52 protein-coding genes, 3 tRNA genes and 1 rRNA gene (2 of these 56 cut by a window edge) are annotated in these 57,671 nt (G+C 44.8%); 47 read left to right on the forward strand and 9 right to left on the reverse strand.

Translation table 11 applies throughout. The features are described from left to right. From R8695_RS03200 to R8695_RS03230, 7 genes are all read left to right on the forward strand, one after another. Positions 1–1,911, forward strand: a 23S ribosomal RNA gene (locus R8695_RS03200) (it extends 972 nt beyond the left edge of the window). A gap of 70 nt (positions 1,912–1,981) precedes the next feature. Next, positions 1,982–2,054: transfer RNA gene (locus R8695_RS03205), tRNA-Asn, on the forward strand. Positions 2,055–2,098: 44 nt separating this feature from the next. Continuing rightward, positions 2,099–2,170, forward strand: a tRNA-Glu gene (locus tag R8695_RS03210). A gap of 32 nt (positions 2,171–2,202) precedes the next feature. After that, a tRNA-Cys gene (locus R8695_RS03215) sits at positions 2,203–2,273 on the forward strand. Between the two features lie 175 nt (positions 2,274–2,448). Then, positions 2,449–3,420 carry a TAXI family TRAP transporter solute-binding subunit gene (locus R8695_RS03220; RefSeq protein ID WP_154780929.1) on the forward strand — a complete coding sequence of 324 codons (972 nt, stop codon included), beginning with the start codon at positions 2,449–2,451 and terminating at the stop codon, positions 3,418–3,420. An 18-nt stretch (positions 3,421–3,438) separates the two neighbouring features. Next, entirely contained in the window at positions 3,439–4,626 is a 1,188-nt protein-coding gene (gene gltS, locus R8695_RS03225; protein WP_154780898.1) for a sodium/glutamate symporter, read from the forward strand. A 39-nt stretch (positions 4,627–4,665) separates the two neighbouring features. Further along, on the forward strand, positions 4,666–4,869 hold the full coding sequence (locus R8695_RS03230) for a hypothetical protein (protein ID WP_154780899.1): 204 nt from the start codon (positions 4,666–4,668) through the stop codon (positions 4,867–4,869). 61 nt (positions 4,870–4,930) lie between these two features. Here R8695_RS03230 and R8695_RS03235 read toward each other — a convergent pair whose 3' ends face one another. Beyond that, complete coding sequence (locus R8695_RS03235; RefSeq protein WP_154780900.1) at positions 4,931–5,488, reverse strand: GNAT family N-acetyltransferase; 558 nt, start codon at positions 5,486–5,488, stop codon at positions 4,931–4,933. A gap of 229 nt (positions 5,489–5,717) precedes the next feature. On the opposite strand from R8695_RS03235, the gene R8695_RS03240 reads away from it, so the two are divergent. After that, positions 5,718–5,951 (forward strand): aldo/keto reductase, encoded by a 234-nt coding sequence (locus tag R8695_RS03240; RefSeq protein WP_154780901.1) that lies wholly within the window; start codon positions 5,718–5,720, stop codon positions 5,949–5,951. Here R8695_RS03240 and R8695_RS03245 read toward each other — a convergent pair whose 3' ends face one another. After that, positions 5,952–6,182 (reverse strand): hypothetical protein, encoded by a 231-nt coding sequence (locus R8695_RS03245; RefSeq protein WP_118511153.1) that lies wholly within the window; start codon positions 6,180–6,182, stop codon positions 5,952–5,954. 222 nt (positions 6,183–6,404) lie between these two features. Between R8695_RS03245 and thiD the strand changes: the two genes are divergently transcribed. Together thiD and R8695_RS03255 are read left to right on the forward strand one after the other, a co-directional pair. Continuing rightward, positions 6,405–7,229, forward strand: a complete 825-nt coding sequence (thiD, locus tag R8695_RS03250) for a bifunctional hydroxymethylpyrimidine kinase/phosphomethylpyrimidine kinase (RefSeq protein ID WP_154780902.1) — start codon at positions 6,405–6,407, stop codon at positions 7,227–7,229. A gap of 134 nt (positions 7,230–7,363) precedes the next feature. Beyond that, entirely contained in the window at positions 7,364–8,101 is a 738-nt protein-coding gene (locus R8695_RS03255) for a LytR/AlgR family response regulator transcription factor (RefSeq protein WP_154780903.1), read from the forward strand. Between the two features lie 250 nt (positions 8,102–8,351). Here R8695_RS03255 and R8695_RS03260 read toward each other — a convergent pair whose 3' ends face one another. Genes R8695_RS03260 through R8695_RS03275 form a run of 4 tightly spaced genes read right to left on the reverse strand, consistent with a single transcriptional unit; the run spans position 8,352 to position 12,208 of the window. Next, on the reverse strand, positions 8,352–9,506 hold the full coding sequence (locus R8695_RS03260; protein WP_154780904.1) for a DHHW family protein: 1,155 nt from the start codon (positions 9,504–9,506) through the stop codon (positions 8,352–8,354). A gap of 12 nt (positions 9,507–9,518) precedes the next feature. Next, positions 9,519–10,907 (reverse strand): MBOAT family O-acyltransferase, encoded by a 1,389-nt coding sequence (locus tag R8695_RS03265; protein WP_118511161.1) that lies wholly within the window; start codon positions 10,905–10,907, stop codon positions 9,519–9,521. 24 nt (positions 10,908–10,931) lie between these two features. Continuing rightward, positions 10,932–11,426, reverse strand: coding sequence for a DUF4358 domain-containing protein (locus R8695_RS03270; RefSeq protein ID WP_154780905.1), 495 nt, complete (start codon positions 11,424–11,426; stop codon positions 10,932–10,934). Beyond that, positions 11,423–12,208: a GDSL-type esterase/lipase family protein gene (locus tag R8695_RS03275; protein ID WP_154780906.1), complete on the reverse strand. Its 786-nt coding sequence runs from the start codon at positions 12,206–12,208 to the stop codon at positions 11,423–11,425. The genes R8695_RS03270 and R8695_RS03275 overlap by 4 nt, the downstream gene beginning before the upstream one ends. A gap of 242 nt (positions 12,209–12,450) precedes the next feature. On the opposite strand from R8695_RS03275, the gene R8695_RS03280 reads away from it, so the two are divergent. The 20 genes from R8695_RS03280 to R8695_RS03375 all read left to right on the forward strand — a co-directional run bounded on the left by R8695_RS03280 (position 12,451) and on the right by R8695_RS03375 (position 34,256). Continuing rightward, a complete protein-coding gene (locus tag R8695_RS03280) occupies positions 12,451–13,347 on the forward strand; it encodes an HdeD family acid-resistance protein (protein WP_154780907.1) in 897 nt (298 codons plus the stop codon). Positions 13,348–13,351: 4 nt separating this feature from the next. Next, entirely contained in the window at positions 13,352–14,179 is an 828-nt protein-coding gene (locus R8695_RS03285) for an arginase family protein (RefSeq protein WP_167515497.1), read from the forward strand. Positions 14,180–14,226: 47 nt separating this feature from the next. Beyond that, complete coding sequence (locus R8695_RS03290) at positions 14,227–14,991, forward strand: prolipoprotein diacylglyceryl transferase (RefSeq protein ID WP_118511272.1); 765 nt, start codon at positions 14,227–14,229, stop codon at positions 14,989–14,991. A gap of 30 nt (positions 14,992–15,021) precedes the next feature. Continuing rightward, positions 15,022–16,749 (forward strand): S8 family peptidase, encoded by a 1,728-nt coding sequence (locus tag R8695_RS03295; RefSeq protein ID WP_118511174.1) that lies wholly within the window; start codon positions 15,022–15,024, stop codon positions 16,747–16,749. Positions 16,750–16,883: 134 nt separating this feature from the next. Then, positions 16,884–18,275 carry a uracil-xanthine permease family protein gene (locus R8695_RS03300; protein ID WP_118511176.1) on the forward strand — a complete coding sequence of 464 codons (1,392 nt, stop codon included), beginning with the start codon at positions 16,884–16,886 and terminating at the stop codon, positions 18,273–18,275. A gap of 154 nt (positions 18,276–18,429) precedes the next feature. Further along, a complete protein-coding gene (locus tag R8695_RS03305) occupies positions 18,430–19,662 on the forward strand; it encodes a 6-phosphofructokinase (protein WP_118511178.1) in 1,233 nt (410 codons plus the stop codon). A gap of 169 nt (positions 19,663–19,831) precedes the next feature. Next, positions 19,832–20,140, forward strand: a complete 309-nt coding sequence (locus tag R8695_RS03310) for a hypothetical protein (protein WP_118511180.1) — start codon at positions 19,832–19,834, stop codon at positions 20,138–20,140. Between the two features lie 24 nt (positions 20,141–20,164). Further along, positions 20,165–21,352 carry a vWA domain-containing protein gene (locus R8695_RS03315; protein WP_154780908.1) on the forward strand — a complete coding sequence of 396 codons (1,188 nt, stop codon included), beginning with the start codon at positions 20,165–20,167 and terminating at the stop codon, positions 21,350–21,352. A 48-nt stretch (positions 21,353–21,400) separates the two neighbouring features. Next, positions 21,401–22,936, forward strand: a complete 1,536-nt coding sequence (locus R8695_RS03320; protein WP_118511184.1) for an ATP-binding protein — start codon at positions 21,401–21,403, stop codon at positions 22,934–22,936. A gap of 128 nt (positions 22,937–23,064) precedes the next feature. Further along, positions 23,065–23,877 (forward strand): class B sortase, encoded by an 813-nt coding sequence (gene srtB, locus R8695_RS03325; RefSeq protein WP_118511186.1) that lies wholly within the window; start codon positions 23,065–23,067, stop codon positions 23,875–23,877. A 28-nt stretch (positions 23,878–23,905) separates the two neighbouring features. Next, positions 23,906–24,631 (forward strand): NAD-dependent protein deacylase, encoded by a 726-nt coding sequence (locus R8695_RS03330; RefSeq protein WP_118511188.1) that lies wholly within the window; start codon positions 23,906–23,908, stop codon positions 24,629–24,631. A 60-nt stretch (positions 24,632–24,691) separates the two neighbouring features. After that, positions 24,692–24,883 carry a DUF951 domain-containing protein gene (locus tag R8695_RS03335; protein ID WP_118511274.1) on the forward strand — a complete coding sequence of 64 codons (192 nt, stop codon included), beginning with the start codon at positions 24,692–24,694 and terminating at the stop codon, positions 24,881–24,883. A 110-nt stretch (positions 24,884–24,993) separates the two neighbouring features. Further along, a complete protein-coding gene (rpsF, locus tag R8695_RS03340) occupies positions 24,994–25,281 on the forward strand; it encodes a 30S ribosomal protein S6 (protein WP_020993443.1) in 288 nt (95 codons plus the stop codon). Positions 25,282–25,359: 78 nt separating this feature from the next. Next, entirely contained in the window at positions 25,360–25,812 is a 453-nt protein-coding gene (locus R8695_RS03345; protein WP_118511190.1) for a single-stranded DNA-binding protein, read from the forward strand. 41 nt (positions 25,813–25,853) lie between these two features. Further along, complete coding sequence (rpsR, locus tag R8695_RS03350; RefSeq protein WP_008707906.1) at positions 25,854–26,117, forward strand: 30S ribosomal protein S18; 264 nt, start codon at positions 25,854–25,856, stop codon at positions 26,115–26,117. A gap of 162 nt (positions 26,118–26,279) precedes the next feature. After that, positions 26,280–28,334, forward strand: a complete 2,055-nt coding sequence (locus R8695_RS03355; RefSeq protein ID WP_317676225.1) for a DHH family phosphoesterase — start codon at positions 26,280–26,282, stop codon at positions 28,332–28,334. Next, positions 28,331–28,777: a 50S ribosomal protein L9 gene (rplI, locus tag R8695_RS03360; RefSeq protein ID WP_118511192.1), complete on the forward strand. Its 447-nt coding sequence runs from the start codon at positions 28,331–28,333 to the stop codon at positions 28,775–28,777. Before R8695_RS03355 ends, rplI begins: the two co-directional genes overlap by 4 nt. 26 nt (positions 28,778–28,803) lie before the next feature. Further along, a complete protein-coding gene (gene dnaB / locus R8695_RS03365) occupies positions 28,804–30,132 on the forward strand; it encodes a replicative DNA helicase (RefSeq protein ID WP_118511194.1) in 1,329 nt (442 codons plus the stop codon). A 255-nt stretch (positions 30,133–30,387) separates the two neighbouring features. Then, positions 30,388–30,849 carry a MerR family transcriptional regulator gene (locus R8695_RS03370; RefSeq protein ID WP_154780909.1) on the forward strand — a complete coding sequence of 154 codons (462 nt, stop codon included), beginning with the start codon at positions 30,388–30,390 and terminating at the stop codon, positions 30,847–30,849. Between the two features lie 125 nt (positions 30,850–30,974). Then, positions 30,975–34,256 (forward strand): leucine-rich repeat protein, encoded by a 3,282-nt coding sequence (locus tag R8695_RS03375; RefSeq protein ID WP_154780910.1) that lies wholly within the window; start codon positions 30,975–30,977, stop codon positions 34,254–34,256. Between the two features lie 180 nt (positions 34,257–34,436). Here R8695_RS03375 and R8695_RS03380 read toward each other — a convergent pair whose 3' ends face one another. Next, positions 34,437–35,606: a Gfo/Idh/MocA family protein gene (locus tag R8695_RS03380; RefSeq protein ID WP_008706370.1), complete on the reverse strand. Its 1,170-nt coding sequence runs from the start codon at positions 35,604–35,606 to the stop codon at positions 34,437–34,439. Between the two features lie 349 nt (positions 35,607–35,955). Between R8695_RS03380 and R8695_RS03385 the strand changes: the two genes are divergently transcribed. The 5 genes from R8695_RS03385 to R8695_RS03405 all read left to right on the forward strand — a co-directional run bounded on the left by R8695_RS03385 (position 35,956) and on the right by R8695_RS03405 (position 42,477). Then, positions 35,956–37,224 (forward strand): sugar ABC transporter substrate-binding protein, encoded by a 1,269-nt coding sequence (locus R8695_RS03385; protein ID WP_243139585.1) that lies wholly within the window; start codon positions 35,956–35,958, stop codon positions 37,222–37,224. A gap of 88 nt (positions 37,225–37,312) precedes the next feature. Further along, positions 37,313–38,221: a carbohydrate ABC transporter permease gene (locus R8695_RS03390; RefSeq protein WP_117845671.1), complete on the forward strand. Its 909-nt coding sequence runs from the start codon at positions 37,313–37,315 to the stop codon at positions 38,219–38,221. 15 nt (positions 38,222–38,236) lie between these two features. Next, positions 38,237–39,076 (forward strand): carbohydrate ABC transporter permease, encoded by an 840-nt coding sequence (locus R8695_RS03395; protein WP_118511202.1) that lies wholly within the window; start codon positions 38,237–38,239, stop codon positions 39,074–39,076. A 35-nt stretch (positions 39,077–39,111) separates the two neighbouring features. Next, on the forward strand, positions 39,112–40,932 hold the full coding sequence (locus R8695_RS03400; RefSeq protein WP_118511204.1) for a cache domain-containing sensor histidine kinase: 1,821 nt from the start codon (positions 39,112–39,114) through the stop codon (positions 40,930–40,932). Between the two features lie 54 nt (positions 40,933–40,986). Then, entirely contained in the window at positions 40,987–42,477 is a 1,491-nt protein-coding gene (locus R8695_RS03405; RefSeq protein WP_154780911.1) for a response regulator transcription factor, read from the forward strand. 63 nt (positions 42,478–42,540) lie between these two features. Here R8695_RS03405 and R8695_RS03410 read toward each other — a convergent pair whose 3' ends face one another. Then, positions 42,541–42,714, reverse strand: a complete 174-nt coding sequence (locus R8695_RS03410) for a DUF362 domain-containing protein (protein ID WP_118511208.1) — start codon at positions 42,712–42,714, stop codon at positions 42,541–42,543. A gap of 371 nt (positions 42,715–43,085) precedes the next feature. Here R8695_RS03410 and R8695_RS03415 point away from each other — a divergent pair, with 371 nt between their 5' ends. From R8695_RS03415 to R8695_RS03435, 5 genes are all read left to right on the forward strand, one after another. Next, positions 43,086–44,237: a BMP family ABC transporter substrate-binding protein gene (locus R8695_RS03415; protein WP_416385746.1), complete on the forward strand. Its 1,152-nt coding sequence runs from the start codon at positions 43,086–43,088 to the stop codon at positions 44,235–44,237. A 201-nt stretch (positions 44,238–44,438) separates the two neighbouring features. Next, a complete protein-coding gene (locus R8695_RS03420) occupies positions 44,439–45,974 on the forward strand; it encodes an ABC transporter ATP-binding protein (RefSeq protein WP_118511212.1) in 1,536 nt (511 codons plus the stop codon). Beyond that, complete coding sequence (locus tag R8695_RS03425) at positions 45,971–47,050, forward strand: ABC transporter permease (RefSeq protein WP_118511214.1); 1,080 nt, start codon at positions 45,971–45,973, stop codon at positions 47,048–47,050. The genes R8695_RS03420 and R8695_RS03425 overlap by 4 nt, the downstream gene beginning before the upstream one ends. A gap of 12 nt (positions 47,051–47,062) precedes the next feature. Further along, complete coding sequence (locus R8695_RS03430; protein WP_118511216.1) at positions 47,063–48,043, forward strand: ABC transporter permease; 981 nt, start codon at positions 47,063–47,065, stop codon at positions 48,041–48,043. Between the two features lie 108 nt (positions 48,044–48,151). Further along, positions 48,152–48,352 (forward strand): DUF1858 domain-containing protein, encoded by a 201-nt coding sequence (locus R8695_RS03435; protein ID WP_118511218.1) that lies wholly within the window; start codon positions 48,152–48,154, stop codon positions 48,350–48,352. A gap of 226 nt (positions 48,353–48,578) precedes the next feature. On the opposite strand, the gene R8695_RS03440 is transcribed toward R8695_RS03435, so the two are convergent. Next, positions 48,579–49,328 carry an adaptor protein MecA gene (locus R8695_RS03440; RefSeq protein ID WP_118511220.1) on the reverse strand — a complete coding sequence of 250 codons (750 nt, stop codon included), beginning with the start codon at positions 49,326–49,328 and terminating at the stop codon, positions 48,579–48,581. A gap of 486 nt (positions 49,329–49,814) precedes the next feature. On the opposite strand from R8695_RS03440, the gene R8695_RS03445 reads away from it, so the two are divergent. From R8695_RS03445 to R8695_RS03475, 7 genes are all read left to right on the forward strand, one after another. Continuing rightward, on the forward strand, positions 49,815–50,063 hold the full coding sequence (locus tag R8695_RS03445) for a hypothetical protein (RefSeq protein ID WP_243139586.1): 249 nt from the start codon (positions 49,815–49,817) through the stop codon (positions 50,061–50,063). A 304-nt stretch (positions 50,064–50,367) separates the two neighbouring features. Continuing rightward, positions 50,368–52,014, forward strand: a complete 1,647-nt coding sequence (locus R8695_RS03450; protein ID WP_154780912.1) for a glycosyl hydrolase family 18 protein — start codon at positions 50,368–50,370, stop codon at positions 52,012–52,014. Positions 52,015–52,110: 96 nt separating this feature from the next. Beyond that, positions 52,111–52,809 (forward strand): N-acetylmuramoyl-L-alanine amidase, encoded by a 699-nt coding sequence (locus R8695_RS03455; protein ID WP_243139587.1) that lies wholly within the window; start codon positions 52,111–52,113, stop codon positions 52,807–52,809. Positions 52,810–52,957: 148 nt separating this feature from the next. After that, complete coding sequence (locus R8695_RS03460) at positions 52,958–54,943, forward strand: hypothetical protein (protein WP_154780913.1); 1,986 nt, start codon at positions 52,958–52,960, stop codon at positions 54,941–54,943. Between the two features lie 29 nt (positions 54,944–54,972). After that, positions 54,973–57,210: a DUF2298 domain-containing protein gene (locus R8695_RS03465; protein WP_154780914.1), complete on the forward strand. Its 2,238-nt coding sequence runs from the start codon at positions 54,973–54,975 to the stop codon at positions 57,208–57,210. 12 nt (positions 57,211–57,222) lie between these two features. Next, positions 57,223–57,405 carry a hypothetical protein gene (locus R8695_RS03470; RefSeq protein ID WP_154780915.1) on the forward strand — a complete coding sequence of 61 codons (183 nt, stop codon included), beginning with the start codon at positions 57,223–57,225 and terminating at the stop codon, positions 57,403–57,405. 106 nt (positions 57,406–57,511) lie between these two features. Then, positions 57,512–57,671: the 5' portion of an L-threonylcarbamoyladenylate synthase gene (locus R8695_RS03475; RefSeq protein WP_154780916.1), read on the forward strand. The gene runs 896 nt beyond the window's last position; the window shows 160 of its 1,056 coding nt (coding positions 1–160); its start codon is at positions 57,512–57,514; its stop codon lies beyond the right edge, outside the window.

The raw sequence follows: 57,671 nt of genomic DNA on the forward strand, positions 1-57,671 counted from the left end.
AGTCAGACTGCACGAGATAAGTTGGGCGGTCAAAAGGGAAAGAGCCCAGACCTTCAGTTAAGGTCCCAAAGTGTGCGTTAAGTGGAAAAGGATGTGGGATTTCGAAGACAACCAGGATGTTGGCTCAGAAGCAGCCATCCATTCAAAGAGTGCGTAATAGCTCACTGGTCGAGAGGTCCTGCGCCGAAAATGTCCGGGGCTGAAACGCGCCACCGAAACTAAGGAACCGAAAGGTTGGTAGAGGAGCATTGCATGCGGGAAGAAGCAGTACCGAAAGGAGCTGTGGACTGCATGGAAGAGAGAATGCCGGAATGAGTAGCGAGATAGAGGTGGGAATCCTCTAGGCCGAATATCCAAGGTTTCCAGAGTAAAGCTGATCTGCTCTGGGTAAGTCGGGGCCTAAGGCGAGGACGAGAGTCGTAGCCGATGGACAACAGGTGGAGATTCCTGTACTGCGGTATGACAGAACTGTGGGGACACGTAAGGAAAGCGGAAGCCGGGAATGGAAAGCCCGGTGCAAGCGGGGTACCAGTCACTTTGGCAAATCCGGGTGGCAATGGGAAGCCGTGATGCGGAGTGAAATAAAGTAACGAAGTCCGTGAGCCATGCGTCAAGAAAAGCCGCTATTGTTTATACCGTACCCGTACCGTAAACCGACACAGGTGGATGAGGAGAGAATCCTAAGGCCGGCGGAAGAAGCATTGTCAAGGAACTCGGCAAAATGGCCCCGTAACTTAGGGATAAGGGGTGCCTCAGAAATGAGGCCGCAGAGAATAGGCTCAAGCAACTGTTTAGCAAAAACACAGGTCTATGCGAAACCGAAAGGTGAGGTATATGGGCTGACGCCTGCCCGGTGCTGGAAGGTTAAGAGGAGAGGTTAGCGCAAGCGAAGCTTTGAATTTAAGCCCCAGTAAACGGCGGCCGTAACTATAACGGTCCTAAGGTAGCGAAATTCCTTGTCGGGTAAGTTCCGACCCGCACGAAAGGCGTAATGATTTGAGCGCTGTCTCGACAATGCATCCGGTGAAATTGAAGTACCAGTGAAGATGCTGGTTACCTGCGCCAGGACGGAAAGACCCCATGGAGCTTTACTCCAGTTTGGTACTGGGACTCGGTATTGCATGTACAGGATAGGTGGGAGGCTAGGAGATAGTAACGCCAGTTATTATGGAGCCGCTGTTGGGATACCACCCTTGCAGTATTGGGTTTCTAACCAGCCGCCGTGACCCGGCGGTGGGACAATGCCAGACGGGGAGTTTGACTGGGGCGGTCGCCTCCGAAAGGGTATCGGAGGCGCCCAAAGGTTCCCTCAGAATGGACGGAAACCATTCGAAGAGTGCAAAGGCAGAAGGGAGCTTGACTGCGACACCGACGGGTGGAGCAGGTACGAAAGTAGGGCTTAGTGATCCGGTGGTATTAAGTGGGAATGCCATCGCTCAACGGATAAAAGCTACCCTGGGGATAACAGGCTTATCACTCCCAAGAGTTCACATCGACGGAGTGGTTTGGCACCTCGATGTCGGCTCATCGCATCCTGGGGCTGTAGTAGGTCCCAAGGGTTGGGCTGTTCGCCCATTAAAGCGGTACGCGAGCTGGGTTCAGAACGTCGTGAGACAGTTCGGTCCCTATCCGGCGTGGGCGTAGGATATCTGAGAGGAGCTGTCCTTAGTACGAGAGGACCGGGATGGACGGGCCGCTGGTGCATCGGTTAGACTGCCAAGTCTACGGCCGAGTAGCCAAGCCCGGAAGGGATAAACGCTGAAGGCATCTAAGCGTGAAGCCCCCCTTAAGATGAGATATCCCATTCGAAAGAAGTAAACCCCCTTGAAGACGACGAGGTAGATAGGACAGAGGTGGAAGTGCAGTAATGCATGGAGCTGACTGTTACTAATCGGGTGAGGGCTTGACCAAGAATCGCAGGAAGTAATGAATCTCAAGGAAATGTCAACATGTATGTAGTTTTGAAGGTGCAAACCTTTATTCCTCCTTAGCTCAGTCGGTAGAGCATGCGGCTGTTAACCGCAGTGTCGTTGGTTCGAGTCCAACAGGGGGAGTTTTCGGAAACATGAAGTCCGATACTAAATTAAATTTTCTACCAGGCTCCATGGTCAAGCGGTTAAGACACCGCCCTTTCACGGCGGTAACAGGGGTTCAAATCCCCTTGGAGTCATTATGTAAGAAATCTTGCATATAATTAAATATGGTGCCATAGCCAAGTGGTAAGGCAAAGGTCTGCAACACCTCTATCCCCGGTTCAAATCCGGGTGGCACCTCTTGAAACCCTCAGATAATGAAAGTTATCTGAGGTATTTTTTTGCAATTTTTTATGAGCAGGGTGCTTTACGGATTGGAAAATTTAATCTTTCAAACAGTTTCAAACTGTGATACAATAAAGCGTAAAACAAAAAATAAAGAGGTGTTTTTGTGCAGAAAATAAAATTAAGTACAATGAGAAGATCAGTGGCAGGAATGCTGATACTGGCTCTGACAGGGTGCATTGCAGCAGGATGCGGAACTATAACTGACAGGATCCGTTTCGGAGCTGCCGGTCTGGGCGGTATGTATCATGCCTTTGCAGATACATTTAGTGATATTGCGCAGTCGGATGAAGACTATAAAATGGAAGTAAAAACAACAGCAGGATCTGCTGCGAATCTTCGTTTATTATCAGATGATTATGTACAGCTTGCCATCGCTCAGGCAGATATTACGAATGATGCTTACTATGGAACAGGGATCTTTGAAGGAAAAGAGTACCAGGGTTATAGTGCAATAGCCGGGCTTTATACAGAAGCATGTCAGATTGTAGTCCGGGATGACTCAGATATCAGATCAGTAGATGACCTTCAGGGAAAGAAAATAAGCGTAGGTGAAGAGGAATCCGGAACAGAGCAGAATGCCAGTCAGATCCTGGCAGCATATGGTCTGACAGATCAGCTGGTTGATAAAGTAAATCTGGATTATACAGAAGCCGCCAGCGAGTTGAAAGATGGCGAGATCAATGCGTTCTTCTGTACTGCCGGTATACAGACAACGGTAATAGGAGAGCTGGCGAAGCAGTGTGGGATCCGTCTTCTGGATCTGGATGAAAAGGGAAAAGATAAGCTGCTGAAAGCTTATGATTTCTATACAGAATATGAGATCCCGGCTGAGACATATACAGGTCAGACAGAACCGGTAGAGACAGTAGGAGTAAAAGCAGTTTTACTTGCAAGCGATAAACTGTCAGAGAAGACAGTAGAGAATCTTACCCGGACATTATTTGCCAATGAACAGGAATTACAGTACTCTTTGTCAGCAGATATTGCATTGGATGAGACGGAAGCAGTGGAGGGAATTTCTGTTCCGTTCCATAAAGGAGCTGTGAAATATTATGAGTCTGCAGGTGTGGATGTAACAACAGAGAAAGGAAGCAAATAAGCAGCAGGGTAAGAGAAGATGAAAATAGAACTGGATATGTATCAGACGATAGCTGTTGCAGTTGTCGTACTGATGCTGGGAAAATTTTTGAAAACCAAATTCAGCATACTGGAGAGATTTTGTATTCCGGCTCCGGTAATCGGAGGTGTGCTGTTTGCTGTATTTACCTGTCTGTGTTATGTGACGGGAATCGTAGAATTTTCTTTTGATGATATCCTGAAGGAAGTGTGTATGGTATTTTTCTTTACTTCCGTAGGATTTCAGGCGAATCTGAAAGTACTGAAAAGCGGCGGCAAATCACTGATCATTTTTCTGGGGCTTGTGATCGCATTGATCCTTTCCCAGAACTTCCTGGCTGTAGGGCTGGCAAAGCTGCTCCATATCAGCCCTCTGGTAGGCCTCTGTACAGGTTCTATCCCAATGGTGGGAGGACATGGTACGGCAGGAGCTTTCGGCCCTGTTCTGGAGGATTTCGGGGTTTCAGGGGCAAGTACTTTATGTACAGCAGGAGCTACTTTCGGTCTGATTGCAGGAAGTATGATGGGAGGTCCTATCGGTAAGCGTCTGATCGAGAAGAAGAACCTTCTGGAAACGGTTGTCCAGGAAGATGACAGCCTTCTGGTAGAAGAGGAGAAAAAGCACGAACGACATACCAGTATGTATCCGTCAGCAGTATTTCAGCTGATCATTGCCATCGGTATCGGAACGATCGTATCGAAACTTCTGTCCTTGACAGGAATGACTTTTCCGATATATATTGGAGCTATGATAGCAGCGGCATTTATCCGTAATATCGGAGAATATTCCGGAAAATTCACAATCTATATGGGTGAGATCAATGATATCGGTGGTATCAGCCTGTCTCTGTTCCTGGGAATTGCTATGATCACACTGAAATTGTGGCAGCTTGCAGATCTGGCCCTTCCACTGATCATCCTGCTTGCAGGCCAGACCGTTCTCATGTTTGTGTATACATATTTCGTAGTATTCAATGTAATGGGAAGAGATTATGATGCAGCGGTTCTTTCCTCCGGTGTATGTGGATTCGGTATGGGAGCCACACCCAATGCCATGGCGAACATGCAGGCAATCTGTGAAAAATTCGCACCGTCTGTAAAGGCATATCTGCTGGTTCCTCTTGTAGGAAGCTTATTTGCAGATTTCCTTAACAGTCTGGTTATTACATTCTTTATTAACTTTTTATAATTTCCGATATCGAGAGAACAAGGATGAGGAGGGTTTGCAATGTTTGGAAAGAAATTATTCAGAAAAGGTGAAAGAAAGAAATCATCAGAATATAAAATAGAAAGTGAAAATCTGGCAGTGCCGGAGGTACATACCCATGAAGTAAAACCGGAGGAGACTGTCGAAGATGAACGAAGCAGGGAACCCATCACCTATGAGAATGTGGCGATCCCGGAGATCCATATAAAGAAGAAAAGGAACTAATGTTAATAAAAACAGCGAAGCAGACAAAAATGTCAGCTTCGCTGTTTTTCTGTCATTTGTTCTAACCAAATTTCGGTGGGTTCTGGTCAGTAAGGTGTTCGCCGATAAGTTTCTCCATCCAGACCATATTATACCATCTGTGGAATTTATAACCGCATTTATAGAATTCTCCTACCAGGCGGTAACCCATGTGAGTGTGGAATTCTACGCTGTTTTTATTCAGGTATTCATCTTCTGTGGAGGGATAAGCGATGCAGGCATTCATGTTCAGGATTCCCTGTTCCTGAAGAGCCTGTTCAAGGGCGTCATGAAGTTTACGGCCGATCCCCATATGTTTTAGGAAAGTATCTACATAGATCGAAGTTTCTACTGACCAGTCATAGGCAGGACGGTCATGGAAAGGACCGGCATAGGCGTATCCCAGGATCCGGCCGCCTTTTTCGGCGACGAGATAAGGATATTTCTGTAAGGTATTGCGGATGCGGGATGCAAATTCGTCCACAGAAGGAACTTCATATTCGAAGGTGATAGCTGTGCGCTCCACATAAGGTGCGTAAATTTCAAGAAGAACCGGTGCATCTGCTTCAGAGGCAGTGCGGATGATCATTTCGCTGTTCATAATGATTTTCCTCCAAAGCTACACTTCAAGTCAGAGAAGCCAGAAAAATCGTTGACTTAAAGTGCAGTTTATGATGTATGATAAAATTGTAACTGCCAAACAGTATATAACTTCTGGAAATATACGTCAATTGTGGAAGCAGAAATCCGGGAGCGGAATAAAACATGGAATGAACAGCAATGAGTTTTAAGAAAGGTGGTCTGCTTTTTATGAAAGAGCAGCAGTAAGAATGGACAGAATAAAAAAGGATTTTGGATTTGGGTGCGTGCGTCTTCCTATGCTGGAGAGTGGAGAAGTTGACAAAGAGCAGACCTGTAAGATGGTAGATACATTTCTGGAAAACGGGTTTAATTATTTTGACACTGTACATGGATATCTGGATGGAAAAAGTGAGATCGCGATCAAAGATTGTCTTTCCAGCCGCTATAAGAGAGAGGAATCTCTCCGCTTTCGGTGCTTTTAGTTATTCTTCGAATTCTGCTGTTACGATAAATCCCCTTGGGGTATGTTCAATATTACGTACGATCCCCTTTCGCGCCTTGATCCTCTGTGCATTGGGATAGCAGCCTGACATGGCTACTGCAGGTTCGATAATGTAGCTGTAGTTCATAAATGACTGATATTCAGAAATTTCTATTTCATCTCCAATCTCGATCAGCCCCTGTCGTTCCATTTTGAATTTTTCCTGACGCATGAAAAAGCCTTCTTTCTCTATATAATATGTTTCGGGTTTTCTGTGACCTTCGCTTACAAAAAAACACCTCGCAGGATATTACCGGTGAACAATAACTATTATAGCACAGCAAAAGAAAAAGTTCACAACAACTTGACAGGCACGAAAACAATCTTATAATAATATTATATTAAAGCGTGTCTGAAAAAAGATCAAAAAATAAAACCAGGAGGGCAAGGGAGTATGAAGACAGCATTAACCATAGCAGGCAGTGATTCCAGTGGAGGGGCAGGGATCCAGGCTGATATTAAAACAATGCTTACCAACGGAGTTTATGCCATGAGTGCAGTTACAGCACTTACAGCACAGAATACTGCAGGGGTTACCGGGATCATGGAAGTAACGCCGGAATTTCTGGGAAAAGAGCTGGATGCTGTTTTTACAGATATTTATCCGGATGCAGTGAAGATCGGAATGGTATCATCAGCAGAACTGATCCATGTGATCGCGGACAGGCTGAAGAAATACCACGCAGACAATATTGTGATCGATCCGGTGATGGTGGCTACCAGCGGTGCACGCCTGATCAGTGAAGAGGCAGTTGATGTACTGAAAGAAAAACTATTTCCCATGGCATCAGTCCTTACTCCCAATATTCCGGAAGGGGAGCTGCTGACAGGAAGGAAGATCCGTTCCAGTGAGGATATGATCCGTGCTGCAGAGGAGATCGGAAGCAGATACCACTGTGCTGTGCTTTGTAAAGGAGGGCATCAGCTGAATGACGCCAATGACCTGCTGTGGCAGGCGGGGAAGATCAGATGGTTTTACGGGGAAAGGATCAATAATCCCAATACTCACGGAACTGGCTGTACTTTGTCCAGTGCTATTGCTTCTAATCTGGCGAAAGGCTATGATCTGGAGACTTCTGTAGAACGTGCCAAAAAGTACATATCAGGAGCTCTGTCTGCCATGCTTGACCTGGGAAAAGGCAGCGGCCCCATGGATCATGGATTTGCTGTTCATAATGAATACACAGAAGAATCTGCAGGAAGTACAGCAGCGAAATAAAAACATAAAGTCATTGAAATACAAAAGTCAAGAAGAGGCTTGTTTTCAGGATAGTGTTTGTATATAATAGAACAGATTGAGTTTTTGACTACCTGTATGATTTAAGGGAAAATATTTCAGAAGGGGAAGAATAAATGCGTAAAATTGTTATCTGTGATGACATGGAACTGGAGAGACTCCTGTTAAAAGATATATTAATTCAATATTTCGAGGAAATCCAGGAGGAAGTTTCCATTATCGAATATTCCTCCGGTGAAGTGCTCGTGGCAGATGCGGAAGAAGGGTATCTCGAGGGAGAACTGCTCTTTCTGGATATTTATATGGATCAGCTGAACGGGATGGAAACAGCCAGGAAACTTCGCGCCCTTCAGTGCAGGATCCCCATTGTATTTCTGACTGCATCGCCGGATTATGCGGTGGAAAGTTATGAAGTGCAGGCGGCCGGTTATCTGCTGAAACATTATTCTGAAGAGAAACTGAAAGCACTTCTGAACAGAATCCTGAAAACAGATATGAAACGTAGGGTTGCCATCAAAAATAAGCGGCAGTACCGTTATCCGTACACAGATGATATCATGTACATAGACAGTGACAGACACACCGTGACACTTCATATGGAAGATGGATCTCAGATCACGACACAGGATAAGCTCAGTGAGATTGAGAAGCGGATCGGAGAGAAACGTTTTGTCCGCTGCCATCAGAGTTATCTGGTAAACATGGACTATATAAAGGATGCCAAAGATGACTTCGAACTGCGGGACGGCACCATTGTTCCTGTCCGCGTAAGAGGAAGAAAAGAAATCCTGGATCAGTATTATGAATATTTTGTGAGCCATTTTGGTGAGAAAAAAGACCAGGAAAACAGGTAATGAGGATTTTGCCAAAAAACTTGAAGAATATGCAAAAATGAAAAATAAAAGAAATACTTTGATATAATCACTACGACGGGTAAGACCTGGTTCAAGAAACGCGGAAGCGGCGAATGTGTCCATCAGCCGCAAAAATGTGTGAATTGTGTGTGAAAGAAAAATGTGGAATGTGTGTGTAAAAATCCCCTCAGGATTGGATGTAACCGCGGCATCGAATCCTGAGGGGATTTTCAGTTATGAAAGTCTGTTGTTATGAAAGAGCAAGTTCCAGAGAAGTGTCTGCAAAGAAAGTATTGGCATTATACAGATACAGGACTTCCTGAACATTTTCTACCTGGATCAGTTCTTCCAGATCTCCGTAATAATAACGGGGGTCTACCATGATGATCTTACGGTAATGGGGAGCCAGGAATGAAACCAGGCTGTTGGCGTAGGAATCTTTCAGCACCAGAAGTGTGTGATTGGTTTCCGTAGGGGTGCTGATCTTTACCTGTGCATGGTTTCCGCCGAAGAACAGGGCATATTTATCTCTGGTCTTCAGCTGTTCGGTGTCATAGAAGCTGGCAGATTTTTTCTGCTCATCTACATAATTAATCACAGAGGAAAGGGTGTTTTCCCCGGTGGGGAGAAAGACATCGATCTCATCTTTTTCCCCGGAACGAAATCCGCTTTTGGCAGATAAGGTTCCCTGGAAAGAACGGGTAACAGGGGCCTTTTCGTAGGAATCAGAGGATGTATCAATCTCCATGGCAGCAGCGGCCTGCTGATATGCATAATAGGCACCCTGGGTGGTCCAGTGATGGTCTGTGTGGTAATAAAGTTCTTCGGATTTATGATCGCGGAAGGTATCCCTTACGTCAATAAAAGTAACACCTGCATCTGTCAGGGAAGTTTTCAGGCTGTCAAGCCATGGATTCTGATCCTGGACAGGTGCGAAAGCAGGAAGTTTGCTTTTTAATATATTGACGGAGTTGGGGGCGATCAGTGCATACTGTTTCAGGTCCGAATGTCTGGAGGCGAAGTTTGTCATGGCACTGACTGTAGCATCATATTGCTGCTGGAGGGGAGCCTTGAATTCTTCCATAAGGTAGCCGCTTGTGCCCAGATAAACGCCGTTTTCTTCCACTTTTCCCATGAGACGGTCAGTACCTGCTTTCAAGGTGATCCACATATCACGGAGAGGAAACTGATCATTTTTGTAAGTTTCGAATTGTTTTTCGAAGTTTCCGGATGCGAGCTGGTCTGCTTTCAGGGCAGGCCTGGAAGCCAGTACCCTGTTTTCTTTTTCGGAGAATCCACGGTCAGGAATGAGGATCCCTGCTATAAGCACCACGATGGGGATGAAGAAAAAGAAAAGTCCCATCCGCCCCAGAAAGAGCCGGTAATTTCTGATTGATTTTTTCATAATGTAATTCCTTTAAAATTTCGCATATAAGAATGGTGTATAGGAGTTATAGACCATATATGCGATGGACAGTGCCAGTAAAATAAAATTAACAAGTACAGCAGTCATTGGCCTGCGCTGAAGGAGACGTTTAAACTGTTGGTACAGCCCGGGTCTGCATGCCAGGATACTAACCACGAACAGGATGAAGCCTGTTTTCAGGTAATACAGTGCAGTGCTGTCTGCGAAACCTGCAGCACCGATTCCGAACAGCGTTCCAAGGTAAGTACCAAGTGCTGAGAAATCAGTCTGGCTGAAAAATACCCAGCCGATCATTACTACAAACATGGTGTAGGCGATACGCAACCACTGGGGCAGCCGCTCCAGAAGAGAGGCAAGGACAAATTTCTCCAGAAGAAGAAACAGACCGTAATAAACACCCCAGAGAACGAAGTTCCAGCTTGCACCATGCCACAGTCCAGTCAGAGCCCATACAACTAGGATATTCCGTACATGTTTCAGTGTGGAAACGCGGTTGCCGCCCAGTGGAATGTAGGTGTAATCCCGAAACCAGCTTCCAAGGGAAATGTGCCAGCGTCTCCAGAACTCGGATACACTGGTGGAAATATAAGGGTAATCGAAGTTCTTTTTGAAATCGAATCCCAGCATTTTGCCAAGGCCGATGGCCATATCGGAATATCCGCTGAAATCGAAATACAGCTGCATGGTATAGGCGAAGATACCGATCCATGCGGTAAGGACTGACATGCGGGAAGTTCCGCAGATTCCGGCATATAAGGCAGAAAGATTGTCTGCCAGGATCACCTTTTTGGCAAGGCCTTTGATAAAAAGTTCTGCGCCCATTCCGAACCGAGTGATATTGATGCTTCGCCTGTTCAGCTGTTCCTGGATATCTGTGTACCGCACGATAGGTCCGGCGGAAGTGTATGGGAACATGGTGCTGTAAGTGGCGAAAGTCAGGAAGTTATGCTGCGCGCTGATCTTACTCAGATATACATCAAAGAGGTAAGACAGATTCCGGAAAGTGTAAAAGGAAAGTCCGATAGGCAGCGACAGCTCCGGATGGGGTATGTGGAGTCCTGTGATCCCGCCGATGGTATTCAGCAGGAAACCGTAGTATTTAAAGAATACCAGGATCCCCAGGTTTACGATGACTGCGAATACCAGATTAAGCTTCTGTCTTTTCTCATCGTAATAGAGGCGTTCAAGCTCTGCTCCCATATAATAGTTAAAAATACTGGAAAACAGCATGAGGATCACATAAACCGGTTCCCCCCATGCATAAAAAACAAGGCTTCCCAGAAAAAGAATAAGATTGCGAAGCTTTCCCGGAACCAGATAATAGATCAGCATAAATACCGGAAGAAAGCAGAAAATAAAAAAGATGCTGTTAAATACCATAATTCATGTTCTCCAATCTGGTTGTTATATCAGGGCGAGGAAAGCACTGCGCCAGCTGGCAGCGTCGGCTCCGCACATATAATATACGTAGTTTCCTTTTTTGCCCACAAGGGCATTGTTTAAAAGTGCCATCTGGTCTGTACCGTAGCCTTCGAAAACATTCTTCTGGCTGGATAGATGGGACTGGGCGCTCTCCAATAAAGTGGCAGCCTGTCCACTGTTTTTGGCCTTCATGATGCAGATTTCCTCTACAGCCATAGGAGAAGCAGCTTTGTAGAAGAAATATCCGTCAATATCACGTTCGTCCACCTGATAATAGTGTTTCAGATCGGTACGTCCTTCTTTATTTAAAGAAGTAATGGTTTCATCAGATTCCATAGATGCAGTGATTTGCTCTATGGGAATATTTTTTGCATTATCAGCGGTGTAAAGCAAAGTGAGATAAACCACCAGCAGGATGACCAGGCCGGCTTTGATAAAAGTATGTATGTCTGTATTACTTCTGCCTGTCTTCTTCATGCCTGTAACCCCGCTACCTGTGCCATATGGGTAAGCCATTTCGGATAATAATCCTGGATCACATGCTCACCGTCCGGTTCATACAGGTTTTCTGAACTGGATTCTATGATGGAAGAGTTATCAATAAAAGTACATCCCATTTCCTGACACATGGTCTGAAGACCATCATTGTATTCGGGATAATATGCCAGATCAGGGGTGGCTGCGATGGCATCATCCGTGATCGGCAGGATACAGTTGATGTAGATAGGAACATCCGGCAGTGCAGCCTGGATCTTCTGGATCTGGGTCTTATAAGCTGCAATAAATTCAGAAGAATTGGAACCATAGGTTTCCAGGTCATTGGAACCAAATGCCATAAATACGTGGGTTGGCTTCAGGCCGATGGCAGTATCGATCTGTTCATCTGCACCTGCAACACTCAGGCCAAGCTTGGCAACCACCACATCAGTGTCCAGATATCCATATTCTACAATGGAATTGGTGATGGAATCTCCCAGGATAACACTTCCTGCGAATACCTGACGGAGCTGAACATCTGTAAGAAGGGTGGTATCATCGGTTACCTCGGTGGCGTCCTGGGTTTCCTGCGCTTTCAGATCCTGGAGTTTCTGCTCTGTTTCTGAGATATCACTGTTCTCCAGAGTCTGGAGTGTGGCGACAGTGTTCTGACAGTCTGTGTCATTCCCGGAGTTCCGAAGTCCCAGAAAGAGAAGGACACCTGCCAGGATCACACCTGCCGGAATGAGCAGAAAAAATTTGTTTATCTGTTTATTTTTCAAAATAAATCCTTTCTGATCCTGCAAACCGCTGTTTGCGCGGGAGTTGCAGTAAAATTCGTTAGTTTGCGAAACGTATCGAATTCATTATAATACGTAAGGAAAAAACTTCAAGGAAAAAGTTCACAAAATTTACACAAACTTTCACAGATGTCTGTGGACGGAAAATGTGAAAGGGTTTATACTTCTGTTAAAAGTAAATCAACAACAAAATATACGAGAAAAAGAAGTCAGGAGGAGTATTCGTGGGGAAAAAAATTTCAAATTTTCTGAAGGGAGAGATCGTGTCCTCTGTATTTTACATTGCATTCGGTCTGTGTCTGATCCTTATTCCGGATCAGACAGTAAATATTATCTGCAAAGTAATCTTCGGACTGGTAATGATCGCTGCCGGAATCTATCACATTGCAATTTATGCTGCTGAGAAGGAGAAAGCAACGATCCTGGATCTGTTTACAGGAGTGATCGTGCTGGTGCTTGGGGTATTTCTTTTCTTTACACCCCAGATCGTGGTGAAGATCCTTCCTTATTTACTGGGAGCATTTGTACTGGTAGACAGCATCTGGAAACTGAAGGGAAGTATCCGGCTGAAAAAGATGGAGCAGGGACAGTGGAAAGTTCTGCTGGCAGGAAGCATTATTTTTATCATTCTGGGTGGACTGATCTTATTCTTTCCCTTTGTGTCTGTACCGAAAATGCTGCTGGTATGCGGCTGTATCCTTACTGCTAATGGTGTGGCTGATCTTGTTTTCCTGATCATTTTGAAAGTATGCCTGAAAAAAGGAAAGAAGCGTCAGCTGGAAAAGGAAGAAACTGAGAAGGGAACACAGGAAGAAGCTGGTCAGCAGCCGGAAACTGTAATAGAGCCGGAAACTGTTGTACAGTTGGAAAATGTGCAGAGCACAGAACCGGAGCCGGAGACAGAGGAGCCTGTTGAATATGAAGAGCCGTCTGCAGAGAATGCTGACATTCAGGACACGGAGCCTTTTGTGGAGCCTGAAGAGGTTTTGGAGGTACAGACAGAAGAGGCAGAGGATGTTCTGCAGCCGGAGTGGAAGGATGAGGAACAGGAAAGCCCTGGAAAGGAAATCAGGGAAATGCTGAATGATCATGAGGAACCGCTGGAAGAGTGGAAGGACTGAACAGATGAAAGAAGATAAGACAGAGGGAATGTTCCCGGCAGTGATCCTGAATCTGTCCGGGATTTATAAGGAAGAGAAATTCTGGTTACAGGGAAATGGAAACTCAGAAAGATGTGAACAAATAAGTGAGATATCCTGGGTAGATGCTCAGGATATCTCCGGTACAAACTGCTACTGTGATGAAGAAGCAGCCGCAGAGATCAACAGAAGAACAGAAAATGTGCCAGTTGCCGGGATCCATTTTATTGATTCCGGCAATTATCACTATATTACCAGGCTGTGGATCGGCAGGATCAGAGAGCCTTTCCGCTTACTGGTATTTGATAATCATACAGATATGCAGCTGCCTGCATTCGGAGGTCTTTTGTCCTGCGGAGGATGGATCGCAGCAGCTCTGGAAGAACTGGAAAAACTTTGCCAGGTGATCCTCGTAGGACCGGATGAGGAGGCCTGCAGTCAGGTGGAAGACAGATTGAAGGAAAAGGTGGTTTTTCTTTCCAGGGAGCATCTGGCATCGCTGAAAAAAGAGGAAATTTTGCAGGAACTAAAGGGTATTCTGGCAGGGAATGATCTGCCATTATATTTGTCTATTGATAAGGATGTGCTGGGAACAGAAGACGCACAGACTACCTGGAGCCAGGGGGACATGTCCCTGCAGACTCTTGCCGGCTGTGTAAAACAGACGCTGGAATGTGCAGAACAGGTGCCTTTTAAGATCGCAGGTGTGGATATCTGTGGGGAATGTGACAGGGAATCTGCTCATGACAGCACTTCCAATGACAAGGCGAACAGGGAACTGCTGGAGCTGTTTCTCCCCATAAGAGGGAAGTGATCCCATGAAAAATGTTAAGAAAATAAATCATGAGAAAGGAATCAGACATGAAAAATGAACTTCTTACAATAGGTCCGCTGACGGTTTACGGGTATGGATTCATGATCGCAGTAGGACTGCTCTGCGCATGGTACACTGCGGAAAAGAGAGCACGGAAACTCCATCTGGCATATGAGCATGTGTTTTATCTGGTGGTCTGGTGTGCCATTGGCGGTTTTGCGTCGGCAAAGATTCTCTTCTGCATTACAGAGTGGAGAAGTTTTCTTGAGGATCCCCTTCAGCTGATCGGGTCGGAAGGATTTGTGGTTTACGGCGGTATTATCGGAGGAATCTTAAGCGGATGGATCTACTGCAGAGTAAAAAAACTGAAATTTCTTTCATATTTTGACCTGATGATGCCGTCTATTGCGTTGGCTCAGGGATTCGGAAGGATCGGTTGTTTCCTGGCAGGGTGCTGTTATGGAAAGGAAACTTCAGGTCCATTGTCTGTCACATTTACAAATTCGGATTTCGCACCAAACAATGTAGCGCTGATCCCTACGCAGATCTATTCCAGTATTCTGGATTTCGGACATTTTTTCCTGCTGCTGTACATTGCACGGCATAAAAAGGCGGATGGTCAGGTGGCTGCCTGTTATCTAATCTTCTACAGCATTGGCAGATTTGTCCTGGAATTTTTCAGAGGGGATCTGGAGCGTGGAAGTGTGGGAAATCTTTCAACTTCCCAGTTTATCAGCATTTTTACAGTACTGGCAGGGATCCTGACCTGGTTTCTGGCAGAAAAAATGAATAAAAGTGAAAAAAGAGCATAGCCTGTAACAAAGTGAACTTTGGAGGAAGCTATGTTCAGGGATGAAGATTATGAATTCCCCGATATTTCCTGTTCTGCACAGACAGTGCCGCCTGCGCAGGATGAGAGATTCGGGGATTTTATTTTGAAATATGGGGAAGGTCTGGAGGAGCAGTATGCAGGCAGGCCGGAAAGTGTATTTCTGCCTGTGAATGAAATGTTCGGGATACTTTATGTGCCTTTGGATGAGATGGGACCCCTTGAGATCAACTCCTATACATATGCGTCCATTCCCAAGTGCTATACATTTATGGATGTAGATGCCCTGAATACAGCAGGGATCACCAGGATGCAGAATCATCCGTATTTGAAGCTGCAGGGAGATGGGGTGGCCATTGCTGTGATCGATTCAGGAATTGACTACAGAAATCCCATTTTCATGGAAGGAGACAGAAGCAGGATCGCCTGTATCTGGGATCAGACCATAGAGGGGCAGGAAAATGCAGAAGTTCCTTATGGAAAGGTTTTCTTCCGGGAGGAAATTGAACAGGCGCTGGCATCCGAAAGGCCGGAGGAGCTTGTTCCATCAGCAGATGAGAACGGACATGGGACAGCTGTGGCAGGGCTGGCAGCAGGAAATTCTGTTCCGGCAGAAAATTTCTCGGGAGCAGCGCCGAAAGCATCTTTGATCATTGTGAAATTGAAAAATGCGAAAAACTATCTCAGGGAATTTTATCAGTTTCCACCGGATGCACAGGTATATCAGGAAAATGATATTATGCTTGGAATCGCCTTTGCTGTGAGGATGGCCAGAAAGATGGGAATGCCGGTTTCTGTGTGCCTTGGCCTTGGAACCAGTCAGGGGGCACATATCGGGGACAGCGAACTGAGCAGATACCTGAATTATATTAATGAGGATTCCAATGTATCTGTATCAGTGGCTGCGGGAAATGAAGGAGTAGCGCAGCATCATTTTACAGCGGATCTGTCTGTGGAAAACAGTCAGGAAACAGCCGAACTTCGGGTGGCAGAGGGGGAAGAGGGCTTCTATATGGAATTCTGGGGAAATCCTCCGGATGAGTACAGTATATCTGTGCAGTCGCCTATAGGGGAGATCCTGTATGTGAGCAGTTCACTGGGAGCAGGGACGCAGCAGCTGTTTTTTATTTTTACGGAAACCAGGGTTCTGGTGAATTATGTGGGAATGGAAAGGACCACAGGGAAGCAGCTGGTGTATTTTCGCTTTTTCCATCCTGCCCCGGGAATCTGGAAGATCCATGTTACCAGACAGGAGGGGTCGGGAAGCAGGTTTCATATGTGGCTTCCTGTACAGGGGCTGATCTCAGCAGATACGTATTTCCTCCAGTCCACCCCGTATAACACAGTCACAGCACCAGGGGATTCGGTGAGAAGTATTACAGCCACTGCTTATCAATACAGAGACAACAGTCTGTTCTACCAGGCTGGCAGAGGGTTTACTCCGGATAATCAGGTAACTCCGGATCTGGCAGCACCTGGGGTAAATCTGCTGATCCCGCTGCGTGGCGGCGGGTTCGGGACCGGTTCAGGGAGCAGCCTGGCAGCAGCCATCACCGCGGGGGCAGCAGCTCTGATGCTGGAGTGGGCCATTGTCAGAGGAAATATCCCTTATGCATCGGGAAATATTGTAAAATATGCTCTGCAGAAAGGGGCAGACAGGGATGAAAATGTGAATTATCCCAATCCGGGATGGGGGTATGGAAGGCTGGATCTGTATCATACGTTTGAAATATTAAAATAAGGGTGAAATGTGAAAATAATAACCAAATTTTCAGGACAAATCTTGTTTAGTTTTTGACAAAAAATAATTAGGCTATCTAATTGTTTTTTAGCCTGCAAAATGTTACAATGTACAAAAGAAATTGGGAGGCAATTATGAAGAGAGGCAGTATTTTTGAAACTGACGGAATTCCCCGCATGGGTGAGGCGTTACCCCTTGCCATGCAGCACGTCGTAGCCATGATCGTAGGGTGCGTGACACCGGCGATCATTGTGTCCGGAGCTGTTCCGGGCGGTCTTTCCAAAGAGGATCAGGTTATTCTGATCCAGTCAGCACTGGTTATTGCAGCATTATCAACTTTGCTTCAGCTGTTTCCAATCGGAGGAAAGGCGAAATTTGCAATCGGCTCAGGCCTGCCTATTATTATGGGTGTCAGTTTTGCTTACGTGCCAAGTATGCAGGCGATAGCGGAATCGTACGGCATCGCGGCGATCATGGGCGCGGAGATCGTCGGCGGTATTGTAGCAGTTGTCATGGGTCTGCTGGTTAAGAAGATCAGGATATTTTTTCCACCTCTGATCACGGGAACTGTTGTATTTACCATTGGTCTTTCTCTGTATCCTACTGCGATCAACTACATGGCAGGTGGTACCAGCAATCCGGATTACGGCTCATGGCAGAACTGGGCGATCGCGTTCTTTACACTGATCGTTGTTACTGCACTGAACCATTTTGGAAAAGGAATCTGGAAACTGGCTTCGATCCTGATCGGTATTATTGTAGGATACCTGGTTTCTATTCCTTTTGGAATGGTGGATTTCTCAAGTGTTGGTGAGGCCGGGGTCTGTCAGCTTCCGTCTCTGATGCATTTCGGAGTGCAGTTCGAGCCATCGTCCTGTGTGGCACTGGGAATTTTGTTTGCCATTAATTCTATTCAGGCGATCGGAGATTATTCTGCCACAACGATCGGAGCTATGGACAGAACTCCTAAGGACGAGGAACTGCAGAGAGGAATCGTTGGATACGGTATTTCCAATGTTGTGGGAGCACTTCTGGGAGGTCTTCCCACAGCTACATACAGCCAGAACGTAGGTATCGTTACGACCACAAAAGTCATCAACCGCTGGGTACTGGGACTTGCAGCTGCAATTCTTGGTATAGCAGGTCTGGTTCCGAAATTCTCGGCAATCCTGACAACCATCCCTCAGTGTGTACTGGGCGGTGCCACAGTATCTGTATTTGCGTCTATCGCAATGACAGGTATGAAACTGGTTGCTTCTGCTGAGATGGATTATCGTAATTCCTCTATCGTAGGACTTGCAGCGGCACTGGGAATGGGTGTATCCCAGGCAACAGCAGCACTTGCAAGTTTCCCGACATGGGTGACTACGATCTTCGGCAAATCACCGGTTGTTCTTGCAACTATCATTGCAGTACTTCTGAATATCATCCTTCCGAAAATACGGGACGAGGAGAAAGTAGAGGCAAAAAAAAAGATTGAAATAGAGCATAAACTGGAAGAAGACCATAAGGAATTCGGAGAATAAAATTAAATATGGGAAAAAGAGATGTGCTTTCGCAGGGGAATGCGGAGGCACATCTTTTTTTCGGAAAATTCATTTTTTCTTTTTCATTCTATGGTATAATAAAAAATATCTATTTGATAGAAATATTAAAATCAAACGACACAGGAGGTCTCTTATGTCCAGAAAGAATCTGATCGTCGGTCAGTCCGGCGGCCCTACCGCAGTTATCAACAGCAGCCTTTACGGAGTTGTCTCAGAAGGAAGACGACATCCGGAAACTATTGAACATATTTATGGAATGGTAAACGGAATCGAAGGCTTTTTGAACGGAACAGTCCTTGATTTCGCAGAAACACTTCCAGATGAGAAACTGGATGGCCTGAAGATCACACCAGGTGCCTATCTGGGTTCCTGCCGTTATAAACTGCCGGAATCCCTGGAAGATCCGGTCTATCCGAAACTTTTTCAGAAATTCCAGGAGATGAATATCGGGTGGTTTTTCTATATCGGCGGAAATGATTCCATGGATACGGTAAGTAAACTTTCACGGTATGCGGCGCAGACAGGAAGCGATATCCGCATTATGGGAGAACCCAAGACTATTGACAATGACCTGGTACACACAGACCATACGCCGGGTTTCGGAAGTGCTGCAAGATATGTAGCTTCCACAGTTCGTGAGATTACCATTGATGCGAATGTTTATGAGAAGAAATCCGTGACCATTGTAGAGATCATGGGCCGCCACGCAGGATGGCTTACAGCAGCCTCCGCACTTGCACGTAAATACACCGGTGATAATCCGCTTCTTATTTATCTTCCGGAGATATCCTTCGATCAGGAAGCATTTCTGGAAGCAGTAGAGAAATCTTTCGAGAAAAACTGCAATGTTATTGTCTGCGTATCCGAAGGCATCCACGATGCAGAAGGGACTTTCATCTGTGAATATGACAATTCTGTAGGCACAGACACCTTTGGCCATAAGATGCTGGCAGGATGTGGCAAATATCTGGAAAATCTGGTCCGCAGCCGTCTCGGTGTCAAAGCCCGCTCTGTGGAACTGAATGTCAGCCAGCGCTGTTCCGCATCCATGATGTCAGCCACAGATCAGCAGGAAGCTATCAAAGCAGGGGAATATGGCGTACAGGCAGCACTGAAGGGAGAAACCGGAAAAATGATCTCCTTTATCCGTAGGGAAACTTCGGACGGAACTTATCTTATGGAATGTGGTCTTGAAGATGTGAACCACATTTGTAATGAAGAGAAGACGGTTCCTCTGGACTGGATTACCCCGGAGGGTTCTGACGTCACAGAAGCCTTTGTCCGCTATGCCCGTCCGCTTATCCAGGGAACTGTGGAAATTCCCTGTGGGGAAGATGGTCTGCCCGCCTTTGTTTATCGCAAATAAAAACAGGTATTCGATGCAGTGCCGCATAGTGAAGCGGATTGTGAATATCCGTCTGACCGGCAGATGAGTTATGGCTCATATCATCATGATATGGGCCATAACTCATTGACTACAGTATGGCGGTTACTTAATATTCGATGTACTAATTTAGAGAGAAAGGAAGGGAAACATGCAGGACAGGAAACTGGAACAAGTACTGGATGTTTATTTTCAGGATGAGCCTGACAAGGGATCAAAAGAATTCCAGGAAGCGCAGAAATATCTGAAACTCAGGATACGTCCTGCCATGGAATTTCTCATAGAGAAAGAAGATACAGATCGGATGGAGCAGCTTGAGAAATGTGGCTGGTTTTCCATAAAAGAGCTGGAAACTTTTATCCGGTGTGCCCAGGAGAAAACCAGACTGCGCTCTCTGGTGTGGCTGCTGCATCTGAAAAACGAAAAATACGGATATCAGAGGAAAGATTTTTCCCTGTGATCTGGCAGAAGGGGCGGTCATGTTATGAGTGATAAAAAGGAGCAGGAATTTCTGGGAAAAAAGATCCTCCAGAACTGCCGAAATGAGCTGTATCTGGATTTCCCCTATCTGGACGGGGCATTTGCCGGTCTGGAGTATGAGGCTGACAGCAGTATCACGTCAATTCAGACAGATGGGGAGAAGATCTATTTCAATCCGGTTTTTCTTTTGAAAAAATACGCAGAGGATCCGGAGACTGTGAGGCATGGATATCTCCATATGTTACTGCACTGCCTGTATCTTCATATTTTTATGAAACCGGATAAGGACATCAGCCAGTGGGACAGAGACTGTGATTCTTTTGTGGAGGATCTGATTGATAAAGCCATTCAGGAGAAAGAGTGCCACAGCCTGAAGAAACGGTGGCTGGATGATACAGAAGTGGCAGATCCGGGCTTCGATGATCATAACCTGTGGCAGCGGACAGCTGAACAGGCATCCGGCGGCAGGAGAACGAAAGAGAAGTGGGAACGGATCCTGACCTATACTTCCCAGAATAAAACCGGAACCAGGAGCCGTGCGGGAACTCAGACAAGGAACCGTCAGGAAGAAATGGACGAGATTTACCGGAGCAAATACGATTACCGGAAATTCCTGAAGCAGTTTTGCAGGCTACGGGAAGAAGTAGAGCTGGACACGGAGAGTTTTGACTATATTTTCTATCATTTCGGTATGGAACATTATGGGAATCTTCCACTTATAGAACCACTGGAATATAAAGAAGTAAACCGTCTGGAAGAGCTGGTGATCGCCATAGATACTTCAGGGTCCTGCTCAAAAGAAACGGTGCAGAGATTCCTTGGAGAAACCTATTCGATCTTAAGTGAAAAAGAGAATTTTTTCCGCAGAATGAAGGTCTATATTGTCCAGTGTGACTGCTTTATTCAGAAAGTGGACGTGATCCATTCAGAAGAGGAGTGGAAGGAGTACAGCAGGGCAGTGACCATTCAGGGACGGGGAGGTACGGATTTCCGTCCGGTCTTCGAACTGATCCACCAGGAAAAAGAACGCAGAGAACTGAAAAGTCTCAGGGCACTGATCTATTTCACAGACGGAGATGGGATTTATCCACGGCAGAAACCGGATTATGAAACAGCGTTTGTATTTCTTAACCGTACGGATAAAATGAAACTGGTTCCGGCCTGGGCGAAATGCCTGATTACCGGGCTGTAAACCAACGGCAGGGTCAGACCAGCAGTTGAACAGGAGTATAAAAAGAGAATGAACATACAGGAAGCAAAAAAGGAAATCTGCAATACACTTCGCGCTTATCTGGCGAAGGATGAAGACGGGGATTATAGCTATCCCATGGTTCGTCAGAGACCTATCCTGCTGATCGGTCCTCCTGGAATCGGCAAAACTGCCATCATGGAGCAGGCAGCCACAGAGTGCGGCGTAGGGCTGGTATCTTATACCATTACCCATCATACCCGCCAGAGTGCCATCGGTCTGCCGGAAATCGTGAAGCGCAGTTATGGTGGAAAGGAAATGATGGTCACAGACTATACCATGAGTGAGATCGTAGCTTCAGTCTATGACTGTATGGATAAGACCGGGAAAAAAGAGGGAATCCTGTTTATCGATGAGATCAACTGTGTATCAGAAACCCTTGCTCCGGCTATGCTGGCACTCCTTCAGAATAAAACCTTCGGAAGCCATAAGATCCCGGAGGGATGGGTTTTGGTGGCAGCGGGAAATCCTCCGGAGTATAATAAATCTGTCAGGGAGTTTGACATCGTTACTCTGGACCGTGTCCGTAAACTGGAAATCCAGCCGGACTGCGACACATGGCTGAAATATGCTGCGCAGCAGAATGTGCACCAGGCGGTCATTTCCTATCTTTCCATGAAAAAAGAACGATTTTATTCGGTGGAGAATACGGTAGACGGAAAATTCTTCGTGACAGCCAGAGGATGGGAGGATCTTTCTCGGTTGATTCAGAGTTATGAGAAACTGGGGATTGAGGTCAGTGCAGGGCTGGCAGGGGAATTTCTTCAGAAAGAAGAGACTGCCGAAGACTTCGCAGGATTTTATCAGTTATATATGAAATATGGAGAAGATTATGAGATTCCCGCAATCCTGAGAGGAGAACTGGATCCTGAGGTGCTGAAACAGAAGCAGCACATGGCAGCAGGAGGCGGTTTCGAGGAACGGTTTGCAGTGGTGAACCTGATTCTGGGAACGCTGAGGGAAACAGCAGGAGAATATGCACGGATGGATCAGCAGATTGAAATCATGTACGATCTGCTGGTTCATCTGAGAGAACAGGTGAGAAAAATTTCTCAGGATACAGATGGAAGTTCCATTATTGAGAAATTTATCAGGGAGCAGGAGAAAAGCCTGCAGGTTAAGAAAAAGATGGAATTACTTTCCATCAGGGAACAAAAAAGTCAGGAAACAGCTATACGCAGATTAAAAGAATACATTCTGACAGCGAAGAAAGAACATTTGCGGTCTGCACAGAGCGGATTTGAGCGGATCTGCAGGTGTTTTCAGGAAGAGCCTGCAGCCAGGGAGAAATTCATACAGAGCCTGCAGAGAGAACTGGAGAATGCATTTTCCTTTGTGAAGGAGAGCTTCGGTGAGGATCAGGAGATGCTGCTTCTGGTGACCGGGATTACCGCAGTCAGGGAAATGACCACATTTATCGCCGAGAATGGGTGTCCGGCATATTTCCGGTACAGTGGAATGCTTTTATATAATAAAGAAGAAAAAGATTTAAGACAGGCCTGTCTGGATGCCATGGAGGAAATATGAAGGAGCACGTGAATAAGAAACTACAGAGAAGATTACGAGGTCAGATATAATAAGGGATGGAAGACAAAAGTTCAGGGAAAATCCCTGATACGCAGCAGCAAAAGGATTGTTGCAGAAAAGGAGGAAGAATGTCAGAAAAACAGCCTAAAAAAAAGAAAACAGCAGGAGACATCGTGCTGACAGTCGTACTGATCGCGGCAGTCTGTGTATTCTGTTATGCAGGCTATAATCTGTTTCATATTTATACGGAGTACAAGAAAGGAACGGATGAATACAACCACATCGCCCAGATGGCAGTAACAGAACGTGACCCGGATCAGAAAGAAGCAGCAGGACCGGAAGCCGGAACGCTGAAAGCACCCATGGATATTGATTTCAAGGCACTGAAGAGTGTGAATGAAGATGTAGTAGGATGGATCTATGTGGAAGCTGTACCAAGTATCAGCTATCCTATCGTACATGGTACTGACAATGAGACCTATCTTCACAGAACCTATGAGAAGAACTATAATTTTGCAGGAACCATTTTCGTAGATTACGAGAACAAGGGAGATTTCAGTGACTGTAATACCCTGGTTTACGGGCATAACATGAAAAACGGCTCCATGTTCGCCCAGCTGAAGAAATTTTCCCAGAATAGTGATATCTACAACCAGAGCAAATATTTCTGGATCTTTACACCTGAGAAGAATTACAGATATGAGATCATTTCCGCTTATACCACAGGGGTAAATAGTGACACGTATACGCTGTTTAAAGGACCGGGAGAGGAATTTGAGAAATATCTGCAGAAGATCCAGGGTTATTCCGATATCAAAACGGACGTGGGAGAGCTTACCATTAAGGATAAGATCGTAACGTTATCCACCTGTACAGGAAATGAAGCTACCCGTTATGTAGTGCAGGGAAAAAGAGTGGATACTTTGGATGTGGCACAGTAGAACAGGAAATAAAAAGGAGGAATGAACAATGACAGAGGAGATCAGGAAACTGCAGGAACTTGTAGATCAGTATGACAATATTGTGTTTTTCGGGGGAGCCGGTGTTTCCACAGAAAGCGGGATCCCTGATTTCAGAAGCCAGGACGGGCTTTATAATCAGAAATATGATTATCCGCCGGAAACGATCCTGAGCCATACCTTCTTTATGAGGAAACCGGAGGAATTCTATAAATTTTACAGGGATAAAATGCTCTGTGATACAGCGAAACCCAATGCAGCGCATCTGAAGCTTGCCCAGCTGGAACAGGCAGGGAAGCTGAAGGCAGTGATCACCCAGAATATTGATAACCTGCATCAGATGGCAGGAAGCAAAAAGGTTCTGGAACTTCACGGAAGTGTATACCGTAATTACTGTATGAAATGCGGCAGGTTCTATGATTTCGCGCATATGAAGGCATCTGTCGGAGTACCGCGGTGTGAATGCGGTGGGATCATCAAGCCGGATGTGGTTCTATATGAAGAGGGACTGGATAATGAGACGATCAATGAGTCTGTGAAAGCGATTTCCCAGGCGCAGGTGCTGATTATCGGAGGAACTTCACTGGCTGTTTATCCGGCAGCAGGGCTGATCGATTATTTCAGGGGAGAACATCTGGTGGTGATTAATAAGATGCCTACGCCAAGGGACAGATTTGCAGATCTTCTGATCAAGGAGCCTATCGGGGAGGTATTTGCACAGATACAGGTCAGATGACCAGGAAGGTTCCGTCAGGCTGTGTTTTCAGAAAGATACAGAAAAAAAGGAGAAAAAGAAATGGGACTTCTGTATGAAGTAGGAGATATTGTAACATTAAAAAAGGTTCATCCCTGCGGCAGTAAGGAATGGGAGATCCTGAGAGTAGGGGCTGATTTCCGCCTGAAATGTACAGGATGTGGCCATCAGATCATGGTACCCCGCAGAATGGTAGAAAAAAATACCAGAAATCTTACAAAAAAAGAAAAATAGTGCTTTACAGACAGCAGAATTTATGTTAAAATCAAAAATCGTGATATATTTTATATCCTTGCTCTTTGACAGGCAAAGGGCCAACAGACCATAAGGAGGTAAAGCAAGACATGAACAAGTACGAGTTAGCATTAGTTGTTAGTGCGAAAGTTGAAGACGAAGTACGTGATGCAGTTGTTGAGAAAGCAAAAGGATACATCACACGTTACAACGGCACTATCACAGAAGTAGAAGAATGGGGTAAGAAGAAATTAGCTTACGAAATTCAGAAAATGCATGAAGGCTTCTACTATTTTATTCAGTTTGAAGCAGACGCACAGTGTCCGGCAGAAGTTGAAAGACACGTTCGTATCATGGACAACGTATTAAGATACTTAGTCGTAAGAAAAGACGCATAATCTTATACAGAGTGGATTTTAGAAGGCACCATTAATTGACCCGTTCAACCATTCATAACAGATCGAAGAGGTATTAATATGAACAAAGTAATTTTAATGGGACGCTTAACAAGAGATCCTGAGGTGAGATATTCCGCAGGAGAGAACGCATTGGCCATTGCCAGATATACACTGGCAGTAGACAGAAGATTCCGTCGTGACGGCGAGGCTACTGCAGATTTCATCAGCTGTGTTTCTTTCGGACGTGCAGCAGAGTTTGCGGAGAAGTATTTCCGCCAGGGATTGAAGATCGTTGTTTCAGGTCGTATCCAGACAGGAAGCTACACCAACCGTGATGGACAGAAAGTGTACACCACAGAGGTAGTAGTTGAGGAACAGGAATTCGCAGAGAGTAAGGCAGCAAGCGATAATTACGCAGCTTCCCATCCTCAGGCAGCACCTGCACCGTCCATGTCTTCACCGGGAGCAGCCAGTGCAGACGGCTTTATGAACATTCCAGATGGAATTGATGAAGAACTGCCGTTTAACTAAAGCTTAACAAACTGATAGAATAAGATAGGAGGAAAGCAACCATGGCTTATAATAGAGGCGAAAGACCAGATTCTCCAATGAAGAGAAGAGGCGGCCGCAGAAGAAAAAAAGTTTGCGTATTCTGTGGTAAAGAGAATAACGAAATCGATTACAAGGATGTAGCAAAATTAAGAAAATACGTTTCTGAAAGAGGAAAAATCCTCCCAAGAAGAATCACAGGAAACTGTGCAAAACATCAGAGAGCTCTGACAGTTGCTATCAAGAGAGCACGTCATATGTCTATGATGCCATACATCCAGGACTAATCTGAAATTAACAGGAGCTGCGCCACCGTGCGCGGCTCCTTCCTTTTTTTTGCGCCGGTCTGGTAAATTGGATAGAAATCTGTTATAATGGTTACCGTAACGCGGTATGGAACCAGAACCATACCAGACAGATGTAAAAAAGTAAAGAACGGAAAGAAAGATATGAGTAATAAATTAAAACTGAGAGGCCACATGAAAGCTTTTATGAGCTGGCCTCTGATCCTCTGTGCTTTACTGGTTGTGCTGAACATACTGGTCTATATCACAGATGTGAAAGCCGGTATTGTTGTATCTGTGGGAATTCTTATTTACATTGGAATCGCAGTAGTTGTTCTGCGCTGTCATAAGCCGTTCGTGGTGAATGACCTCATAGCATTTGCGAACCAGTATGATACGCTGGAGAAGAGGATCCTGGAGGAACTGGCACTGCCTTATGCCATCATGGACATGAACGGCAGGCTGATCTGGTCCAATAAAGTATTTGCGGAGCTTACAGGAAAGGACCAGTTTTACAGAAAAAATATCAGCTCCATTTTTCCGGATGTAACACCGGATAAACTGCCGTCTGCCGGAAAGAAAGAGATCAGTGAGATCAGCACTCAGGTGGGTGACAGGATCTACCGGCTTTCCATGCAGAGAGTATCCATGGGAGAAGTGATCGCCAACAGTGAGCTTTTTGAGAAGGTGGACAAGAGTCCGGATCTCATTGCCATGTATATGTATGACGATACGGAGCTTACAGAATATATCCAGAAGAATGAGGACAACAAGCTGGTGGTAGCTCTGGCTTATCTGGATAATTACGAAGAAGCTCTTGAGAGCGTGGAGGATGTAAGACGCTCCCTGCTCATAGCGCTGATCGATCGAAAGATCACCAAATATTTCTCCAATTTCGACGGACTGGTGAAGAAGCTGGAGAAGGATAAATATTTCCTGATCATGCGTCAGAGTTCATTGGAAACTCTGAAAGAACAGCGTTTCCACATTCTGGATGAGGTTAAGACTGTCAATATCGGAAATGAGATGGCCATTACTTTAAGTATCGGTATTGGCCTGAATGCTGCGAATTATCTGCAGAATTATGAATATTCCCGAATTGCCATAGAGATGGCTCTGGGACGCGGCGGTGACCAGGTTGTTATCAAAAACGGCAACAACATTACCTACTACGGCGGCAAGACCCAGCAGGTGGAGAAGACCACCCGTGTAAAAGCAAGGGTAAAGGCCCAGGCGCTGAAAGAATTTATGAGCACCAAGGAACGTGTGGTAGTAATGGGACATAAGATCACGGATGTGGATGCCCTGGGTGCAGCCATCGGTATTTACCGTGCAGGAAGAACCCTGGGAAAAACAGTCAATATTGTGGTAAATGATCCTACAACCTCTATCCGGCCGCTGATGGCAGGATATATGAATAATCCGGATTATGAGCCGTCCATGTTTGTCAACAGTGCACAGGCGAAGGAACTGGTGGATAATAATACCGTAGTAGTAGTAGTGGTAGATACCAATAAACCAAGCTACACAGAATGCCAGGATCTGCTGTACATGACCAAGACAGTGGTAGTCCTTGACCATCACAGAAGAGGCAGTGAAGTGATCGAGAATGCAGTGCTTTCCTATGTAGAGCCGTATGCATCCTCTGCCTGCGAGATGGTTGCGGAGATCCTGCAGTATTTTTCCGACGATCTGCGTATTCGGAATATGGAAGCAGACTGTCTCTATGCAGGTATTATGATCGATACGAATAACTTTACCACACGGGCCGGTGTGCGTACGTTCGAGGCTGCTGCGTTCTTACGAAGAAGCGGTGCAGACGTGACCAGGGTACGTAAGCTGCTCCGTGACAATCTGGAATCTTATAAGGCCAGGGCAGAGGCTGTTCGTACTGCGAGTATTTACAGAAATTATTTTGCTATTGCAAGATGCCCAAGCGAGGGCGTGGACAGCCCGACAGTTGTTGGTGCCCAGGCTGCCAATGAACTTCTGAACATTGCAGGAGTGAAGGCATCCTTTGTACTGACCCAGTATAATGATGAGGTTTATATCAGTGCCCGTGCCATTGATGAGATCAATGTACAGGTAATGATGGAAAAGATGGGCGGCGGCGGACATATGAACATCGCAGGAGCCCAGGTGAAAGCATCTCCGGATGAAGTGGAGAGGATGCTGAAAGAAATTATAGACCAGGAATATCAGGAGGAAAATGTAAAATGAAAGTAATTTTACTTGAAGATGTAAAGTCTCTTGGAAAGAAGGGACAGATCGTAAATGTCAGCGACGGATATGCGAGAAATATGATCCTTCCCAAGAAATTAGGACTGGAAGCAACCCCGAAGAATTTAAATGACCTGAAACTTCAAAAGGCAAATGAAGAGAAAGTTGCCAAAGAAATCTATGAAGCAGCCCAGGTATTTGCCAAAGAACTGGAGACAAAGGAGATCATTCTTACCCTGAAAACAGGCGAGGGTGGAAGAACTTTCGGATCTGTTTCCTCTAAAGAAATCTCAGAAGCAGCGAAGAAACAACTGAATCTGGACATTGATAAAAAGAAACTGCAGCTGCCTGAACCGATCCGCGTCCTGGGTGTGACACAGGTTCCGGTACGTCTTCATCCTAAGGTAACAGGAACTCTTAAGGTATGGGTAAAAGAAGCTTAATCTGATCCTTTCGGGAGGTAGACATAATGGAAGAAGCACTGATCAAAAGGATCCTTCCCCACAGCATGGAGGCAGAACAGTCTGTTATCGGATCTATGATCCTAGACAGGGAAGCCATTCTTGTGGCGTCTGAGATCCTTACCAGTGATGATTTCTATCAGAAGCAGTACGGGATCATTTTTGATGCCATGGTGGAGCTGTGTAATGAGGGGAAACCTGTGGATTTGGTTACTCTTCAGAACCGTCTGAAGGAGAAAGAGCTTCCGCCGGATATCAGCAGCATGGAGTATGTGAAGGATCTGATCACAGCAGTTCCTACTTCTGCCAATATCAAGTATTATGCCAACATTGTCAGTGAGAAGGCAGTGTTGCGCAGACTGATCAAGGCCAATGAGGAGATCGCCAATACCTGTTATCTGGAGAAAGAGAATACAGAAGTCATCCTGGAAGAAGCGGAGAAGAAGCTTTTTAACATTCTGCAGAGACGTAACAATGAGGAGTATGTGCCGATCCAGCAGGTTGTGCTGAATGCCATCAATAATATTGAGAAAGCTTCCAAGCTGAAAGGTTCTGTTACAGGTATTCCTACAGGATTTGTGGATCTGGATTATAAGACTTCCGGCATGCATGCATCAGATCTGGTGCTGATCGCAGCCCGTCCTTCTATGGGCAAGACGGCTTTTGTTCTGAACATCGCACAGTATATGGCGTTTCGCAAGGATGTGACAGTAGCTATTTTCAGTCTGGAAATGTCCAAGGAGCAGCTGGTCAACCGTCTTCTGGCTATGGAGTCACATGTGGATTCCCAGAATATGCGTACCGGAAATCTGAAAGACGAGGACTGGACCAAACTGGTGGAAGGTGCGGACATTATCGGAAAGTCCAATTTGATCATTGATGATACACCGGGTATTTCCATTGCAGAGATGCGTTCGAAATGCAGGAAGTATAAGCTGGAACATAATCTGGGGATCATTATGATCGATTACCTGCAGCTGATGAGCGGAAGCGGGAAAAGCGATTCCCGTCAGCAGGAGATCTCAGATATTTCCCGTTCCCTGAAGGCTCTTGCCAGAGAGTTGAATGTGCCGGTTATTGCATTATCCCAGCTCAGCCGTGCGGTTGAGCAGCGTCCGGATCACAGACCGATGCTTTCGGACTTGCGTGAGTCAGGTGCTATTGAGCAGGATGCGGATGTGGTAATGTTCATCTACAGAGATGATTATTATCATAAGGATACGGAGAAGAAGGATATCGCAGAGATCATTATTGCGAAACAGAGAAACGGCCCTATTGGTACGGTGGAACTGGTATGGCTGCCGAGATATACGCAGTTTGTGAATATGAAGAAATAGAAATATATATGATTTATATGCAGCTTCTGTGCAGATATTAGAGTCTGTGCGGGGCTGTTTTTCTATGAGAAAAAGAGTTTTCCGGATGGGAGCGCATTGTGGTGGAGAATTCTGGAGGCAGCTGACAGGGAAAAGATTTTTATGGGAAATGCCTGTATAATGCCGGTTTTGCAGGGGGATTTTGTCAATGGAAATTTCTTGCATTCTGTATTTGCGGCTTCTATAATTAAGGATAAAAAAGACAGGAGGGGTAGTATGGAACAGCGATATACTGTGACCCGGGCAGCGGAGATTCTGGGAGTGAGGGCATCTGTCCTGCGCTACTGGGAAGAAGAGCTGGATCTGCACATTAACAGGAATGAGCAGGGGCATCGTTATTACACAGGATATGATATTACGCTTCTGGCTAATATAAAGGAACTTAAGAAAAGGGGGCTTGCTTTGCGGGCAATTAAGGATGTGATCCCGAAGATCGCACATACGGTACCGGGGAGTACGGACAGCAGGGTGAAGCTGCTGGAAGGGGAGAAGGCGCCGGATGAGAGGATGGTGGAGTTTCAGAGGATTCTGGAACGGCTGATCACGCAGGAGATGCAGATGAAGAAGGAGGGGGAAGTGGAGTGCCGTAGTTTGGATGCGGCGATCAGGAGGAGGCAGCTGGCCAGGAAGGAGGCGGCGGCTGCATTGGAGAGGAAGAGAGGTCGCAGACGGACGTGAAACGCAGGGGCTGGCGGAACGGGAGAGAAGTTGGGGGATTTTGATTGACGAAAATGGAGTGGGAGGGTATTATGGTGATATAAGATTTTTGGAGAGAGGGTCGGGAAGGAAAGAGGGATAAGAGGATGAAGAAAAGATTTTTAAAGAACGTGCTGGCGTTGTCAGTGGCGGTGGCTGTGATGGGGACTTCTGGTCCGGGGGTATATGCCGGGGAGTTTGAGGGGATGGAAAGTTCAGATTTTTCGGATGGGACGGATGAGGTGCAGGCATCGGAGGGTCAGTCGGCTGAGACGCAGAAGTTTGGTGATGGAACGGAAGAGGTAACGGATGCGGCAGATGCTGAGGTGTTTTCGGATAGTGCGGTTGCTGCTGGGAGTGATTCTGAGGGGGAGAGAAAGTACTCGAAGAATCTTATGGAAGAGGATGGAAAGTGGCGCGGCTGGATTGGGTATGAGAATGAGGATGGAACCCTGACTGTTACCGGTTGGGGAAATCTTGGCGGAAATGTGGATACATTTTTACTTCAGATTCCTTCAAGTATCGGAGGGAAGACAGTAACAGCCATTGGTCCGTATAATGGAAGTTCAACAGACACATCCGACAGATTCTATTTTTTGGATCCGCGAACAATCAAAGCACTGGAGCTGCCGGATACAGTTACGAGGCTTGCCGGATACAGTTCATGGTATGGAGTGTTTGGGGCATTTCGAAATCTGGAAGATCTGAAACTGCCGGACAATCCGGAATTTAAAGTCGGTGACGGAACATCAGTTTTATTTGATTATAGTTATAACGAAGATTATATGATGCCTCATTTGAAATCATTGAAAATGTATAATAAGGAATCATGGAATTATTACGGGGCATCTGATAAAGAGGTAATGGATACCATCACATCCCTTACATTATATGGAAATTCTGAGTATGAAGAGCAGGTATATAACACAGAGACAGGGCAGTATGAAACAAGGATAAGAACGGAACTGGGAGTTTCGGGGTATCCGAAACTTCAGACACTGGTGCTGAATGGAAGTGCAGAAACCTTGAATGTAGGAGGTAGTGAACTTAATACGATTTATTCTACAGGAAGTTTCAGTACATTGAAGTTGATGTCCTGTCCGAAACTTACTGAATTTAATGCAGAGTGTACATTTGACAGGTTATATCTGGTTGACTGCCCGGAACTTACAACAGTGAATACGAAATCTGATCTGGAAAAAGTATCCACAGAGAGACTGGAAAACTGTCCGAATTTTCCATTGAAAAAAATCAGTATAAAACCTGAATATCTTGATATTTGTGCATATATGAATTCTCAGGTGGAAGTGATCAATATGGATCTGTCAGAGCTGCAATGGCGGGCCAGCTTAAATCTGGCTACATTTTGTAAGGCAGAACACTTGAGAGAAATCAATGTAGTCAGGGAAAATTGGGGATATTATTCAATTGATGGTGTCTTATATTGTGGAGGAAATGATTCAAGTGGAGAAAAGCAGCTGAGATTTTATCCACCGGCGAAGAGTTCTGGTGGAAGTTATACTCTTCCGTCGGATACGACAGCTATTAGTCCCTTTGCTTTTTATGGAAGCAAGCTTGATAAAGTAGTGATTCCGGATAATATTTCAGCATCTTATACATGGATTTCCGTGAATGTGGATTCTTATTATAAGAACAGAGAGTATTTTCAGGAACTTCAGGATACCAATATAACTTATATAGGAGTTGGTACGCTCAGCAATGTGAAATTTGCTATGGTGCGTGGCTCTAAGGCAATGGATTACGAATGGAACTGGGAAGATTGTGGCAGTAGAATTACCAGTAAGCTGAATGAGTCCAGAATCATTTATTACACAGGTGGAACTTATAAGATCAATTATGACCTGGATGGTGGTACAAATAATCCGGGAAATCCTACCAGCTATGTGGCAGGTGAGGTACAGTCCTATCCGCTTCTCGCTCCGACGAAAAAGGGGTATACTTTCGAAAAATGGGTGGATGAAGTTGGAGATGGAGTAGAGAATACGAAATTGAGGAAAGGTGTGTACGGAGATAGAACATTTAAGGCAGTCTGGAAGAAAAATGCGGCAACGCCGACTCCTACAGTGACACCGAAACCGACAGTGACACCGAAACCGACAGTAAAACCGACAGTGACACCGAAACCGACAGTAAAACCGACGGTGACACCGAAGCCGACACCAAAACCGACAGCAACACCGAAGCCAACAGCAACACCAAAACCAACGGAAGCACCAAAGCCAACAGTAACACCAACAGCTACTCCAATCCCATCAGATCCGGGTACTGTAATCACGAAAGATACCTATAAGGGATACACAGAAAGCTCCCTTGTGATCGATAAAAATGTAAAGAAGATCGAAGCCGGTGCATTCGCAGATTGCAGTAATCTGGTAAGTATTTATTTTACAGGGGATGCTCCGGAGATGGATGCGAACATGTTTACAGGAACCTACTACATAGGTGTTTATTATCCTATTAATAATTCCACCTGGGATGGAAAAGTCAGAAAATCTTATGGTAATCCATATGATGGAATAGAATGGGAAGCATGGGATCCGGATACAGGAGATTACTACGGAAAGTATTTGCCGGAATCAGTAGATATCACTTTAAGTGCAACAGAGTTTGTTTATAATGGAAAGGCTCAGAAACCGAAAGTCAAAGTAATAACAAAAGGAGATGATCCTTATGAGGTGGGGGATTATGCTTATAAGGTGACTTATAAAAATAATAAAAATCCTGGAACCGCTACGGTGACAATAGAGGGACTTCCTTCTGCGTATTACGGAAAGGTGACCTTATCTTTCAAAATTCTCCCGAAAGGTTCCCTGTTAACAAATACGATCACCACGAAAACAGCCGGTACAGTAAAGAAATCCCAGAGTACTAAATCTCAGACCATTTCCCTGGGTGCCAAGTGCCTGGGTGGAACGAAGCTTACTTATACTTCAAATGACAGCAAAGTAAAGGTAAGCTCCAGCGGAAAGATCACCATACCCGCGAAGTATGCAGGAACAGCCACCATTACCATAAAGGCGGCATCCAGCAAGACTTACAAATCCGGTTCAAAGAAGGTCACAGTTTCTGTAACTCCATCCAAGGTATCCTTGAGCAAGGCCACTAACGTAAGCGGCAGAAAGCTCTCCGCCCAGTGGAAACGAAACAGCAGTGCACAAGGTTACCAGGTTCAGTACGCAACAGGCAGTAATTTTAAGACCGGCCTGAAAACAAAGACCATCAAAAAGAATTCAACTGTAAAAGCTACGCTTACTTCTCTGACAAAGAATAAAACCTATTATGTCAGAGTCAGGGCCTATACGAAAAAAGGAGGAAAAACACTGTATTCTTCCTGGAGTAATGTGAAGTCTGTAAAAATTAAAAAGTAATTACAGAAACATACGATTGAGTATAGAGTGAACAGTAATACAGCACATAAAAATCAGTAACAGAATTTATAAAAATGCCTTGAAAATATAAGAAGTGAATGCTGGAATAAACCCAAAGCATATTTCTCTTATATTTCAAGGCATTTTCTTGTCTGCGTTGCAGCAAAAACTTAAAATAAATTATTCAAAACGGGGGATCGTAATAACTTCTCCGCCTTTCATAGCAGATTCATGTGCACAGATTCCGGTACCTGTCCAGTAAGCGCCCATGATGTCATCAATAGCAGGTTTGCGCTCTTCCAGAATGGAACGAATGAATTCATGTACAAGGTGTGGATGGGAACCACCGTGACCCCCACCCTGGGTAAAGGAGAGATGGGTGTTCTCATTGTTATATACTGTGTTGGTGGTGAAGGATGCGATTTCCTTCGGAAGAAGGTGTGCATAATCCGGGATCTGGATTCTTTTTTCCACAATCTCTGATCCACGACTGGATTTTTCGCTGTCTTCATCCAGAATGTCCACTTTCTCCAGTTCTCCTGTACGGGTAAAGAGAACAGGATCTTCATCAGCAAGCTGCTGCCATTCGAAGCTCTCGTTTTCACCGTATACTCGGAAGCATTCGGAATAGCTTCTGGCTACACCGTAGAGGAAACGTTCCATTTCAATAGTTACATCGCTATCCTGAAGAGAAATAAATGCGGATTCGAATGCAAACGGGCAGCCGTATTTGTCAGCCAGTTCTTTGCGGATTTTTCCGGAACCTCTTGCGTAAACCTTGTCTGGAAGATGGCCTGCGAGCATCAGACAAGGAGCAACTGCATGTGTCGGATGCATCAGTGGCGGGAAGCCTTCCCAGTATTCCGGCCATCCTTCCATATCCTGGTAATGTGCACAGGTCATGTACTGGAGGCGTCCAAGTTCGCCCTTCTTATAAAGCTCCTGGATATAGAGGAACTCTCTCTGGAAAATCGTTGTTTCCATAAACATATAATTTTTGCCGGAGGCCTTGCGGGCTGCAATGATGTCATTTAATTCCTGGATGCTCATTCCCATAGGAATTGTACAGCCACAATGTTTACCTGCATTTAAGACGCGTACAGAAAACGGAGCATGTGTTGCTGGCGGTGTTACAAGATGAACTGCATCAATTTCAGGAATATCCAGTACATCCTGCAGATCTGTGAAACAGCGTTCATCAGGAATGCTGTATCGTTCTTTTGCAATATTCAGAAGTTTCTCATTTTTATCTACGATATACACCTTATCAATATCAGGATGTTTACAGTAGATAGCAACGAATTCAAGCCCGAAGCTTAAGCCTACTAAAGCAACATTCAGTTTTTTCATGATGGAAAACCCTCCTTAAAAATAGTAGAAAAAATAGTAAAAAGTTAGTTAGGAATAAAATCCACAGGATGTCAGGAACCCTGCATCTGTCTTTTATGCTTGTGATTATACGTGATGAGAAGAGAAATGAGAATAAAGATAATTTAGATGTTTGACCCCAAAAAGATAAAAATAATACCAGTTCCGGAAAGCTCTACTTTTTTTAGAAAAGATGGAAAAAGAAAGAATAATATCGTTATTCAAAAATCAGGGATTTCATGTTTTAATAAGTGTATAGCAGAACAATCGATTGGAAAGCAGATCAGTAACATAGAGATTAAGAGAGAAGATGAGAAGGAGGAACTATATAATGAAGAAAAGAGCATTAGCTGTTATGTTGGCAGGGGCTTTGACTTTGGGCGCACAGACAGGTGTGTGGGCTGCATCCGATACTTCAGATCAGAAAGAAGGAGAACTGACACTTCTGATGTTAAATAACTGGATCGATGAGACAGAAGCAAAAGGGAAAGAGCTTGCGAAAGTGATCAAACAATATGAAGAAGAGAATCCAGGGGTGGAGATCACATTGCAGGGAGTTTCCCAGCAGGATATTAAGGAATCTTTCCAGACAGCAGCTCTGGCAGGAGGCGGAGCAGACATTGTAGTGATGGACAATTCCGGACATGCCATTGACCTTGCAGCAATGGGACTTCTGTATCCACTGGAAGATATTACCACAGCCGATGAGCTTACTGCGCAGTATCAGGAAGGACCACTCAATTCCGGCAAATTTGAGGGTAAATATTATTCCGTGCCATGGTATATGGACTGTACGGGTCTCTATTATAATAAAGAACGTCTGGAGGAACTGGGAATCGATGTTCCTACAACATGGGAAGAACTTTCTGATGCAGTAGATAAAGCAAAAGAAGCCGGATATGGAGGTATTATTACTTATCAGAGTGCATATGCTTTTTATTCATTTTTCTATCAGAATGAATGCCCAGTCATTGATACAAGTGGAGATATCCCGCAGGTAGTGATCGACAATGAGGAGGGAAAAGAGGCATGGAATTATATTTGTGATCTGATCTCCAAAGGCGGTTTGGTAGAGTCTTTTAAAGAAGCAACTACATGGGACAAAGTATATGAAAGTTTTGCAAATGGAGAAGCAACCTTCCTGTTGGGCGGAGACTGGTGCTCCAGCGAAGTAGAAAATATTAATCCGGATTTGGATTACGGCATTGCTCCGATGGTAAAAGGAAAAACAGAAGCAACTGTACTGGGAGGATGGACCTGGAATATTAATACCAACTGCAAAGATCCGGAACTTGCTTATGACCTGATTCAGTATCTGAATTCAGAAAAAGGAGATTCTCTTCTTGGCGTAGAAGGAAAGATTTCAGCACGTAAAGACTTCGACTATGACAAAGCACTGGAAGGAAAGGAAAAACTGAAAGTCTTTACAGAAGAATTTCCGTATACAGAAGCAAGACCTGCTGTTATCAATGAGAAATCCATCGATGAACTGATCACCAATGCCATCCTGGAAGTAGACTACGGACAGTCATCAGCTGAAGATGCGCTGACTTCTCTTACCCAGAAGCTCAATGAAAACATTGCATCTAATTATCAGTAAAAATATCCGGGAAACAAACATGAAATAATAACAGAGGCGCTGGCGTGAAATGGCGGCAGCGCTTCTTCATTGAGAAGGGAGGAAGATCATGTCCAAAATACGTAGAAAAGAAGGCCTGGAACTGAAAAAAAATCTTCCAGGATATCTTTTGATGGCACCAGCAGTAATTGCGGTACTGGCACTTTCTGTGTATCCTCTTTTCAGAGGTATTTATCTGAGTTTCTTAAATTATAACCTTGTACGCTCAAATGATCCTACATTTAATACCTTTGCAGGTTTACAGAATTATATTGATATTTTTAAAGACAAAGTGTTCCTACAGTCTATTGGAAATACAGTGAAGTGGACGGTGGTGAATCTTGTGGTACAGCTTGTGGCAGCCATGCTTCTTGCACTTGCACTGAACCAGAAACTGAAAGGAAGATCTGTATATAGAACGCTGATTCTGGTTCCATGGGCAGTTCCCCATGCCATAGCAGCTATGACCTTTACTTTTTTATTCAATGCAAATGTAGGTATCATTAATATACTGGCAGTGAAGCTGGGAATGATTACAGAATCTGTATCCTGGCTTGGAAATGTGGGATCAGCGTTCTGGTGTGTGGTTCTGGTAGCAATATGGAAGGGAATTCCTTTTCAGATGATCTTTATTCTGGCAGCACTGCAGGGAATTTCCGGGGATGTGTATGAGAGTGCGGAAATAGATGGTGCCAGTCGTTGGCAGTGTTTTTGGAAAATCACACTTCCGATTATCAAAGAGCCTCTGGCTATTTCAACCATTCTGAATCTGATCGGTATTGTGTCCTGTTTTAACACCATCTGGCTGATGACCAAAGGTGGCCCGCTGTACAGCACAGAGATTATTTATACCTATGCATACAGAAGAGCATTTATTGACCATAATTTTGGAACTGCAGCAGCTGCATCCGTGGTATTGTTTATATTTATGGCTGTTTTCTCTGGAGTTTACCTGAAGATGGTAAGTGAGAAAGAATAGGGAGGAGGAAACTATATGCATACAAAACAACGAAATGAAGCTATAAGGCATGTGGTAGCCTATATATTCACAATAGTCATGGTTTTTCTTGCAGTGACCCCGTTTATCTATGTGGTATTGACTGCCCTGAAAACAAAGGAACAGATATATGATCTATCTCAGATCATACCGACTCATATCACATTTGACAATTTCAGACATGTACTGTTTCAGTCGAATTTCGTAAGATATTTTATGAACAGTATTTTTATTACACTGGTCACAACACTGATTTGTATGATATTATCAGTAATGGCAGCATATGGACTTACCAGATATAAAATCGCAGGTGCCGGGAAGATCAAGATGGCGGTTCTTATGACAAGAATGTTTCCGGGAATCCTGTTGTGTATTCCTTACTATATTATTATGAAACAGTTGAACCTGATTGACAGTTATACAGGACTGATTCTGATGTACTGCTCCTTTACCCTGCCTTTTGCCATATGGAATACCTGTGCATTTTTTATTTCCATCCCATGGGAGCTGGAGGAAGCTGCCAGGATCGACGGATGCAGTAGGTTGACATCATTCTTTCATGTGATCATCCATGTTGCCAAACCGGGACTTTTTGTCACGGCCCTGTTCTGTTTCATGACATCTTGGGATGAATATATGTATGCGTCTATTTTTATCAATACAACTTCAAAGAAAACCATTCAGGTCGGTATGCAGGATTTCATAGGACAGTATTCTGTAGACTGGGGACTGCTGATGTCAGCGGTGGTGATCAGCCTGATACCGATCCTGATCTTCTTTGCACTGGTACAGAAGAATCTGGTACAAGGACTTTCTGCCGGTGCAGTGAAAGGATAAAACACAGATCAGATGTAGAAAGAGGAAATTTGCGTATGGGTTTCAAACGTAAAAATCCGGGTAACCAGAGCATAAGGAGGCAGCTCACATTTTATATGGGATTTTTTGTGGTGCTGCCGCTGTGCCTGGCTTTGATGCTTCTGAATTTCTATCTTCAGAAGGTTACCACGGAAAATAAGATTAACAATGAAACAAATCTGCTGTCCCAGATCAGAGACAATGCGGATCAGATGATCGAGGTGACAAATTATGCCACCAGTATGCTGATGACAAACAAAAATACGCTGAAGAACCTGCGGACTTTAGAACAAGACGGGGATTCCTACGAGATTTATCAGGCGAAAAGAGAACTTTCCAATGATATTTCGAATGTAGAGAGCTCCGTCTTAAATGCCGTTAACGGAAAAGTAGCCATTCTTACGAAAACAGGATATGTGATTGGTTCCTACGCATTAAGCAGGACAGAGACAGATTATGAGAAAGAACAGTGGTATCAGGAGGTTCTGAAGAATGGAAGAAAGACGACCTACAGTACCGGCATCGGGGAAATTTTTCAGGAAATGACTATATATGACAACGTACAGAAATATCTCTATATGGGACGTGAGATCCTGGATTATTCCGGCAAAAATCTGGGAGTTATGCTGATCCGCCTGTCTGAGACGAACATCTGGGGAAAACTGGCAGCAAGCATGGTGACAGAGGAAGGCGGTGCCCTTTATATCCTGGACAGAAACAATAATATACTGATGGGATATAATGAGAAATATCAGAAGCAGCTGAAAGAGCTGGGAGAACAGGAGTCTGTAAAAGAGATTTCTGAGAAGGAGATCATTACCGGTAACCTGGAAGATGATTTTTACTATATAGCAGGTGAATTGGAAAATGCGTCCAATAAACTGGTCTATCTTGTGCCACGGGAAATTTTCCTGAAGGAAAACAGAAAGATTCTCCAGCATATTCTGGAAATGGTATTGCTGGTAATCGGATTCACGGTCTGTACTATGTTATATTTTTCCAGAAGGCTCGCCAGACCTCTGGTTGAAGTGGCACAGACTCTGGAAAAAGCTCCCAATGGAATGGCAGTTCTGGAGGAACCCAGAGGTTCTTTCCAGGAGATGAGCAAATTTGTATCCTGCTATAACCAGGCTGGGAAAAAGATCGAAGAGCTTCTGGAAAAAGTAGAAAGAGAGAGCAGATTAAAAGAAAAAGCCCATTATGAGATGCTCATGTCGCAGATTTCCCCTCATTTTATCTTTAACACGGTTAATTCCATAAGGATCATGGCCATAAAAGAAGGACAGGACCGTGCAGGGGGGAATGAAAACACGGAGAAAGCACTGGAAGCACTGGGAGATATTTTGCATGCAGTTTACAGTAACAAAAACGGCATGACTACTGTGGGACAGGAAACGGCACTTCTGAAAGCATATGTAGATATCATGCAGATGCGGTTTGGAAGTTCGTTTCAGTATTATAATGTAATTCCAACAGAACTATTCTATTATGAAATCCCTGCATTTACCATGCAGCCGATTGTAGAAAATGCGATTCTGCACGGAGTAAAAGGTGTGACAGCAGGGCAGATTATAGTCTCTGCAATAGAGTATGAGAATGATTTTGTCATATCTGTATTCAATAATGGAAATTCTGCGGATAAAAAGAAGATTGAAGATCTTCTGAAGGGAGAGAAGAACCAGAGAGCTGTGACGGGGATCGGGCTTTACAATGTAAATTCCAGACTGAAGCTGCTGTACGGCGAATCTTATGGATTGATCTATAATGAAAAGGTCAGAAATGGTTTCGAAATATGGGTTCGTCTTCCAAAAAAAATTACAGAATCAGAAGAAAGGTGATAAAATAGGATAAAAAGATAGCAATTATTATCCGGATGAAGGGAAGAACATTCTATGAAAAAGGTATTGATCGTAGAGGATGAAATTCTGGCAAGACTTGGACTGCGTCAGCTTGTAGACTGGAAGAAACTGGATCTGGAACTGCTGCCGGATGCAACAGATGGAGAAGAAGCATTGGAAATGATCCGGAACAGCCGTCCGGATATCATTCTTCTTGATCTGAATATCCCCAGAGTCAGCGGGCTGGAAATTCTGGAATTTTTGAAGAAAGAAGAAATGAAAACCAGAGTAATCGTGGTAAGCTGCCAGGAAGAATTCGATGTTGTAAAGAAGGCAATGAAGTTGGGGGCGTATGATTATCTGCGAAAACTGAATCTGAGTTCTGATGAACTGGAAAGTATTCTGGAAAAGTGTCTGGGAGAAACAGAAGAAAGAAATGCGATGCATCTCCGGGGAATACGGGAAATCCGTTATGAAGAGATCATCAGAGATAGCAGGGATATTTTTGCAGGTACATCTAACTATCAGGCACTGATATGCATACTGGCAAAAGATCCGGACGGGCTGTCCAAAGTTACAGAACTGATCCGTAAATGGGCCCAGACCGATGCCAGGGAAGGCCTGCAGATCCAGAAGGGAAATCAGTACGGATATTTCCTGCTGGCAGAAAAGCCGGAAAGATTTGTCTATACGAAGTTAAAAGAAAAGGCAGAGCAGAGGATTGGCAGAGAACTGTATATGGGAATTTTTGAAGGCTGTATGGAAAAAACAGCGGATATTATCCGGGCTGCTGCGATGGCAGAACAGATACAGCTTTTCAGCTATTATGATAAGGAAGAGAAGTTGGTGTTTTTACAGAAGAAGATCGAGACAGAGGGGCACAGTCCCAGGGGAATACATGGGTATCTGGATTCTTTAAAAGAGAACATTCGCTGCTTTAATAAAGAAGAAACGGAACAGGATCTGCATGGAATCTTCGGACTGATCCGGCAGGAGCCCTATATCAGTATCAATGTGCTGAGAAGAAATTTTATGGATATTCTGGGAATTTATTCTATGGTTGCACAGTCACTGGATGGTGCACTGGAAGAAATAGAGCTGGATGGAGATAACTGTCATTATCAGAAGATCATGATGATGGAGAGTCTCAGAGAAATAGAAAAATGGTTTTTGGAATTTAACAGTATTTTTATGGAAAAATTCTGGATCGCCTACAAATGCAGCAGATCAGAAATCCTGCAAAAGGTAGTGAAATATATAGAAATGCATATCACAGAACCCATCCATCTGTCAGATGCAGCTGGTGAAACAGGAGTTTCTTCTGCCTATCTCAGCACGATATTCAAAAAAGAGATCGGTTATAATTTCATAGAATATGTAAATCTCCGAAAAACAGAACTGGCCAGGCAGATGCTTCAGGAGGGAAAAATGGTCTATGAAGTTTCAGAACTTCTTGGCTTCGAAAACAGTACGTATTTCTCCAGGGTATTCAAACGTTATACGGATGTGTCACCGGATACTTACCGGAAGCAGAGCGAAATATAAATTAAATGAAAAAAAGATCAGCCGTTCCGAAAGAAACCGGCTGATCTTTTATGTACCAGTTAATTATTCTGCTGGGTGGATAGCTTCTGTTGGACAGGCTTCTGCGCATGTTCCACAGTCTAAGCAAGCGTCAGCGTCGATTACGAAATGCTCATCTCCCTGAGAGATAGCTTCTGCTGGACATTCGCTCTCACATGTTCCACAGCTTACACATTCGTCTGAAATTACATATGCCATAATTATAATCCTCCTTATTATAATATCGTTTTTAGTACCTCTTCGGTTCTGGCTTTATTCTAATATATCTTTGTCAGAATTACAAGTATAAAATCAGAAACATTATAAAATAATATTAAGTTAGATTACGCTTACTTTTAGAAGCAAAAGAATAATTGCGCGAATGAACAAAAAAAATAAGGATGTCAAAAAAAAAATATGTTTTTTTCGAATTTATTGACAATTCAAATGGAGAAATGTATAGTAAAGGTACTTGCAAAGAGGCATAACACACACGGTTGTGCCTCTTTTATTTCGTAACAGGAGACTTAACACAGAAAATGGAGGAAAGAAGAATGAAAAAAGCATTGGCAATTGGACTTGCAGCAGTGATGGCAGTTTCCATGAGTGCACCGGTATTCGCAAGTGATGACAGCGAAAGCGGCGCAGGGATCGCGAAAGAAGATCTGAAGATTGGCGCGATCTATATCGGAGATGAGAATGAAGGCTATACCGCAGCGCATATGGCTGGTATCGATGAGATGGTAGAGAACCTGGGACTGGACGATTCTCAGGTGATCGAGAAAACTCTGATCGGTGAAGATGAAGGATGTTACGATGCAGCAGCAGACCTGGCAGACCAAGGATGCCAGATCATTTTTGCAAACAGCTTCGGACATGAGACCTATATTCTGGAAGCAGCAGGAGAATATCCGGACGTACAGTTCTGCCATGCAACCGGAACCCAGGCATCCTCAAGCGGACTTTCCAATATGCATAACTACTTCACCAATATTTATGAAGCACGTTATGTATCCGGTGTGGTAGCAGGCCTGAAACTCAATGAGATGATCGAAGACGGTACAGTGAAAGAAGACGCATGTAAGATCGGTTATGTAGGCGCATTCCCGTATGCAGAGGTTATTTCCGGTTATACTTCTTTTTATCTTGGTGCGAAGAGTGTATGCCCGTCCGCTACAATGGAAGTAAAATATACAAACAGCTGGGCAAGCTTTGATCTTGAAAAAGAGTGTGCAGATGCCCTGATCTCTGACGGCTGTGTACTGATCAGCCAGCATGCAGATACTACAGGTGCTCCTACAGCATGTGAAGCAGCAGGTGTTCCTTGTGTAGGTTACAACATTGATATGACATCTGTAGCTCCGAACACAGCACTTACCTCCGCATCTATGGACTGGGGCGTATATTATACTTACGCAGTACAGTGCATGCTTGACGGCACGGCAATCGATACTGACTGGTGCAAAGGTTTCGCAGAAGGCGCAGATAAGATCACACCTCTCAATGACAAAGTTGTAGCAGAAGGCACAGAAGAAAAAGTAAAAGAAGTAGAAGATGCGATCAGCGATGGTTCCCTTCATGTATTTGATACTTCTACATTTACTGTAGACGGCAAAGAACTGGATACATATGAGAAAGATGGAACAGAATATGTTTCTGACGGATATTTCCATGAATCCGAATATGGTTCTGCACCTGCATTTGATGTAGCTATCGACGGAATCACATCCATCACAGAATAAGTACTGAAACAGGCGGAGCTGCATGTCAGCAGCTCTGCTTTTTCTTATTTCACGGGAAATCATGTGTGCAAAGGGAGTCTCCATAATATGGAGGTTTCTTTTGCTGTATTATGGAACCGATAGTAAAAATAGCAGTTCCATAATCCATAAGCATGACAGAACTGTAGCATCTGGCAGGCGAAGAAAAGGAGGGAAACGATAGTGGGAGAAAACTATGCACTTGAACTTAGAGATATTTCCAAGCGGTTTGGTTCGGTCCAGGCAAATGACCATGTAAATCTCACACTGAGGAAATCAGAGATCCTTGCGATCCTGGGAGAAAACGGAAGCGGCAAGACGACTCTGATGAATATGATCTATGGGATTTATTATCCGGATGAGGGACATATTTTTGTAGATGGAAAAGAAGTAAAGATCCGTTCACCGAAAGATTCTTATGAACTGGGAATCGGTATGGTACATCAGCATTTCAAGCTGGTAGATGTGCTTACGGCAGCAGAGAATATCATTCTGGGACTTCCGGGCAAAGGAAAGCTGGATATGAAGAAGATCACGGAAGATATTCAGAAGCTGGTGGACAAATATGGTTTCGAGATGGATCTGTCACAGAAGATCTATGAGATGTCCGTATCCCAGAAACAGACAGTAGAGATCATAAAAATGCTCTACCGCGGCGCAAGGATCCTGATTCTGGATGAGCCTACAGCAGTACTTACTCCCCAGGAAGCAGACAGGCTGTTTGATATCCTGCGGAACATGCGTGCAGATGGATGTTCCATTATGATCATCACCCATAAGCTGCAGGAGGTGCTGGCACTGTCTGACCGTGTGGCAATCCTGAGAAAAGGACAGTACATAGACACTGTGGAGACGGCACAGGCCAATGTCCAGAGTCTGTCAGAGATGATGGTAGGTGCCCGTGTTGATCTGAATATTGAACGTCCACAACCACAGAATGTAAAGAAAAGACTGGTGGTCAAAGGTCTAAACTGCAGAAATAAAGATAGTGTAAAGACACTGGATGACATTGATCTGTCTGTAAATACAGGAGAGATCCTGGGTATTGCCGGTATTTCCGGAAGCGGTCAGAAGGAATTTCTGGAAGCTATTGCAGGCCTTCAGGAGGTAGAAAGTGGCTCCATCAGCCTGCTGGATGATGGGGGAAAAGCCCTGGAACTTGCAGGAATGGATTCCATTTCCATTAATAAAGCAGGAATCAGCCTTGCCTTTGTCCCGGAGGATCGTATCGGTATGGGACTTGTAGGGGATATGGATATGACGGACAATATGATGCTCAGAAGCTACCGCAATGGAAAAGGCCCCTTCCTTGAGAGAAAAGGCCCGAAGGCTCTGGCATTGAAGATCAAGGAACAGCTGGAAGTTATGACACCAAGTATCTCCGCGCCTGTCCGTCAGATGTCAGGAGGTAATGTACAGAAGGTTCTGGTAGGACGTGAGATTGCGCAGAATCCGAAAGTACTGCTGGTAGCTTTCCCTACCCGTGGTGTGGATGTCAACACTTCCCATGTGATCTATCAGCTTCTGAATGAGCAGAAGAAAAAAGGCGTAGCAGTGGTCTGTGTCATTGAGGATCTGGATGTGGTCCTGGAGCTGTGCGACAGGATCGCCGTATTCTGCGGAGGTAAGATCAGCGGAATCGCAGATGGCAGGAGTGCTACGAAAGAAGAAATAGGCCTTCTTATGACGAAACATGAAAAAGGAGGGGAACAGGCATGAAAAAAGAACCTTTCTTACAGGTGAGTAAAAGAAGAAATAAAGCCGGATGGCAGGAACGTCTGCTGATCCGTTTCATTGCCCTGATCCTGGCGCTGGTCGTGTGCGGAGCTGTGATCGTGGCACTTGTAAAAATGAATCCTGTGGATGTATATAAAGCCATCTGGGACGGAGCCATGGGATCTGAGAGACGTCTGTGGCAGACTATACGAGATACCATGGTGCTCTTATGTATCTCCATCGGCCTGGCACCTGCATTTAAAATGAAGTTCTGGAATATCGGCGCAGAAGGACAGATCCTTATCGGAGGAGCCTGTTCCGCAGCAGTGATGATCTATGCAGGAGATAAGATGCCTACAGGCCTGCTTCTTATTGTAATGTTCGTGGCCAGTGCACTGGGTGGAATGATCTGGGGAATGATCCCGGCAGTATTTAAGGCCAATTGGAATACCAATGAAACACTGTTTACCTTAATGTTAAATTATGTTGCCATGCAGGTGATCACTTTCTGTATTGTATTCTGGGAGAATCCGAAAGGTTCCAATACCGTAGGTATCATCAATCAGGCTACGAAAGCCGGATGGCTTCCGGATCTGTTCGGACAGAAATATGGATGGAACGTAGTTATTGTTCTGATCCTGACAGTGGGAATGTTTATTTATCTGAAATACTTTAAACAGGGATATGAGATCGCAGTAGTAGGAGAGAGTGAAAACACAGCCAGGTATGCAGGCATTCAGGTAAAGAAAGTGATTATCCGTACCATGGCGATCTCCGGTGCCATCTGCGGAATCGCAGGTTTCGTAATTGTCAGCGGAGCCAGCCATACGATCTCTACTGCTACAGCAGGAGGACGTGGTTTCACAGCCATCATTGTTGCATGGCTTTCCAAGTTTAATACATTTATCATGGTTGCAGTTTCCTTTGGTATCGTATTTATGGACCAGGGTGCTGTACAGATCGCAACGCAGTACGGACTGAATGAGAATGCTTCGGATGTACTTCTGGGAATTATCCTGTTTTTCCTCATCGGAGCAGAATTCTTTATTAATTACAGAGTAAAGCGTACGAAGAAATAGGAGGTAGATGCAATGAGTGTACTGATCATCTTTATTCAAAAAGCAATTGTCCAGGGCATCTGTATTCTTTATGGTGCGCTTGGTGAGATCATGACAGAGAAATCCGGTAACCTGAACCTGGGGATTCCGGGAATTATGTATATGGGCGGTATTTCTGGCCTGATGGGAGCTTTTCTCTATGAGAAAGACAATCCTGATCCCAATGCACTGGTGGGAGTTCTGATCTCTTTCCTGTGCGCATTCGCCTGTGCAGCCATCGGCGGACTGATCTACAGTATCCTGACCATCACACTTCGTGTAAACCAGAATGTAACAGGTCTGGCACTTACCATCTTCGGTACAGGATTCGGTAACTTCTTCGGGGGTTCCATTTCCAAACTTGCAGGTGGTGTGGGCCAGATTTCCGTAAAAGTAACCGGCAGTGCCTATACAGCGAAGATTCCTGGACTGTCGAAGATCCCGGTGATCGGAAGTGTGTTGTTTAACTATGGATTTATGACTTATCTGTGTATCATCGCAGCAGTGGTATTATCCTATTTCCTGTTTAAGACAAGAGCAGGCCTGAGTCTCCGTGCCATCGGTGAGAATCCTGGTACAGCAGATGCAGCAGGTATCAACGTTACGAAATATAAATATCTGTCTACCTGTATCGGTGCAGGACTTGCAGGACTTGGGGGACTTTATTTCGTAATGGAATACTCCGGCGGAACCTGGACAGACAACGGATTCGGTGACCGCGGCTGGCTGGCAGTGGCACTGGTAATCTTTGCATTGTGGAAACCGCTGAACGCTGTCTGGGGAGCATTTCTCTTCGGTGCGCTGTATATTCTGTATCTGTATATCCCGGGACTGGGACGAAGTATGCAGGAAGTATTTAAGGCACTTCCTTATGTAGTAACCATTATCGTGCTGGTATTTACCAGTTTCCGAAAGAAGAAGGAACATCAGCCGCCTGCCGCGCTGGGACTTCCGTATTTCAGGGAAGAGAGATAAAATATTGGAAAAGGGGAGTTTTCTGGTTGATTCCTGAGTAAAATAGTATTATAATACCAACAGTGGGTTGTTGCCCGTATATACAGTTAAACAAGGAGGAAACGAACAATGGCTAAAGTATCTAAAGATATGCTGATCGGTCAGCTTCTTCAGGTTGATCCTAATATTGCACCAATTCTTATGAGAGCAGGAATGCACTGCCTTGGATGCCCGTCATCCCAGATGGAATCTCTGGAAGAGGCTGCTATGGTTCATGGCCTGGATGCAGATGTTCTGGTAAACCAGATCAATGATTTTCTTGGAGAATAATAAGATTGATGAGAGAGAACCACAGTTTTGAGACTGTGGTTCTTTTTTTGTTCCATAAAAATTTATGAGAATAACAAAGTATAATTGTCCGAATTACGATGCCGGTGATCGCCATGTCTGCCAATGCCTTTGCAGAAGATGTGAGACTGGTGAAACAGGCAGGGATCACAGAAATAAAAATACCGCTACTTTCCTCTTATTTAAAGAGGAAAATGGCGGTATTATTTTATAACTGTGTGAGCTGCTGAAGGGCTGACTCGGAGATCAGTTCTCCGTGTTCCTTCAGGAATGCTTCTCCGGAGAGGGTGAAAGCTCTGCCACTGCCGTATTCTGTGAGAATATTGCAGATCCGGTTGAATTCCTCAGGAGAGCAGGAAGACTGATGTACTACCAGCTTATAGCTGCTGTCGGAGAGATCCTTGTATAAAGTATTCTCACCTGTGAAATAGCTGTTCAGTCCGTGGGCAGCTGCAATAACGTCATCCAGTGTGTCAAATTCGTAGAGACGGATCAGGTTCACATCTGCAGCCGGGCTGCTCTGAGCTGTGTCGCCGGAAGGAGTATCAGACGGAGCTGTCTTCTCTTTCTTCTGTGTACTCTTTACCTTGGCTTCATAGAGTTTCTGGAAAATGTCGATGATGTTGTCAGCGCCGTCCAGCTCTATGGTATTGGACTGTTCCTTTCCCTTAAACGGAGCAAATTTGGAAAAACGGGTATCCAGTTCTTCCGGATCCTCTACCTTGGTAATGATGAGGATGATGCTCTCTGTGCTTACAGGGATGGCTTCTATCATTAATGGGATATTATCAGCTTCAAATCCGAACTGGATCTGTGCCTGCTGCATCATGTCGCGGAAAAGCTTCTTCGCTTTATCTGTGCCGTAAGCAAGTTCGCTGATGCGGATCTGATGATTCTCCAGATCCTCTCTGGTCAGGGTGCAGCGTATCTGATTGTCGTTGATCTTTTCTATTTTCATGTTCTATCACATCCTGTTCTGTTTACGCCCGTTTTCGGAGAAAACGGGACATGGCATCGAAATGCTTTGGTTAAATATAATTATATACACTATATTATATAACAGGAAACTGCAAAATGTAAAGATAAGTAATTTACCTAATTATAAAAATTTTGGGAACAAAATCGAAAAAAATAAACAAATTGACAAAAGCTCTTGCACCCTGTACAGAAGTATGTATAATGAAGAACAGGAGAAAACAAAAAGAACCTGCTAAAAGTATTATAACATTTCCAGGCCGCGTTACCATTTATTCATCGGCGTTCCTGCCGCGGTAATGCATAGGCATATTTCCCATATAAGATAACCTATAAATGAAAAAGAGATCAGCAGGGAAAATTGTTTTTTCCGGAACCTGTATGGTGTTTTCTAAAAAATATAAAAAGGAAAGGAGGACAACTTACGGAAAATATATCACGGGCTACTCAGAAAGACCTGTGTAAACCATTGGAGAATGAAACAGAGAGCTGTGTCAGGAAAGATCTGAAGAAAGACTTGAAAAAAGAACTGAAAAAAGAACTGAAAGAATACCGCTCCCAGGGAATTCCACTCTATCTGAATGGAAGACCAAGTTCTCCCAAGTCCATTGCGAAAGCCTGTCAGATCGCAGAGGGCGGTGGTTATATGCGGGATTACGTAGAGGATGAAAAAGGACGCATTGCTCGTGTCGATTTCGATTTTATCGAAAACAGATAACCAAAGAGGGGCTGTCTGAGATCACATGGAATCTCCCCCGAGGTCCATAATGCCGCCGGACAGCCTCCACAGAAAAGAAGAAATGCATCCGGAGCAGAGGTTTTTGGGTGTTTATAAATATAAAAAAAATATGAACCGATAATTTGTGCAATACAACTGTAAGGATCTATGGTATAATATAAAAGATAGCGGGGAAGAAGGCAGGATATCCATAAGCGCTCGTGTCAACACGATAAAATATCTGAGAACGGAACCCTGGCATTGTATCAGACTATATCGAAACTATACCGAAAGGAAGAAAAAAATGGACAGAAAATATAAGCCTGCATTGGCTGTAGGAGTTCTGATCCTTCTTGTGGCAGTGATCGGAGTGTTAAGCACAGTGATCATACGCCATATTCCCACCAAGGAGAAAATGGATCTGAATGAATACTATGGAGAACCGGCAGACGGAGAGGCAGCCCTGATCCTGGGAACAGAGCAGCTGGAAGAGAGAGGCCTGGTAGACGGCGATAAGATATATCTGCCGCTGGATGTAGTAAACACATATCTGAACCAGAGATATTACTGGGATTCAGCTAACCAGCAGGTACTTTATGCCACACCGTCAGAACTGACCACTGCACTGGCAGCTTCAGAGCCGGGAGACCAGGTATGGCTGAAAAATGATACGGTTTACCTGAACCTGTCATATGTACAGCAGTATACGGATATTGATGCCTACATATATAAGGATCCTTACCGTGTGGCCATCCAGTATCAGTTTGATCAGATAAAAACAGTCACAGTTAATAAGAAGACAGCAATACGCTACCGGGGCGGAATTAAATCCAAAGTCCTTACCACGGTAGCCAAGGGAACCCGGCTTCGCCTGATCGAGGAACTGGAGGACTGGGATCAGGTTGCCACAGATGACGGTTATATCGGATATGTAGAGAAAAAGAAAGTTGGGGATGTGTCACAGACAGTGATCGACCGTACTTTCCAGAGTGAAGAATATACTTATATTACCATGGATACTCCGGTAAATATGGTATGGCATCAGGTTACATCCACAGATGCCAACGCATATTTCGCAGATGCCACAGCCAATATGACCGGGGTAAATGTGATCTCACCTACCTGGTTTTATCTGACAGATACAGCAGGAAATATTGCCAATATTTCCAGTGCAGATTATGTATCTCAGGCTCATGAGAAGGGACTGCAGGTATGGGGACTGATCGATAATTTCACACAGGATGTGAGCACAACAGAAACCCTGGCCAGTACTGCAGCCAGACAGAATATCATCAGCCAGCTGATCCAGGCGGCTGTCAGTGTGGGAATGGATGGAATTAATGTGGATTTTGAATCTCTCAGTGAAGATGTGGGAATTCACTTCCTGGAATTCTTAAGAGAGCTTTCTATAGAGTGCCATAAGAACAATCTGGTACTTTCTGTAGACAATCCGGTTCCCGAGGATTTCACCAGCCATTATGACCGTGCAGAACAGGGACGTGTGGTGGACTATGTGATCATTATGGGATATGATGAGCACTACGTTGGTTCTGAAGCTGGTTCCGTTGCCTCTCTTCCATGGGTAGAGAAGGGAATCCAGGATACACTGGAAGAAGTTCCTGCAGAACGTGTGATCAATGCAATTCCATTTTATACCAGACTGTGGAATACCACAGGAGGTGCAGTGACCAGTGAGGCTATTGGAATGGATCAGGCGCAGCAGGTGATCGCTGAGAATAATGTGGAAACCTACTGGGATAAGACTACTTCCCAGAATTATGGAACGTATGATGTGGATAATTCCACATACCAGATCTGGCTGGAAGATTCCCAGTCCATTGCCGAGAAAGTGAAGCTGGTGTCCAAATATGGACTGGCAGGTGTTTCTGCATGGAAGCTGGGATTCGAGAACAGTGGAATCTGGCAGGTGATTACTGACAATCTGAACTGAAGATCTGATCATAATTAACACAAAAGAAAAAGCATGATGCTAAAAACACCCTCTGAGACATATATTGAAATGAATATGCCAGGGGGTGTTATTATATTGAAGAAATATGGGATAGAACTGGCTATGGCATGTCTGCTGCTTCTGAGTTTCTATATTCTTTCCAGGGAAGCAGCACAGACTGCAGGAAATATGAGCAGATCTGAGAGTTCACAGGTGATACTGGTAGATGCAGGCCACGGCGGTGCAGATCCGGGAATGATCGGTGTGGGAGGACTGGAGGAGAAGGGGATCAATCTGGAGATTGCCCTGAAACTGAAAAAAGTTCTGGAAGAGAAAGGATTTGCGGTGCTCATGACCCGTGAGAAGGATCAGGGACTGTATGATGAAGATTCCAGAAATCAGAAGGCGCAGGATATGCAGCGAAGGATCGCGCTGATCCGTGAGAATTCCCCGGTGCTGTGTGTAAGCATTCATCAGAACAGTTATCAGGATCCGGCTGTATATGGACCGCAGGTCTTTTATTATGAAGATTCTGCCCAGGGAAAGACACTGGCAGAGCTGATCCAGACAGAACTGAACACCCGGCTGGAAGTAAAAAGGCCCCGTTCCCCGAAAGGGAATAAGACCTATTATCTGCTGAAGAGAAGTGAAAGTGTGCTAAATATTGTGGAATGTGGCTTTCTTACAAACCAGGAAGAAGCTGGTCTTCTGCAGCAGGAAGAGTATCAGCAGAAGATAGCACAGGCAGTGGCAGAGGGGATCTGTACATATTTGCGGGAAGATACTTTTAAATAAAAAAGATATTTGCTATACTGTTAAAAACTGGTATATGGTTTTCAGAATTTTCCGAAATGAGCCGGCATACGGAAGAAATTACAGATCAGCCATACCGTGTGCTATAATCAGAAACAGTGAAAAGTGAATAAAATACAGGAGGATAATTATGCTTGGCATTATTTACCTGATCCTGTCAGTGCTGATCGGATATGAAATCTCCGGGATTCTGACAGGACCGAAAGAAATCAGTACGGATACCAACCGCATCTGGCTGGTACTTCCTGCCTCCTTTGGCACAGGGATTCTTGTTGTCACATGGGCAGTTTATATTATTTCCTGGTTTGCCAGTGTGACTGGAGGATCAGACAGACCTCTCCTTTACGGAAACCTGATCGTGCTGTCGGCAGCAGTGCTGATTCTGGCATTCCTGCTATACAGAAGGAAAAAGAAAGCACAGCCCATGAAGCCGGAATCCATGGTCACTGACAGGAGCCGTTTCAGGAAAGAACTGGTATTTTTCGGAATCCTGCTGGTCTTTATTACATATATGATGTTTTATGTGTTTTATATTAAAGACGGAGTGATGTATGCAGGGCTGACAGTATGTAGCGATTATGCACCCCATACTGCCATGATGAGATCCTTTTCCCTGGGAAATAATTTCCCGACCCAGTATCCGCATTTCGGAGGAGCGGATGTGAAGTATCATTTTATGTTTCAGTTCCTGGCTGGAAATCTGGAGTATCTGGGACTGCGGCTGGACCTGGCCTATAATCTGCTCAGTATCGGATCCCTGCTGGGATTTCTTATGCTGCTGTATGAGTTGGCACTGCGGATCACAGGCAGGATGTGCTGCGGAATATGGACGATCATTCTTTTCTTTTTCAGAAGTGGAATGGCATTCTGGCGTTTTCTGTGGGAGCATCTGCAGGCAGGAGACCTGCTGACAGTTCTGCAGGAGAATACTGCATTTATCGGCTACACAGAGAATGAGAACTGGGGTCTTTGGAACTTTAATGTATATCTGAACCAGAGACATCTGGCATTCGGACTTCTGCTGGTGACTCTGGCGTTATATCTGTTTATGGACTGGCTGGAAGCAGGAATCTCCCATGAGGAAAAAGGCCTGCAGTGGCTGGGAAAGCGGTTCACTGCGCCGGAGGCCTGGAAATGCCGTCAGCCGGAGAAAGCACTGTTTATGGGACTGTTCCTGGGACTGGGAGCATTCTGGAACGGTGCAGCTGTGATCGGCGGACTTCTGATCCTTATGGGATTTGCCATTTTTTCTGATGGTAAACTGGATTATCTGATCACTGCCCTGGTGACGGTTTTCTTTTCTTTTCTGCAGACGAAGATTTTTATCCGGGGAAGTGCCATGGGATTTCAGTTGTATCTGGGATTTCTGGCAGAGGAGAAAACACCCTGGGGCGTGGTGAAGTACCTGTTCTGGATGGGCGGGATCTTTTTCCTGGGGTTGCTTGGTCTGGTGGTATTTCTGCGCAGAAAGGGAAGGGTACTGGCTGTCAGCTTCCTGATCCCGACCATTTTTGCATTTACCATTCTCATGACTGTGGATATCAATGTGAACCACAAGTATATTATGATCTCCTATGCTTTCCTGGGAATCCTCTGGGCATGGGCAGTGTGCAGCCTGTGGAGGGGAAAGGTCATAAAGAAGATCCTGGCGGTGGTTCTGGCTGTATGCCTGACAGTGACTGGTGTCTACGACTTTGTGGTAATATTGAAAGGCAACGGTTACGGACACAGGATCGCCATCAATATGAACAGCGAACTTACCGCATGGCTGGCTGAGAATCTGGATAAAAATGATCTTCTGCTTACGCCTGAATACAGTATCAATGAAGTGACGATGTCCGGAGTGATGTTGTACTGCGGATGGCCGTATTATGCATGGTCAGCAGGATATGATACGTATTACAGGGCTGCTCAGGCAGTGACGATTTATACCACTTCTGACAGTGAGCTTCTGAAGAATCTGGTAAAGCAGGAGAAGATCACCTACATTCTCTACGAAGAGGATTCCCAGTTCGAAGGACAGGACTGCAGGGAAGATGTGATCGCAGAGAATTATGAACTGGTATATGAGAACCCCGGCGGTTCCATCCGGATCTATAAAACTTCAGAATCATAAATAACAGATCGCAAAGGAGGATATTACCAATGAAACGACTGGCACCACGTGTGCTTCTGGCAGCTGCTCTTATGGGGCTGTCTGTATTTTTACTAAAAGGAGATGTATGGACATTCTGGACCTGGTGGATTCTGGCATTTCTCATGGGAATGCTTGCCATGCCTGTGACCGGGATCCTGTTTGCAGGGTTTGAAGATAAAGGGTGGATGTTTTCAAAGGTTCTGGCCATTGCAGTGGCTGGATTTCTCACCTGGTTTCTGGTAGCTGTGAAGCTCATTCCGTTTACAGCAGTGACCTGTATCGTAGTGTGCCTGGTATGTGCAGCTGTATGTATCCTGCTTTATCGCAGTCAGCAGAAGAAAGGCATTGATTGTTTACCTGAGGGAAAAGCAGAACTGATCTTCTGGGAGGAAATCCTGTTTTTCGCAGTATTTCTGATGTGGACCTATCTGGCCGGATTCAGACCCCAGGCATATGGAACAGAGAAATTCATGGATTATGGTTTTATGGAAGCCATGATGCGGAGCACTACGCTTCCTGCAAAAGATCTGTGGTATTCGGAAGGAACTATCAATTACTATTACGGTGGTCAGTATTTCGCGGTATTTCTCACGAAGATTACAGGCAGCCGGGTTGAGCTGACCTATAATCTTATGAGAACTTTTGTGGCGGCTTTCGCTTTTGTATTTCCATTTTCTCTGATACATCAGATGGCAGTGGACAAGCTGGGGAAGGATCTTACAGGAAAGAAACGTTGTGTACCTGCTTTATCCGGAATTCTTGCGGGAATTTCTGTATCTATTGCGGGAAACATGCATTATGTGGTTTACTGCAAGATCATTCCGTGGATCCAGACACTGCAGGGGAAGAAACCAGACAGTTACTGGTTCCCGGATGCTACCAGATATATCGGTTATAATCCGGATGTGCCGGATAAGACCATTCATGAATTTCCGTGCTATTCCTTTGTGCTGGGAGATCTTCATGCGCATGTGGTGAACGTGATGTTTGTTCTGTTCCTGACAGGTCTGTTGTATGCATGGATGAAGAGCGTCAGGGAGAAAGAGGCAGTGGTGGAGAGAAATCATGGAGTGAATTTCTGGAGAAGACAGCTTCTCATGCCTCATATCCTGCTGGCAGCAGTGCTGATCGGAATGTTTCGGTTTACCAATTACTGGGATTTTATTATTTACTTCGTAGTGGCGGGAGGAACCATCCTTTTCGCAAATATTATCCGGTTCCAGGGAAAGATAAAGAAGGTTCTGGCAGTGACTATCGCCCAGGCTGTGGAGATCATAGTGGTATCCTATCTGGTGATACTGCCTTTTACATTGAAATTTGATACCATGTTCCAGGGAGTGGGAATTGCACAGTATCACTCCATGATCCATCAGCTTCTGATACTGTGGGGGCTTCCGGCAGTGTTGACAGTACTTCTGATCATCTGCATTCTGTGGGAGAAGCTGCGAGGCGGCCAGAACCGGGGATTGTACCGGCTGATGAAAGCGATTGATCTCCCGGATCTTTTCGCTATTATCATGGGACTGTGTGCCATAGGTCTTGTACTGATCCCGGAATTTGTTTATGTAAGGGATATTTACGAGAATGGAAATGCCAGGGCCAATACCATGTTCAAGCTTACCTATCAGGCTTATATACTTTTCGGTATGACTATGGGATACGGAATCTTCCGGATGCTGGTGACTGCCAGACAGAAAGTATTTAAAATATTCTCTGTGGTGGGACTGGTGCTTCTGTGCTGGACTTTTGGCTATTTCGGCAACAGTATCAATGCATGGTTTGGAAATGTGCTGGATCCGTCAGGATATAAAGGCCTGGATGCGACGTCTTTCCTGGAGAATGATTTCGCGGAAGATGCATCTGCCATCCGCTGGATGAAGGAGAATATAAAGGATTCACCGGTAATCCTGGAAGCCAACGGAGACAGTTACACAGATTATGAGCGTGTCTCTGCAATGACAGGTCTTCCGACTGTACTGGGCTGGTATGTACATGAATGGCTCTGGAGGAATGACACTGCAGACCTGAATGAAAAGAGCGCGGACATCGAGAAGATCTACACATCCACAGACCAGAGCGAGGTGGAAGAACTTCTGAAGAAATATAATGTGGAGTATATCTTCGTAGGATCTACAGAGAGAGAAAAATACGCAGATACACTGAACGAAGAAGTCCTGAACTCCTGCGGAACCGTGGTATTCCGGGATGAGGAGTATGGTACTTATATTATTAAAGTTAATAAGTAAGAAGGTGAAAAAATGGCGGCAGTTGTGCCGCCATTTTATAATTTTACAGGAAATTATAAGCCCTCCGGGCAGGATCGCACTGCGGCGGAGAGGAATTATGTCATTGAAGTGACCCGCCGCAGGCGGAGAATCCTGCAAGTAGGAGTCCTTCTTACATTGCGATGGATAGAAATTCAATTAATTTTTGATATTTAGAGACAAATATGGAAAAATCGTGTACAATAACAATTGTGGAAAAAAAAAGCAACAAATGAAATAAATCAATAAACAAAAGAAAGTAACAAAAGAAAGCAGGAATAAAATGAAAGCAGAAGTTGTATCCATGACAGCGGACAGTCTTGATATGGAAGCGATCCGTCGTGGTGGAGAGATTTTGAAACAGGGTGGTCTGGTGGCGTTTCCTACGGAGACTGTTTATGGTCTGGGTGGGGATGCGTTGAATCCTCAGGCATCTATGAAGA

Origin of the sequence: Blautia luti (assembly GCF_033096465.1) — a bacterium.
Lineage (GTDB): Bacteria > Bacillota > Clostridia > Lachnospirales > Lachnospiraceae > Blautia_A > Blautia_A luti.

Coding starts and splice junctions, on each gene's coding strand:
- R8695_RS03220 (WP_154780929.1), top strand. CDS start 2,449: ATGAGAAGATCAGTGGCAGGAATGCTGATACTGGCTCTGACAGGGTGC.
- gltS (WP_154780898.1), top strand. CDS start 3,439: ATGAAAATAGAACTGGATATGTATCAGACGATAGCTGTTGCAGTTGTC.
- R8695_RS03230 (WP_154780899.1), top strand. CDS start 4,666: ATGTTTGGAAAGAAATTATTCAGAAAAGGTGAAAGAAAGAAATCATCA.
- R8695_RS03235 (WP_154780900.1), bottom strand. CDS start 5,488: ATGAACAGCGAAATGATCATCCGCACTGCCTCTGAAGCAGATGCACCG.
- R8695_RS03240 (WP_154780901.1), top strand. CDS start 5,718: ATGGACAGAATAAAAAAGGATTTTGGATTTGGGTGCGTGCGTCTTCCT.
- R8695_RS03245 (WP_118511153.1), bottom strand. CDS start 6,182: ATGCGTCAGGAAAAATTCAAAATGGAACGACAGGGGCTGATCGAGATT.
- thiD (WP_154780902.1), top strand. CDS start 6,405: ATGAAGACAGCATTAACCATAGCAGGCAGTGATTCCAGTGGAGGGGCA.
- R8695_RS03255 (WP_154780903.1), top strand. CDS start 7,364: ATGCGTAAAATTGTTATCTGTGATGACATGGAACTGGAGAGACTCCTG.
- R8695_RS03260 (WP_154780904.1), bottom strand. CDS start 9,506: ATGAAAAAATCAATCAGAAATTACCGGCTCTTTCTGGGGCGGATGGGA.
- R8695_RS03265 (WP_118511161.1), bottom strand. CDS start 10,907: ATGGTATTTAACAGCATCTTTTTTATTTTCTGCTTTCTTCCGGTATTT.
- R8695_RS03270 (WP_154780905.1), bottom strand. CDS start 11,426: ATGAAGAAGACAGGCAGAAGTAATACAGACATACATACTTTTATCAAA.
- R8695_RS03285 (WP_167515497.1), top strand. CDS start 13,352: ATGAAAGAAGATAAGACAGAGGGAATGTTCCCGGCAGTGATCCTGAAT.
- R8695_RS03290 (WP_118511272.1), top strand. CDS start 14,227: ATGAAAAATGAACTTCTTACAATAGGTCCGCTGACGGTTTACGGGTAT.
- R8695_RS03295 (WP_118511174.1), top strand. CDS start 15,022: ATGTTCAGGGATGAAGATTATGAATTCCCCGATATTTCCTGTTCTGCA.
- R8695_RS03300 (WP_118511176.1), top strand. CDS start 16,884: ATGAAGAGAGGCAGTATTTTTGAAACTGACGGAATTCCCCGCATGGGT.
- R8695_RS03305 (WP_118511178.1), top strand. CDS start 18,430: ATGTCCAGAAAGAATCTGATCGTCGGTCAGTCCGGCGGCCCTACCGCA.
- R8695_RS03310 (WP_118511180.1), top strand. CDS start 19,832: ATGCAGGACAGGAAACTGGAACAAGTACTGGATGTTTATTTTCAGGAT.
- R8695_RS03315 (WP_154780908.1), top strand. CDS start 20,165: ATGAGTGATAAAAAGGAGCAGGAATTTCTGGGAAAAAAGATCCTCCAG.
- R8695_RS03320 (WP_118511184.1), top strand. CDS start 21,401: ATGAACATACAGGAAGCAAAAAAGGAAATCTGCAATACACTTCGCGCT.
- srtB (WP_118511186.1), top strand. CDS start 23,065: ATGTCAGAAAAACAGCCTAAAAAAAAGAAAACAGCAGGAGACATCGTG.
- R8695_RS03330 (WP_118511188.1), top strand. CDS start 23,906: ATGACAGAGGAGATCAGGAAACTGCAGGAACTTGTAGATCAGTATGAC.
- R8695_RS03335 (WP_118511274.1), top strand. CDS start 24,692: ATGGGACTTCTGTATGAAGTAGGAGATATTGTAACATTAAAAAAGGTT.
- rpsF (WP_020993443.1), top strand. CDS start 24,994: ATGAACAAGTACGAGTTAGCATTAGTTGTTAGTGCGAAAGTTGAAGAC.
- R8695_RS03345 (WP_118511190.1), top strand. CDS start 25,360: ATGAACAAAGTAATTTTAATGGGACGCTTAACAAGAGATCCTGAGGTG.
- rpsR (WP_008707906.1), top strand. CDS start 25,854: ATGGCTTATAATAGAGGCGAAAGACCAGATTCTCCAATGAAGAGAAGA.
- R8695_RS03355 (WP_317676225.1), top strand. CDS start 26,280: ATGAGTAATAAATTAAAACTGAGAGGCCACATGAAAGCTTTTATGAGC.
- rplI (WP_118511192.1), top strand. CDS start 28,331: ATGAAAGTAATTTTACTTGAAGATGTAAAGTCTCTTGGAAAGAAGGGA.
- dnaB (WP_118511194.1), top strand. CDS start 28,804: ATGGAAGAAGCACTGATCAAAAGGATCCTTCCCCACAGCATGGAGGCA.
- R8695_RS03370 (WP_154780909.1), top strand. CDS start 30,388: ATGGAACAGCGATATACTGTGACCCGGGCAGCGGAGATTCTGGGAGTG.
- R8695_RS03375 (WP_154780910.1), top strand. CDS start 30,975: ATGAAGAAAAGATTTTTAAAGAACGTGCTGGCGTTGTCAGTGGCGGTG.
- R8695_RS03380 (WP_008706370.1), bottom strand. CDS start 35,606: ATGAAAAAACTGAATGTTGCTTTAGTAGGCTTAAGCTTCGGGCTTGAA.
- R8695_RS03385 (WP_243139585.1), top strand. CDS start 35,956: ATGAAGAAAAGAGCATTAGCTGTTATGTTGGCAGGGGCTTTGACTTTG.
- R8695_RS03390 (WP_117845671.1), top strand. CDS start 37,313: ATGTCCAAAATACGTAGAAAAGAAGGCCTGGAACTGAAAAAAAATCTT.
- R8695_RS03395 (WP_118511202.1), top strand. CDS start 38,237: ATGCATACAAAACAACGAAATGAAGCTATAAGGCATGTGGTAGCCTAT.
- R8695_RS03400 (WP_118511204.1), top strand. CDS start 39,112: ATGGGTTTCAAACGTAAAAATCCGGGTAACCAGAGCATAAGGAGGCAG.
- R8695_RS03405 (WP_154780911.1), top strand. CDS start 40,987: ATGAAAAAGGTATTGATCGTAGAGGATGAAATTCTGGCAAGACTTGGA.
- R8695_RS03410 (WP_118511208.1), bottom strand. CDS start 42,714: ATGGCATATGTAATTTCAGACGAATGTGTAAGCTGTGGAACATGTGAG.
- R8695_RS03415 (WP_416385746.1), top strand. CDS start 43,086: ATGGCAGTTTCCATGAGTGCACCGGTATTCGCAAGTGATGACAGCGAA.
- R8695_RS03425 (WP_118511214.1), top strand. CDS start 45,971: ATGAAAAAAGAACCTTTCTTACAGGTGAGTAAAAGAAGAAATAAAGCC.
- R8695_RS03430 (WP_118511216.1), top strand. CDS start 47,063: ATGAGTGTACTGATCATCTTTATTCAAAAAGCAATTGTCCAGGGCATC.
- R8695_RS03435 (WP_118511218.1), top strand. CDS start 48,152: ATGGCTAAAGTATCTAAAGATATGCTGATCGGTCAGCTTCTTCAGGTT.
- R8695_RS03440 (WP_118511220.1), bottom strand. CDS start 49,328: ATGAAAATAGAAAAGATCAACGACAATCAGATACGCTGCACCCTGACC.
- R8695_RS03450 (WP_154780912.1), top strand. CDS start 50,368: ATGGACAGAAAATATAAGCCTGCATTGGCTGTAGGAGTTCTGATCCTT.
- R8695_RS03460 (WP_154780913.1), top strand. CDS start 52,958: ATGCTTGGCATTATTTACCTGATCCTGTCAGTGCTGATCGGATATGAA.
- R8695_RS03465 (WP_154780914.1), top strand. CDS start 54,973: ATGAAACGACTGGCACCACGTGTGCTTCTGGCAGCTGCTCTTATGGGG.
- R8695_RS03470 (WP_154780915.1), top strand. CDS start 57,223: ATGGCGGCAGTTGTGCCGCCATTTTATAATTTTACAGGAAATTATAAG.